Source organism: Zoogloea oryzae, assembly GCF_030161255.1.
Classification (GTDB): Bacteria; Pseudomonadota; Gammaproteobacteria; order Burkholderiales; family Rhodocyclaceae; genus Zoogloea; species Zoogloea oryzae.
In genome coordinates this window covers 1-40,905 of record NZ_BSPX01000042.1, presented here as the reverse complement: position 1 = coordinate 40,905, position 40,905 = coordinate 1, and the positions used below count along the sequence as shown (strand labels likewise).

Below are 40,905 nucleotides of genomic sequence, written 5' to 3'. Positions count from 1 at the left end.
GGGCTGGAGCGGCGACGCCATCGACGAGGCCTGGCCGGCCTTCCTGGCGTCGTGCCGGGCCATCGGCCGACAGGCGGTGTGGGCCGCCAGTTGCGAGGCGGCCCGCGGGCTGGGCGAGCGGCCGAGCGCGTCGGCGGTGCGCAATTTCTTCGAGTCGCGCTTCACCCCGTGGCGGGTGAGCAACCCGGACGGCACCAAGGAAGGCCTCATCACCGGCTACTACGAGCCCCTCATCAACGGCAGCCGCCACAAGGGCGGGGCCTACAACTGGCCGGTGCTGGGCGTCCCGGACGACCTGCTGTCCATCGATCTGGGCGAGGTGCTGCCCGACCTCAAGGGCCAGCGCCTGCGCGGCCGGCTGGTGGGCAAGAAGGTGGTGCCCTATTACTCCCGCGCCGAGGTGGCGCGGATGGCCGACAAGTTTGCGGCCAAGGCCATCCTGTATGCCGACGACGCGGTGGATCTGTTCTTCCTGCAGGTGCAGGGCTCGGGCCGGGTGAAGCTGCCCGACGGCAACATCGTGCGCATCGCTTACGCCGACACCAACGGCCATCCCTACCACTCCATCGGCCGCTGGCTGGCCGACAAGGGCGAGCTGCGCATCGATCAAGCCTCGATGGACGGCATCAAGAACTGGGCGCGGGCCAACCCCGGCCGCCTGCAGGAGATGCTCAACGCCAACCCCAGCTACGTGTTCTTCCGCGAGGTGGCCAATCACGGTGGCGGGCCGGTGGGCGCCCTGGGCCAGCCCCTCACCGACGGGCGCAGCCTGGCGGTGGACCCGCGCAGCATTCCGCTGGGGGCGCCGGTGTTTCTCTCCACCACCCAGCCCAACAGCACCCAGCCCCTGCGCCGCCTGATGCTGGCCCAGGACACCGGCACCGCGATCAAGGGCGGCGTGCGCGGCGACTTCTACTGGGGCTTCGGCGCCGAAGCCGGGGCCCAGGCCGGGCGGATGCGTCAGAAGGGCGAGATGTGGGTGCTCTACCCGCGGGATCAGGTGCCGCGCTGAGGTCGATGTCGGCGCTCGGCCTGCGAAGCGCCGACTTGAAATCGCTCAACAAATACTTGAACGGTTCTAAATTGGATTTGGGGCTTTGCAAGTTTTACCTGGGCGCGCGTAAGTCAGACTTGGGCCATCCGAAGTCTGACTTTGAAAAACTGCATGTCCGAGCTGGGATGGCCCAAGTCCGGGTTAGGGCATCCCAAGTCCGACTTGGGAAGTCGCACGTCTTTCTTTGAAAGTCCCAAGTCGGACTTGCGCGATTTGATCTCGGGCTTGCGCGCGCCGCGCCCGGGCCTTGATCGGGGCTCGCCAGCCAACCCAGGGCGGGCGTTTCTTTTGCGCAGGGCTGAGCGTAGATCGTAGATTTGTAATAAGTTTTTCGTAAATTCATGGTTTGCCCGCACGGTGTCCCGCGCTACCGTGCGAAGCTGGCGCCTGACCTCAGTCGCCATCCAATCTGCATCCTGGAGACCATCGTGCCCCTTACCGAACTCGTCCATTACTTCAACAAGCGCAACCGGCTCGTCCGCGGTGGCGAGGACGAGGGCTTCCGGTTCGTCGACGGGCAGGTGCGCATGCACTTCGGCGGACGGGTCTTCGGGACGCGCTTCCAGCCCATCGTCGAGCGCGCTGGCAGCCAGCCGGCCGGGCACGAGGCGCATCTGCACGTGCTGGGCGCTTCTGCCACGCCGGCTCAGACGGTGTTCCTGGAGGCTCGGGACGATGCCGAGCTGGTCCACCTGGATCGCATGGCGCGCACCCTGCATGCCCTCAATTTTTTGCTGGAGCGGGAGCAGCACGGGGGCTTCCTGGCCCTCAATGTGCATCCGCAGCTGATCCGCGCGGTGCGCGACCACCACGGCCATGTGTTCGAGACGGTGCTGGCCCGCTGCGGCCTGACCTCCGACAGGGTGATGCTGGAGCTCTCCGACGACGGCTTCGAGCCTGTCGCGCCGCTGGCCGCGGCGATCGCCGAATACCGGGAGCGTGGCTACCGGGTGGCCATCGACAACTTCGGGCGGCACACCTCCGACCTCGAAAGGCTTGAGCAACTGGCCCCCGACGTGGTGAAGCTCGACCGCAGCCTGATCGGCCACGCCGGCCACCTGAGCCTCGCCAAGCGGGTGATGACCGAACTCAGCGCCGAGATTCGTCGTCTTGGCATGAGCGTGGTGTGCCAGTGCATCGAGAACCCGTTGCAGCGCGACGTGGCCCGGGAGGCTGGCGTGGACTGGCTGCAGGGCCATCTGCTGGGCCGACCGGCCGCCCACTGCCTGCCGGTGCCGAGGCCGCGCCGGCCCCAGGCGGCGGCCTGATCCGATCGGATCGGCACAAACAAAAGGGCTGCCCGCGGGCAGCCCTCGTTGCGTGGGGCGTCCGAGCTTACTTGCCGGCGGCCTGGTTCATGGCCTGGTCGAGCTGCGCCAGGGGCACGGCGCCGGGCAGACGGTTGCCGTCGGCGGTGAAGATGGTGGGCGTGCCCGAGACCTTCATCTTCTGGCCGAGAGCCACGTTCTTGTCGATGGCGCTGGTGTCGCAGCCGGCTGCGGCGGCGGCGGGCGCCTTGCCGGCGGTCATCCAGTCGTTCCAGGCGGTGGCCCGGTCCTTGGCGCACCAGATGTTCTTCGACTTCTCGGTGGAGTCCGGGCTCAGGATCGGGTACAGGAAGGTGTAGATGGTGGCGTCCTTGAGGCTCTGCATGTCTTTTGCGAGGCGCTTGCAGTAGCCGCAGTTCGGGTCTTCGAAGCTGGCGATGACGCGCTTGCCGTTGCCGCGCACCTGCTTGATGGCCTGGTCGAGGGGCAGGGTGGCGAAGTCGATCTTGAGCAGCTGGGCCATCCGCGCCTGGGTGACGTTCTTGCGGGTCTTGGCGTCGATCAGGCTGCCGTCGATGATGAAGCTCACGGTGGCGTCGGTGTAGATCAGCTCGCCGGACTTGAGCACCACTTCGTAGAGCCCGCCGTAAGGGGTCTTCTTGACGCTGTCGACGGCCGGGCCGCCCACGAAGGTTTCGAGGTTCTTCTTGACCGAGGCTTCGTCGGTGGCTGCATGGGCGACGCCGGCTGCGAGGAAGAGGGTCGCGAGCAGCGAGCGTACGAAGGGGAATTTCATCCGGGTGTCTCCAGGGGGCGGCGTGTAGTGGGTTTCAGAAGCGGCCGGCAATGGCGTAGCGGACCAGCGCATTGCGTAGGACAGGCACGCTGTTGGTGAGGTTCAGACCAATGTTGCGCAGCCCCGAGAGGATCGGGTCGGCGGGCTTGAACAGGCGGTTGAGGCCGTGGGTGGTGTATTGCAGCAGGGCGGTCTCCTCGGCGCGGGCGCGGGCGTAGGCGCGCAGCACCGGCAGCTCGCCCGGATCGCGCCAGGCGGGCAGGCCCTTGATCTGTTCGGCCAGCACGCGGGCGTCCTGGTAGCCCAGGTTGATGCCGTGGCCCGACAGCGGATGGATCGCGTGGGCGGCGTCGCCGATGAGGGCGAGGCGCGGGCGCACTGCGGTCTCGACGCGCATCAGGCGCAGCGGAAAGGCCGCGGCCGGCGTGATGAGTTCGAGCTTGCCGAGACGGTAGCCGCCGGCTTCGGCCACCCGGGCGCACAGGGCTTCGGGGGGCAGGGCGACGAGCTCGTCGGCGAGGGCGTCCGGGGCGGACCACACCATCGACATCTGCTGGTCGGGCAGCGGGAGATAGGCCAGCACGCCGTCCGGGCGGAACCACTGGAAGGCGGCGTTGCGGTGGGGCTTCTCGCAGCGGAAGTTGGCGACCACGCCTTTTTCATCGTAGGGCGTGTTGCGGGCGCCGATGCCGGCCGCCTGGCGCACCCACGAGTCGCGGCCGTCGGCGGCCACCACGAGCTTCGCCTCGACACGCCGGCCATCCGTGAGGGTGAGGCGCGCGGCAGTGTCGTCGATGGCGAGGGCCGCTGGCGAGGCCGGGCAGATCAGGGTGACGTTGTGCTGGCGCTTGACGGTTTCCCACAGCTCGAGCTGCATCAGGCTGGATTCGAGGATCCAGGCGAGCTCGCGCAGGCCGCTGTCGTAGGCCGAGAAATCGAGCCGGCCGCCGGCGTCGCCGTGGATCTCCATGTCGTACACCGGCGCCATGCGGGCCGGGTCGAGGTGCTGCCAGATGCCGATGGCGGAGAGGAAATCCACGTTGGTCGGGCTGATCGCGTAGATGCGCGCATCCCAGCCGTCCGGGCGGGCCGGGGGGCGGGTTTCGACGATGCCGACCTTCAGGTTGCTGCCGCGAAGTGCGGCGGCGAGGGCGGCGCCGGCAAGTCCGGCGCCCACGATGAGTACATCGAATTTCATGGCTGATCTCCTGCGCCCCGGATTGTGCCGGACGGCGCAGGGGAAGTCACCCGCGACGGGATGCCGCCGGGCTGGAGCGGATTACCGGGGCGGGAGCGCCGGGGTCGGCGGCGGGGGCGGGTAGTAGTGCGGCACGCCGCCGGTGGCCGCCGGCGCGGGGGCGCGGTAGCCGTAGCCCGGCAGCTGGTTGCCCTTGGCGTACATGCACTGCTGGTAGGCGATGTCGTAGCGGCGCTGGGCGTCGGCGCCGGCATAGGCGGTCTGGCTGGTGCCGCTGCCCGAGCGGGAGACCATGCCGACCGCCGCTCCGGTGGCAGCGCCGTGATTGCCGCCGGCAAGGCCGCCCACCGCGGCTCCGATGGCGGTGCCGACGATGGCGCTGCCGACCATGTTCTGGGCGGCGGAGTCCCGCGGTGCGATGCCGATCGCCTGATCGGCGTAATTGCGGCACTGGCGGTCTTCCATCGAGAAAAGATCGAGGGGCTTGCCGGGAGCGGGCATCACCGCCACCCGCGGGCCGCTGGGCAGGCTGGCGCAGCCGGCGAGCAGGGCGAGGGGGATCATCAGCAGCCGGGCGCGGCGGGAGAGAAGGGACGGGCGGTCGGGCGTGTTCATGGTTTGGAAGCTCCTTCCGGGCCGGTTGTCGGGGCTGCCGGCGTGGCGCCCTGAGGCGCTGCCTGGGGTTGGGCAGGAACCGGGCGCCATTTTTCGGGGCAGCGCTGGACGTAGGGGTAGTAGCCCTTGGCGCTCTCGCAGTAGTACCAGTTCTGGACGTCTGCGGGTGGCGCTGCCTGGCTTTCGCCGGACGGCGTGGCCGGGACGCTGCGCCAGCCTTCGGGGCAGGTCTGGGTGTAGGGGTAGTAGGCGCGGGCGCTGTCGCAGAAATACCAGCTCTGGGGCGCTGGCGGCAGGTCCGGCAGCACGATGGGGGCTTCCTGCTGGACAACGACGGGCGGTGGGCTGTAATAGGGGGGGTAGAACACCCACGGGGCGCCGACGATCCACCACCCGTTGAAGCCGCCGTGATGGTGCGGGCTGACCCATACTCGTGGTGCCGGACCCCAGCCCGGGCCGCCACGGAAGCGCCCGCCACGGTCGGCGTGAGCCGGAATGGCGGCGGCCGTGCCCGCCGTGAGGAGTGCCGCGAGCAGTGCCCGTCGGGCGAGCGGCGTCGATCGGCAAAACGGACTTTTCATCGCGCGGAACTCCTGTCGTTTATATGCATCATTGCAGCACCGCCTTCGTTGCCGTGTAAGTGCCTGTCTGCGCAACTCGTAACGGGGTGCGACGGAAGCCAGCTGCGGCAAGAATTGCTTACAGGTCCATTTTTATCACGCAGCCTTTCGTCGCTCGGATGAATCGAGATGCAAAGTGCGCAATAATGTTATTTTTGCTGTTTTTGGCATTTTATGGACGTCCGCAAACTCGTCATCGCCCTCGGGGTGCTGATCCTTCTTGCAGTGGGCATTGTGCTCTACCTGCAGGTGGATCAGCCGGTCGATCGGCGTCGCAGCGACCCCGTCATGGCCGCGAAGGTCGAGGTTCAGCACGGCCCTGCGCTTCGTGCGATGGGCGTCCGCAGCCTGGGTGTCGATCCCAGGACCAGCGACGTGGTGGTAGTCTTCAAGGGGGGCGGGCGTCTTGGTCGGCGGGTCGCCGGCCGCCTGCCCGGGCTTGCCAGTGCGGACGGCTGCGGCGAGCTCGAGGTTGGCATCTCGGTGGGCGATTCCCTTACTGCCTGGGGAGATTCCAGCAGCCCGTCGTTCTATTCGCGCCTCGACTGCGTGATTGACGAGGTGGTCTCCCGCGCCGCCGAGCTGCGCGACCCGGAGTGACACGGCGGGCTTTTGCCGGCTGAAGCGGCTATACTCCGCGCCGGGAAGTTCGCCAGGCAGTCGCGGTGCGTTCGCGCATCGAGGAAAGTCCGGGCCCCGCAGAGCAGGATGCCGGCTAACGGCCGGGCGCCATACGCCTTCGGGCCAAAGCGACGGAAAGTGCAACAGAGAGCAGACCGCCGATGGCCGCCTCCGGGCGGATCAGGCAAGGGTGAAACGGTGGGGTAAGAGCCCACCGCGGACGTGGTGACACGGACGGCACGGTAAACCCCATCCGGGGCAAGGCCAAATAGGGGGACGTTGAGGCTGCTCGCTGAGTCCCCGGGTAGGCTGCTTGAGCGGCGCGGCAACGCGTCGACCAGAGGAATGATTGCCCGGCGGGCTGGTTTTCGGACCGGTCCGCTCGACAGAACCCGGCTTATCGGCGGACTTCCCCACTTCGCCACACGTTTTTTTCGTTTCCTCCGCTTTTCTCCACGATTGAGACTTTTTTCGCGCCAGGCCTTGGTGCGAAACACTCTTTTGCGCTCCAGTGCCTGAAAGCCTTTCGGCTGCCTTTCGGGCGGGCGCAGGAGCTGTGAATTCATCCTCAACTTTTGCAATCCTCGCTACTGACGTTGATTTGTAAGCGGATTTCCTACACAACCCCGTCCAATTCCTAAGTGCTTGTGGCGAAAAGAGATTTGCTCTGGACCCAACTTGACCGGGTATTTTTTTTGCTCTAAAGTGGGACGAAGTGGACGAAAGTGGGAAAAAGTGAGTTTTTCCGGTTCGTCGGGGTTGGAAAGTGGGGTCTTCAATGTTTCAAGGCGCAGCGGCGCTCAGTCTCGATGCGAAGGGTCGCCTGGCGATTCCGGCGCGGCATCGGGACGCGCTCGCCGAGCTGGCCGGAAACGAGTTGATCCTCACCGCGCATCCCCACCGCTGCCTCCTGATCTATCCCGCTCCCGCCTGGGGGCCGATCCGCGACAAGGTGCTTGCCGGCTCGAGCCTCGATCAGCGTTCCGCCCTGCTCAAGCGTCTGCTCGTGGGTTTCGCCCGCGATGAACAGATGGATTCGGCCGGCCGCGTGCTGATCGCGCCCGAGCTGCGCGGCTTTGCGCAGCTGGAAAAGCAGGTGCATCTGGTGGGGCAGGGCGATCACTTCGAGTTGTGGTCGGATGCGGGCTGGCAGAAACAGCAGGAGGCGATCTTCGCCCTGGGCACGGATCTCATGCCCGCCGGTTGGGAAAACCTGCCGCTGTGAGTACCGCACCGCACATCACGGTGCTGCTGAAAGAGGCGGTGGAAGCGCTGGCGATCAAGCCGGACGGCGTTTACGTGGACGGCACTTTTGGTCGCGGCGGGCATAGCCGGGCGATCCTGGCCCAGTTGGGGCCGGAGGGCCGGCTCATCGCCTTTGATCGCGATCCGCAGGCGATTGCCGCCGGCGAGGCGATCGGTGACGGGCGTTTTGAACTCGTCCATGCGCCGTTCTCGGATTTTGCCGAGGCGCTGGCCGAGCGGGGTGTGGAGAAGGTGGACGGCGTCCTGCTGGATCTGGGGGTGTCGTCCCCTCAACTGGATGAAGCCGGGCGGGGCATGAGTTTTCGCTTTGATGCGCCGCTCGACATGCGAATGGATACGACCCGCGGGATGACCGCGGCGGAGTGGCTGGCAGAAGCGCCGGTCGCCGACATAACCCGGGTACTGAGGGAATACGGTGAAGAACGGTTTGCTTATGAGATTGCAAAGGCGATTGTTGCTGCTCGGTCAGGGGGGCATGTCGCAACCACTGGACAGCTTGCCGCGATCGTGGAAGCGACGGTCTGGAAGCGCGAGCCGGGCCAGCACCCTGCGACGCGCACCTTCCAGGCTCTTCGGATTTTCGTCAATCAAGAGCTTGAGGAGCTGTCGCTAGTCCTGCCGCAGGTTGTGGCAGCACTGGCGGCCGGAGGCCGTCTGGTGGTGATCAGCTTTCACTCCCTCGAGGACCGCATCGTCAAGCGCTTCATGCGCGACGAGTCGCGGCCGCCGCAGCTTCCTGCGCGGCTGCCGGTGCGCGCGGCCGACATGCCCAGGCCCAAGCTCGGGCTGGTCGGCAAGCAGGTGCGTCCGTCCGACGAGGAGATCGCCGCCAACCCGCGCTCCCGCAGCGCCGTGATGCGCATCGCCGAAAGGCAGGCGGACTGACATGGCGCGTCTGACCGGATTCCTCGTGATGCTGGTGGTGGCGAGCAGCCTCGGCGTGGTGGCATCCCAGCACCAGGCCCGCAAGCTCTACGCTGCCGTCGAGCGTGAGCAGCAGCGCTCCCAGCAGCTGGAGGTCGAGTGGGGCCAGCTGCAACTGGAACAAAGCACCTGGGCGGCTCACGCCCGTATCGAAAAACTCGCTCGCGAAAAACTCGCGATGCGCCCGCCTCTGCCCGGGCAGATCATCGCCATCGAGGAGCGGCCATGAAAAAGGCCAAGAAGGGCGTCACCTTCAATCACAATCCGCTGCTGCGCTCGGAGCTTCCGGCGTGGCGGCCGCGTTTCGTCCTGCTATGCCTGCTGGGCGGCTCGGTGGCGCTGGTGGGCCGCGCGGCTTACCTGCAGGGCGTGAACGAGCAGTTCCTGCAGGCCAAGGGTGAATCCCGCTACGCCCGCGTGCTCGAGGTGCCTGCCACCCGCGGCAAGATCACCGACCGCCAGGGCGACGTGCTCGCCGTGTCGTCGCCGGTCAAGTCGATCTGGGCGATCCCGGAAGACGCCCGCCTGAATCCGTCCCAGACCCGTCAGCTGGCTGCTCTGCTCGAGATGCCGGTGCAGGATCTGAACCAGAAGCTGGGTGTCGAGAAGGACTTCGTCTATCTCAAGCGGCAGGTCTCGCCCGAGCTTGCCGATCGCATCGCCGCCCTCAAGCTGCCGGGCGTCCACGATCAGCGCGAATACCGCCGCTTCTACCCGGGTGGCGAGGTGATGGCCCACGTGCTGGGCTTCACCGGCGTGGACGACAAGGGTCAGGAGGGCATCGAGCTCGCCTTCGAGCCTTCGCTGGCCGGCAAGCCGGGCTCCCGCCGGGTCGTCAAGGACCGCCGCGGCAACGTGGTCGAGGACGTCCAGTCGATCCGCCTGCCCCAGGACGGCAGGGAAGTCGCCCTGTCCATCGACAACAAGATCCAGTACCTCGCCCACGCAGCCCTCAAGCAGGCGATGACCGACCACAAGGCCAAGGCCGGTGGCGTGGTGGTGATCGACGCCAAGACTGGCGAGATCCTCGCCCTGGCCAACGCGCCTACCTACAACCCGAACAACCGCGTCAAGCTCACCGGCGACCAGCTGCGCAACCGTGCCCTGACGGACACCTTTGAGCCGGGCTCGACGATGAAGCCCTTCACCGCCGCGCTGGCGCTTGAAAAGGGCAAGGTCACCGCCAACACCATCATCAACTGCGCGCCGGGCCGGATGACCATCGGTTCCGCGACGATCTCCGACGCTCACCCTCATGGTGCCCTCACCGTCGCCCAGGTGATCCAGAAATCGTCCAACATCGGCGCGGCCAAGATGGCCCTGAGCTTCCCGCCGGAAACCATGTGGAAGATGTTCGACGATCTCGGCTTCGGCTCGCCGCTCAAGCTGGGCTTTCCGGGTGAAGTCGGCGGCCGCTTGCGTCCCGCCAAGAGCTGGCGCCCGATCGAGCAGGCCACCATGTCCTACGGCCACGGCATGTCGGTCAGCCTGATGCAGATCGCCAACGCCTACCAGGTGTTCGCCCGAGACGGTGACATCGTGCCCTTGTCCCTGTCGCGTCTGGATACGCCGCCGGTGCATGGCTCCCGCGTGTTCGCTCCGCAGACCGCCCGCGAGGTGCGCCAGATGCTCGAGATGGTCGTCCAGCCGGGCGGCACCGCCCAGCAGGCCAACGTGCCGGGCTACCGCGTCGGCGGCAAGACCGGCACCGCGATGAAACTCGTCGGCGGCCGTTACGCCAACCGTTACGTGGCCTCGTTCGTGGGCATCGCCCCGATCTCCGATCCGCGCCTGATCGTCGCCGTGATGATTGACGAGCCCACCAACGGCAAGCACTACGGCGGCGACGTGGCCGCGCCGGTGTTCGCCCAGGTGACGGGCGGTGCGCTGCGCACCCTCGGTGTGGCGCCGGATGCGCCCCTCAAGCCGCTGCAGGTTGCCCGTCAGGGCGTCACCCCCGTCCGGGAGGCCATGTGAGCGTGAGTGCCCGCCAGCAGGCCCAGGACCTGCTCGCCCAACTGGCTGCCGCCGGGGTGGAAGTTACCCAGCTGTGCCTCGATTCCCGCAAGGTGTGCGCCGGCGATGTCTTCCTGGCCTGTCCGGGGCATCGGGTCGATGGTCGCCGCTTCATCGTCGATGCCGTCCATGCCGGTGCCGCCGCCGTCCTGTGGGAGCGCGACGGCCACGTGTGGGACGATTCCCTGCAGGTTCCCAATGTCGCTGTCGCTGGTCTCGCCTCGCTGGCCGGACATCTGGCCAACGAAGTCTGCGGCCGTCCGTCCGAAGCCCTGTGGCTTGTCGGCGTGACCGGCACCAACGGCAAGACGTCGGTCACCCAGTGGCTGTCCCGCGCGTTTGCCGCCCTGGGGCGCAAGTGTGGCGTGATCGGCACCCTCGGCATCGGTTTTCCGGGCGCGCTGAAGGCCAGTGTCAACACCACGCCCGACAGCCTCACCCTGCACCAGACCCTCGCCGAGTTCCGCGCCGCCAAGGCCGACGTGGCGGCGATGGAGGTGTCGTCCATCGGCCTCGATCAGGAGCGCCTCAACGGGCTGCACTTCGACGTGGCGGTGCACACCAACCTCACCCGCGACCACCTCGACTACCACGGCAACATGGAGAACTACGGCGCCGCCAAGGCCCGCCTGTTCGACATGCCGGGCCTCAAGGCCGCGGTGCTTAATCTCGACGACCGCTTCGGCATGGAGCAGGCCCGGCGCCTGGCCGGCAGCGGCATTCAGGTGATCGGCTACACCCTGGTCGCCAGCAATGCCGACGCCGCCCCGGTCAATCGGCTGGTCCTCGCCGACCGCCTCACCACCACTGCGGCCGGCGTGCGCTTCACGGCCCGCAGCGGAAACGAGTCGGCCGACCTGAGCCCCAATCTGGTGGGGCAGTTCAACGTCTCCAACCTGCTGGCGGTGATCGGCACCCTGATGGCCTCGGGCTTCAGCCTCGAGGAAGCCGCCACCGTCGCCGAAGACCTCACCCCGCCGGTGGGCCGGATGCAGACCCTCGGCGGCATCGGGGATCCGCTGGTGGTGGTCGATTACGCCCATTCGCCCGACGCGCTCGAGCAGGTGCTCACCGCCATCCGCGCCACCGTCGAGGCCCGTGGCGGCAGCCTGACCTGCGTGTTCGGCTGCGGTGGCGACCGGGACCCCGGCAAGCGCCCGCTGATGGGCGAAGTGGCCAGCCGCCTGGCCGACAAGGTCGTGCTCACCAGCGACAACCCCCGCGGCGAAGACCCACTGGCAATTCTGCGTGAAGTCGCCGCTGGCGCCCGTGCCGACGTCGAGATCATCGCCGACCGCGCTGACGCGATACGCGGCGCGATCCTCGCCGCCGCGCCCGACGACGTGATCGTCATCGCCGGCAAGGGCCACGAACCCTATCAGGAGATCAACGGCGTGCGTCACCCGTTCTCGGACGTGGATCAGACCCGCGACGCCCTCGAAGCCTGGAACGACGCCCAGGGAGAACTGTCATGATGGATCTCCAGGAAGCCGCGCTGGCCACGGACGGCACCGCTGTCGGCGGCAACGTCGCGTTCATGTCGGTCAGTACCGACTCCCGGGCCATCCAGCCCGGCCAGCTGTTCATCGCCCTGCGCGGCGACCGCTTCGACGGCCACGAATTCCTCTCCGCCGTGGCCGCCCAGGGCGCCGTGGCGGCGATGGTCGACCGGGCGTGGGCGGCGGCCAATCCGGTTCCGCTGCCGCTGCTGGTGGTGGACGACACCCGCCTCGGCCTTGGCCGCCTGGCCGCCAGCTGGCGTGCCGGCTTCAGCCTGCCGCTGATCGGCGTGACCGGCAGCAATGGCAAGACCTCGGTGAAGGAAATGTGCGCCGCCATCCTGCGCGCCCAGGCACGCATCGACGGCTTCGACCCCGAGTTGGCGGTGCTCGCCACCAAGGGCAACCTGAACAACGACATCGGCCTGCCGCTGATGCTGCTGCGCCTGTCCGGCAACCACCGCGCGGCGGTGATCGAGATGGGCATGAACCACCCCGGCGAGATCGGCTATCTCACGCACCTGGCCCGGCCCACCGTGGCGCTGGTGAACAACGCCCAGCGCGCCCACCTGCAGGGCATGGGCAGCGTGAACGAAGTGGCCCGCGAGAAGGGTGCGATCTACGAAGGCCTGTCGTCCGACGGCGTGGCGGTGGTCAATGCCGACGACGCCTTCGCCGGCTACTGGAAGGCCCTCAACGCCGGGCGCCGCACGCTCACCTTCGGCCTGTCGGCCGATGCCGACGTGACGGCCCGCTGCACCAGCCACGGTTTTTCCAGCGACATCGTGCTGGCCTCGCCCCAGGGCGAAGCGAAGTTCCGCCTCAACGTGCCCGGCAAGCACAACGTCCGCAACGCCCTGGCGGCAGCGGCTGCCTGTCTGGCCGCGGGTGTCTCGCTGGCGGCGGTGGCCGAAGGCCTGGGCGGCTATACCGGCACGCCGGGTCGCCTGCATCTGCGCAAGGGCCTCGGCGGCGCGGTGGTCATCGACGACAGTTACAACGCCAACCCCGATTCGATGCGCGCTGGCATCGCGGTGCTGGCCGCCACCCCCGGCCGCAAGATCCTCGTGATCGGCGACATGGGCGAGATTGGTGAACAGAGTTTCCAGTACCACGACGAGATCGGCGGCTACGCGAAGAGCGAGGGCGTCGATTTCCTGTTCGGGCTGGGTGAGATGAGCGAGGTTGCGGCGCGCAACTTCGGAGAAGGTGGCCGCCACTTCAACAAGCTCGACGATCTCGTCGCAGCGGTGAAGGCGGAACTGAACGAAGACACCGTGGTGCTCGTCAAGGGCTCGCGTTTCATGAAGATGGAACGGGTCGTGGACGCCATTGCGGAGAAGGCTTGAGATGAGTTTGTGTTGTACCGGCTTGGCTGCAGTTTCTTCCGCAATGAACCCGGGGGAACACCATGCTGCTTGAACTGGCCCTGTGGCTCGGCAAGGATGCGCGTTTTTTCAATGTGTTCGGCTACATCACGCTGCGCACGGTGCTGGCTGCCGGCACCGCGCTGGTGCTGTCGCTCGTCTTCGGCCCGCCGGTGATCCGCTGGCTGGCCGCCAAGAAGATCGGTCAGGCGGTCCGCGACGACGGCCCCAAGTCCCACCTCACCAAGGCCGGCACGCCCACCATGGGCGGTGCGCTGATCCTGATCTGCATTGTCCTCACCACCCTGCTGTGGGGCGATCTGCGCAACAAGTACGTGTGGGTCGTGCTGTTCGTCACCCTCGGCTTCGGTGCTGTCGGCTGGGTGGATGACTGGCGCAAGGTGGTCTATCGCGATCCGAAGGGGCTGGCGAGCCGCTGGAAGTACTTCTGGACGTCCGCCATCGCGCTGGCGGCGGCAAGCTTCCTTGGTCTGACCGCCACGCTGCCGGCCCAGCTCGAACTGATCGTGCCCTTCTTCAAGGCGGTGTCCTACCCGCTGGGCGTGTTCGGCTTCATCGTGCTGACCTACTTCGTCATCAACGGCACCAGCCACTCGGTCAACCTCACCGACGGCCTCGACGGTCTGGCGATCATGCCGACGGTGATGGTCAGCGCCGCGCTGGCGATCTTCGCCTACGTGGCCGGTCACATGGGTTTCTCGAAGTACCTCGGCGTTCCCTACATCCCGGGTGCCGGCGAGCTGGCGGTGATCTGCGGCGCGATCGCCGGCGCCGGCCTCGGCTTCCTGTGGTTCAACGCCTACCCGGCCGAAGTCTTCATGGGTGACGTGGGCGCGCTGGCGCTGGGTGCCGCGATGGGCACCATCGCCGTTATCGTGCGCCAGGAAATCGTGCTCTTCATCATGGGCGGCCTGTTCGTGGCCGAGGCCATGTCGGTGATGGTCCAGGTGCTGTACTTCAAGTACACCGGCGGCAAGCGCATCTTCCGGATGGCGCCGCTGCACCACCACTACGAGCTCGGCGGCTGGAAGGAAACGCAGGTCGTGGTCCGCTTCTGGATCATCACGATCATGCTCGTGCTGTTCGGCCTATCCACCCTCAAGCTGCGGTGAGCGACGATGGCAAACGCTGATCTCACTCTCGTCCTCGGCCTCGGCGAATCCGGCCTGGCCATGGCCCGCTGGCTCGCCCGTCAGGGCATGGCGCTGCGGGTGGCGGATTCCCGCGAGACGCCGCCGGGCGTGGATCGCCTGCGCGCCGATGCGCCCGCGGCGGAGATCGTCACCGGCGCTTTCTCCGAGGCGCTGATGGATGGGGTGAGCCGCGTGGCCATCAGCCCGGGGCTCGATCCGCGTCAGCCGCTCATCGATGCCGCCCACCGGCTCGGCATCCCGGTCATCGGCGAGATGACCCTGTTCGTCGAAGCCCTGCAAAGCCTTGGCGCGTGGGATCAGACCCGCGTCATCGCCATCACCGGCACCAACGGCAAGACCACCACCACCACCCTGGCCGGCGAGATGGTCAAGGCGGCGGGTGTCGATGGCGTGGTCGCCGGCAACATCAGCCCGGCTGCGCTGGACGTGCTGCTCGCCCGGCTCGATGCCGGCCAGCCGCTGCCGCAGATGTGGGTGCTCGAACTCTCCAGCTTCCAGCTCGAAACCCTGCCGCCGCTGGCTGCTGCGTCGGCCACGGTGCTCAATGTCACCGACGACCACCTCGACCGCTACGCCGGGCTCGACGAATACGCCGCCGCAAAGGCTGCCGTGTTCCACGGCGCGGGCGTGCAGGTGCTCAACCGCGAGGACGCCCGCGTCAAGGCCATGGCATTGTCGGGCCGTCGGGTGTTCACCTTCGGCATCGACGCGCCGGCCGGCGCCGACGATTTCGGCACGCTGCACGCCGACGACGGCGAATGGCTCGCCCGTGGCGCCGAAAAGCTCCTGCGCCGCGCCGACATGCAGCTCGCCGGCAGCCACAACGTGGCCAACGCGCTGGCGGCGCTGGCCCTGTGCGAAGCCGCCGGTCTGCCCCGCGCACCGCTGATCGCCGCCCTCAAGGCCTTCCGCGGTCTGCCGCACCGGGTCGAACCGGTGGCCGAGCGGGCCGACGGTGTCATCTACTACGACGACTCCAAGGGCACCAATGTGGGTGCCACCGTGGCGGCCCTCGAAGGCCTGCGCCGCAAGGTGGTGCTGATCGCCGGCGGTGATGGCAAGGGCCAGGATTTCTCGCCCCTGAAGGACGCCTTCGCCCGCTACGCCCGCGCCGTGGTGCTGATCGGCCGCGACGCCGCCACCATCCAGGCCGCGGTGGAGGGCTGTGGCGTGCCGCTGATCCACGCCGCCGACATGGACGCCGCCGTGCTCGAAGCCAACGCCCGCGCCCAGGCGGGCGACGTGGTGCTGCTCTCTCCGGCCTGCGCCAGCCTCGACATGTTCCGCAACTACGCCCACCGCGCCCAGGTCTTCATCGACGCGGTCAAGCGCCTGCCCGACGTCCGCCCCGTATGAAGCTCGCCGCCGCCATCTCCGGTTTTCTCGCCCGCCACGCGGAAGACAGCGCCGCGCCGGTGACGAGCCGCGCCGTCGGCCGTCTGATGCAGCCCCTCGGCCAGCCCCGCGAGCTCGACCCGTGGCTGATCTGGTCGGCGGCCGCGCTGCTCCTGCTGGGGCTGGTGATGGTCTTCTCCGCATCGATCGCCACCGCCGAAGGCAGCCGCATGTTCGGCCACCAGCCGGCCTACTTTCTGGTGCGGCACGCGGTCTTCCTGGCTATCGGTGTGATCGCGGGAGTGGTGGCCTTCCAGATTCCCATGCGTGCGTGGCAGGAGATGGCGCCGTGGCTGTTCATCGCCGGCGTGGTGCTGCTGCTCATCGTGCTGATCCCCCACGTGGGTCGTGACGTGAACGGCGCCCGCCGCTGGCTGCCGCTGGGCGTGGTGAATCTCCAGCCGTCCGAGCTGATGAAGCTGTTCGCCGCCCTCTACGCCGCCGACTACACCACCCGCAAGCTGCCGCTGATGGGCAGCTTCAAGCAGGGCTTCATGCCCATGGCCGGGGTGATCCTGTTCGTCGGCTTCCTGCTCCTTAAAGAGCCGGACTTCGGCGCCTTCGTGGTGATCACCGCCATCGCCTTCGGCGTGCTCTTCCTGGGTGGCATCAACGTGCGTCTGTTCGTGCTGCTGGCGGTCGTCGCGGCGATCGGCTTCGTGCTGCTGATTACCTTCTCCGAATACCGCCGCCAGCGCATCCTGGGTTTCATGGATCCGTGGCAGGACGCCTACGGCAAGGGCTACCAGCTGTCCCACGCGCTCATCGCCTTCGGGCGGGGCGAGTGGTTCGGGGTGGGCCTTGGCGGAAGCATCGAAAAGCTGTTCTACCTGCCCGAAGCCCATACCGACTTCCTGCTGGCGGTGATCGCCGAAGAGCTCGGTTTTGCCGGCGTGGTGGCGGTGGTGGTGATGTTCGCCATCCTGATCCAGCGCGCCTTCGCCATCGGCAAGCAGGCCGTCACGCTGGAGCGCACCTACGCCGCGCTGGTCGCCCAGGGCATCGGCATCTGGCTGGGCGTGCAGTCCTTCATCAACATGGGCGTGAACATGGGCCTGCTGCCCACCAAGGGCCTGACCCTTCCGCTGATGAGCTTTGGCGGTTCCGGCATTCTGGCCAACTGCGTCGCGCTGGCCATCCTGCTGCGGATCGATTGGGAAAACAGACAAATCATGCGCGGAGGCAGCGCATGATTTGTCTGTTTCGACGGAGCGTCGCAAGCTCGCTTGCGGCGACGCGGAGTCAAAATCTCGTGAAATGCGGAGGCAGCGCCTGATGCCCACGCTGATGGTCATGGCCGGCGGCACTGGCGGCCACATCTACCCTGGCCTCGCCGTCGCGGACGCCCTGCGCGATCGCGGCTGGAAGGTGGTGTGGATGGGCAATCCGGAAGGGATGGAAGCCCGCATCGTGCCGGCCAGCGGCTACGAAGTCGCCTGGGTGCGCTTTGCTGCTCTGCGTGGCAAGGGCCTGCTGCGCAAGCTGCTGCTGCCGCTCAACCTGCTGCGGGGCTTTGCCCAGGCTTTTGCCCAGATCCGCCGCGTGAAGCCCGATGTGGTGCTCGGGATGGGCGGCTACGTCACCTTTCCAGGCGGGATGATGGCGTCCTTGCTTGGGCGTCCGGTGGTGGTGCATGAACAGAATTCCGTCGCCGGCCTCGCCAACAAGGTGCTGGCCGGCGTGGCCGATCGGGTCGTCACCGGCTTTCCCGATGTGCTGAAGAAAGGCGAGTGGCTGGGCAACCCGGTGCGCGCCGACATCACCGCCGTGGATCCGCCGACCGAGCGTTTCGCCGGCCGCACGGGCCCGCTGCGGGTGCTGGTGGTCGGTGGCAGCCTTGGCGCCGCGGCCCTCAACGAGACCGTGCCCCAGGCCCTGGCGCTGATCGATCCGGCAGAGCGGCCGCAGGTCACCCACCAGGCCGGCACCAAGCAGATCGACGCCCTGCGCGCGGGCTATCAGGCCGCCCATGTGGACGGCGAACTGCTGCCCTTCATCGACGACATGGCCGACCGCTACGCCGACGCCGATCTGGTGATCTGCCGGGCCGGCGCCCTCACGGTGGCCGAGCTCGCCGCTGCCGGTGTGGCCAGCGTGCTGGTGCCCTATCCCCACGCGGTGGACGACCACCAGACCGGCAATGCCCGTTTCCTCGCCGAGGCCGGCGGGGCGGTGCTGATGCCGCAAACCGAACTCACGCCGCAGCGCCTTGCCGCGCTGCTGCAGCAAATGAATCGCGAGCGCCTGCTGGCCATGGCGGTCAAGGCCCGCGGATGCGCCAAGCCGGACGCCACGGCCCGCGTCGCGGATGTCTGCGCCGGGCTCGCTGCTTAAAGGAATCGACGTGAAACACAAAGTCAAGAGCATCCACTTCGTCGGCATCGGTGGCGCCGGCATGAGCGGGATCGCCGAAGTGATGGTCAACCTGGGCTACAAGGTCAGCGGGTCGGATCTGGGCGACAACGCCGCCACCCGCCGCCTGAAGGCGCTCGGCGCCCGGGTGATCCAGGGGCACGCTGCCGAAAACGTGGACGACGCCGATGCGGTCGTCACCTCCACCGCCGTCAAGGGCGACAACCCGGAAGTGATCGCAGCCCGCGCGCGCCAGATCCCGGTGGTGCCCCGCGCCCAGATGCTGGCCGAGCTGATGCGCCTCAAGCAGGGCATCGCCATCGCCGGCACCCACGGCAAGACCACCACCACCTCGCTGGTCGCCAGCATCCTGGCCGAAGGCGGGCTCGACCCCACCTTCGTCATCGGCGGCAAGCTCAACGCCGCCGGTGCCAACGCGCGCCTGGGCAAGGGTGATTTCCTAGTGGCCGAGGCGGATGAATCCGACGCCTCCTTCCTGCTGCTGACGCCGGTGATCTCGGTCGTCACCAACATCGACGCCGACCACATGGAAACCTACGGGCACGATTTCGCGCGGCTCAAGCAGTCCTTCGTCGATTTCCTGCAGCACCTGCCTTTCTACGGCGTGGCCGTGCTGTGCGACGACGACAAGCACGTACGCTCGATCATGCCGCTCGTCTCGAAGCAGATCGTCCGCTACGGCTTCTCCGAATCCGCCAACGTGCGCGCCGAGAACATCCACGCCGAAGAAGGCCGGATGGTCTTCGACGTGGTGCGCGTCAATGGCACCACCAGCCGCCTGTCCGTCGTGCTCAACCTGCCCGGCCGCCACAACGTGCTGAACGCCCTCGCGGCGATCGCCGTGGCTACCGAGGTGGGTGTCTCCGACGAAGCCATCGTCAAGGCACTGGCCGAATTCAAGGGCGTCGGGCGCCGCTTCCAGCGCTACGGCGAGGTGGCGCTGCCCGCTGGCGGCACCGCCACCATCATCGACGACTACGGTCACCACCCGGTCGAGATGGCGGCCACCATCGCCGCCGCCCGCGGTGCCTTCCCCGACAAGCGCCTGGTGCTGGCCTTTCAGCCGCACCGCTTCACCCGCACGCGGGATTGCTTCGAGGACTTCGTGAAGGTGCTGTCCACCGTCGATGCGCTGCTGCTGGGCGAGGTCTATGCCGCCGGCGAAGCGCCGATCGTGGCAGCCGACGGCCGTTCGCTGGCCCGGGCGCTGCGTGTGGCAGGCAAGATCGAGCCGGTCTTCGTCGAGCACATCGAGGAGATGCCGGCGGCGATCCTCGCCGCGGCAAAGGATGGCGACGTGGTGATCACGATGGGCGCTGGCAGCATCGGCGCGGTGCCGGGCAAGCTGGTCAGTGGCGAGATTTGAATCAATGAATGCGGATGTGGTGACGGATGTGAAGAATCGATTTGGCAAGGTCGCGGTGCTGCTGGGCGGGACGTCCGCCGAGCGGGAGATTTCCCTGATGTCGGGCGGCGCCGTGCTGGCCGCGCTGCAGGCGGCCGGGGTCGATGCCCACGCCTTCGATCCGGCCGAGACCGATCTGCACATCCTCAAGGAACAGGGCTACGACCGCGCCTTCATCGCGCTGCACGGCCGCGGCGGCGAGGACGGCACCGTCCAGGGCGCCCTCGAGCTGATGGGTATCCCCTACACCGGCAGCGGCGTGATGGCCTCCGCCATCGCCATGGACAAGTGGCGCACCAAGCTGGTGTGGCTGGCGTCCGGCCTGCCCACCCCGCGCTTCGCGATCCTCGACGCGAATACCGATTGGGATGCCGTGGTCGCCGATCTGGGCCTGCCGATCTTCGTCAAGCCGGCCCACGAAGGCTCCAGCATGGGCGCCACCAAGGTCACCGAGGCCGGCCAGCTCAAGGCCGCCTGGGAGCTCGCCGCCAAGTTCGATTCGCTGGTGCTGGCCGAAGAGTTCGTCGCCGGTCAGGAACTCACCGCGCCCTTCCTGGGCGACCGGGCGCTGCCGCTGGTGCGCATCGTCGCCCCCGGCGGCAACTACGATTACCAGAACAAGTATTTCACCGACGACACCCAGTACTTCTGCCCGAGCGGCCTGCCGGAAGCTCAAGAGAAGGAAATCCAGGCGGCCATCGTGCGCTGCGCCAAGGTGCTGGGCTGCCGCGGCTGGGGCCGGGCCGACCTGATCCTGCGGGACGATGGCAGCTTCACCCTGCTCGAGATCAACACCGCGCCGGGCATGACCAACCACTCGCTGGTGCCCATGTCGGCACGGGTGGCGGGTTTGTCCTTCGAAGCCCTGTGCCTCGAGATCCTCTCCGGAGCCCGCCTTGGCTGACGAGCGCACCACCTCCAACGTCCCGCCCGAGCCCGGCGCCAAGCCGTCGGCCGGCAAGCGTGCGCGCGCGGCTGCGCGCCCGCAGCGGGAAGGCGGTGGCAACGGGCTGTGGGATCGTCCCCAGCTCCTCAACCTGATTTCGGACGTCCTGCTGGTGGTGGGCGCGGCCGGGCTCGGCTACGCCGCCGTGGCGTCGGTGTCGCGCCTGCCGATCTACCCCCTGAAGGAAGTCGTCGTCACCACGCCGCTGGCCCAGGTGACCACCGCCCAGCTCGAATACGCAGCCCGCTCGTCCCTGCGCGGCAACTTCTTCACTGTGGATCTGGACGACGTGCGTGGCGCCTTCGAGAAGCTGCCGTGGGTGCGTCGTGCCGACGTGCGCCGCAAGTGGCCGGGCGGCATCGAGGTGCGCCTCGAAGAGCACGTGGCTTCGGCCTACTGGCGCGTCGGCGAGACGGGCGACATGCGCCTCGTCAATCGCTACGGCGAAGTCTTCACCGCCGCCAGCAACGCGAAGATGCCGGTCTTCAGCGGGCCGGAAGGTTCGTCCGGCGTGCTCCTCGCCAAGTTCGACGAGTTCTCGAGCAAGCTCGGCCCCCTGGGCAAACAGCTGGTGGGCGTTTCCCTGTCGGCCCGCGAGGCCTGGCAGCTGAAGATGGAAGACGGCCTCACCATCGAACTCGGTCACGATCAGGCCAAGGCGCCGATCGACGAGCGACTGGCGCGCTTCGTGGGTTACTACCCCAAGGCCAAGAGCCGACTGAACATGAATGTTGCGGTGGTGGATCTCCGCTACCCCAGTGGTTTTGCCCTCCGGCCGATCGCCTCCGCCGAGCCGACGGGCAAGCAAGACAGCAAAAAAGGGAAGTGATGAGCAAAGAATACAAGGAACTGATCGTCGGCCTCGACATCGGCACCTCGAAGATCACCTGCGTGGTGGCCGAGCTGAAGTCGGACGGCCGCATGGAGGTGATCGGGCTGGGCTCGCAGCCGTCGTCGGGTCTGAAGAAGGGCGTCGTGGTCAACATCGAGGCCACCGTGGACGCGATCTCCAAGGTCATCCAGGAAGTCGAGCTGATGGCCGAGTGCAAGATCCGCGACGTCTACACCGGTATCGCCGGCAGTCACATCCGCAGCTTCAACTCCAACGGCATGGTGGCGATCAAGGACAAGGAAGTCTCGCCGCTCGACGTGGAGCGCGTGATCGAAACCGCCCGCGCCATGCCGCTGCCGGCCGACCAGCAGATCCTGCACATCCTGACCCAGGAATTCGTGATCGACGGCCAGGACGGCGTGCGCGAGCCCATCGGCATGAGCGGCGTGCGCCTCGAAGTGAAGGTGCACATCGTCACCGGCGCCGTGTCGGCGGCCCAGAACATCGTCAAGTGCGTGCGCCGCTGCGGCCTTGAGGTCCTCGATCTGGTGCTCCAGCCGCTGGCCTCCAGCTACGCCACCCTCTCGGAAGACGAGAAGGAACTGGGCGTGTGTCTGGTGGATGTGGGCGGTGGCACCACCGACCTCGCCGTGTTCACCCAGGGCGCGATCCGTCACACCGCGGTGATCCCCATCGCCGGCGATCAGGTGACCAACGACATCGCCGTGGCCCTGCGCACCCCGACCGCCGACGCCGAGGAAATCAAGATTCGCCACGGCGTGGCCATGCACACCCTGGCCGACGCCTCCGAGATGATCGAAGTGCCCGGCGTGGGCGATCGCCCCCCGCGCAAGCTCTCCCGTCAGGCCCTGGCCGACGTGATCGAGCCGCGGGTGTGCGAGCTTTACGAGCTGGTCCAGGCTGAACTGCGCCGCAGCGGTTACGAAGAGCTGCTGTCGTCCGGCATCGTGCTCTCAGGCGGCGCCGCCGTGATGCAGGGCATGGTCGAGCTGGGTGAGGACGTCTTCCACATGCCGGTGCGCATCGGTTATCCGAAGTACGAGGGCCCCCTCGCCGATGTGGTCTGCGAGCCCCGCTACGCCAACGCGATGGGCCTCGTGATGGAAGGTGCAGCCCAGAAGCGACGCGGCATCCAGGCCCGCCAGACGCGCAATGTGGGGCAGGTTTTTTCGAGGATGCGTTCGTGGTTCGAGCGTAATTTCTGATGGTGGAGAAAGTCGCTCCGGCGACATGAATCCGAACTAACTTTGATGTGCAACGCCCCCTTATTTAGTTGTAAAATTTGCGGTTAATACTAAATACGGATTGGTTGCACGTCGGCAATATCAAGTGCAGTTTCTCTTGGAGGCGAGTTAAATGTTTGAAATTGTTGAAAAGGCATCCGGCGGCACCAATATCAAGGTGATCGGCGTCGGCGGCGCCGGCGGCAACGCCGTGGATCACATGATCCGCGAGGGCGTGCAAGGCGTCGACTTCATCACCGCCAACACCGATGCGCAGGCGCTGTCCCGCTGCCTGTCGCCTACCAAGGTGCAGCTCGGCAAGACCGGCCTCGGTGCCGGCTCCAAGCCGGAAGCCGGCCGCGCAGCCGCCCAGGAATCCCGTGACGCCATCGCGGCCGCCCTCGACGGCGCCCACATGTGCTTCATCACCGCCGGCATGGGCGGTGGCACGGGCACTGGCGCTGCCCCCGTGGTAGCCGAGATCGCCAAGGAAATGGGCATCCTGACCGTCGCCGTGGTCACCAAGCCTTTCGACTTCGAGAACCGCATCCGCGTCGCCGAGAGCGGCGTCGAGGAACTCTCCAAGCAGGTCGACTCCCTGATCGTCGTGCTCAACGACAAGCTGCTCGAAGTCTATGGCGACGACGCCGGTTTCGAAGACTGCTTCCGTTCCGCCGACAACGTGCTGACCAGCGCCGTCGGTGGCATCGCCGAAATCATCAACGTGCCGGGCCTCGTCAACGTCGACTTCCAGGACGTGCGCACCGCGATGGCCGAGATGGGCCGCGCGATGATGGGCTCCGCCCAGGCTTCCGGCCTCGACCGCGCCCGCATCGCCGCCGAACAGGCCGCCGTGTCGCCGCTGCTCGAAGGCACCGAACTCTCCGGCGCCCGCTGCGTGCTGGTGAATATCACCGCCAGCCGTTCGCTGAAGATGGCCGAAGTCCGCGATGCCGTGCGCACCGTCCAGGCCTTCGCCGCCAAGGAAGCCTTCGTCAAGTACGGCACCGTCTTCGACGAGAGCATGGAAGACCGCATCCGCGTGACCGTGGTCGCCACCGGCCTGGGCGCTGTCCGTGCCGCCGCCATGCCGCGCAAGATGGAAGTGATCCGTACCGGTACCGACAACATTGGTATGGAAGTGGATTACGGCAACCTGGAGCTGCCGGCGGTGATCCGTCGCACCTCCCGCACCACCGTTGAAGCCATGAGCGCCAACGGCATGTCTACCCTGGACATTCCGGCCTTCCTGCGCAAGCAGGCGGACTGATCGCCCAGGGGCCGCTTCGGTGGCTCGAACAAACGCGCAGCCGGACGTCGCCTCCGTTCGCTGCGCGTTTGTCGTTTGCAGGCAACACGGGATACGCCTTGCTGCGGTGCAGCAGGGGCTTATGTTAAAATTCAATTACTTGAATCAGGATCCCGGCCATGTTGAAGCAGCGCACCCTTAAAACAGTCGTCACCGCCACCGGCGTCGGCCTGCACAGCGGCAACAAGGTCACGCTCACCCTGCGCCCGGCGGCGCCCGATACCGGCATCGTCTTTCATCGCGTCGATCTCGACCCGGTGGTCGATCTGCCGGCCGATCCCTACGCCGTCTGCGACACCCGCATGTGCTCCGGCCTGCAGCGCGAAGGCGCCAAGGTCAATACCGTCGAGCACCTCATGTCGGCCCTCGCCGGGCTGGGCGTCGATAACGCCCACATCGACGTGGATGCGGCGGAAATCCCGATTCTCGACGGCAGCGCCGGCCCCTTCGTGTTCCTGATCCAGTCCGCCGGCATCGAGGAACAAAAGGCGCCCAAGCGCTTCCTGCGCGTCAAGAAGCCGGTCGAGTACGTCGAGGGCGACAAGTGGGTTCGGCTTGAGCCCCACGACGGCTTCAAGCTGAGCTTCTCCATCGTCTTCAATCATCCGGCCATCGACAGCACCGGTACCTCGGTCACCGTCGATTTCGCCGATCACTCCTATGTGCGCGAGGTTTCCCGCGCCCGCACCTTCGGCTTCATGCAGGACGTCGAGTTCATGCGCGCCAACGGCCTTGGTCTCGGCGGCAGCCTCGACAACGCGATCGTGATGGACGAGTACCGCGTGCTCAACGCCGACGGCCTGCGCTACGCCGACGAGTTCGTGAAGCACAAGGTGCTCGACGCGATCGGCGACCTCTACCTCGCTGGCCATCCGCTGCTGGCGTCCTACAGCGCCTACAAGGCCGGGCACGCCCTCAACAACCAGATCCTCCGCGTGCTGCTGGAAGACAAGACCGCCTGGGACATCGTCACCTTCGAGGAAGACGCGACCACCCCGCCGGCGGTCGCCCAGCTCTTCGACCTGGCCCTCGGCTGAGGCCAGGCCGTGCTGCTCCTGCGGATTCTCGCCGTGCTGGTCGGAATCGGTATCGGCGCTTCGGTCTTTGCCTACTTCTTCACCCGCGAACCGCGTTACCTGGCGCTGGCGTGGAAGCTCTTCCGCTGGGCGATCATCATGGCGTTGGTGTTCTTTGCGCTGTTGATCCTCGAGCGGGTGCTTGTTCCCTTCGTCTAGCCGGCGCTCTTCACGAAGCGCTTCAGTGCCTTGGCGAGCGGCGAATCGGCCGGCAGGCTGGCCGCCAGATTGCCCAGGCCGCTGCGGGTCGACTCGCTCACGTGGCGGTCGGGGGGCGGCGGTGCGGGCGGGCGGTATTCCGGCACCGCGACCTTCACCTTGATGTCCCGTAGGATCACACCTGATCGGGCGAAGTCGGCCAGCAGGCTCGGCACCGCCTGGCGCAGCTTGACGGCCAGGCCGGCGCTTTCCACGTGGATCACCAGATCCTCGCCCTTCAGGTTGGCCACCTTGCAGGCGGCGGCCATGTAGTCGGGGAGGAGGTCGGCAAGCTGGCGTTGCAGGCGCAACAGTCGGGCTGCGTGGGCCTGGAGGCGGGCGAGGCTGTCGCCGCTGCCGAGATACGTGTCGATCGGGTTGGTCTTGGCCATCGGGGCTTGGAATTCTGGGAAGCGCCCCCATCCTAGGGGCAAGCCTTTCCGCGGACAAGAGTGAGCGGCGTCTTGTCCTGCGTCACGGTCGTGTCCGGACGACATGATAGAATCCGCCCTTTGCCGCGTTTTCCCTTCCAAATCAAATGATCGCAGGCCTTCTCAAGAAAATTTTCGGCAGCCGCAACGACCGCCTGATCCGCCAGTACAGCCAGACGGTGCGCACCATCAACGCCCTCGAGCCGAAGATTCAGGCCCTGACCGACGAGGAACTGCGCGGCAAGACGGATGAGTTCCGTCAGCGCGTCGCCAAGGGCGAAAGCCTCGACGACCTGCTTCCCGAAGCCTTTGCGGTGGTCCGCGAAGCCGGCAAGCGGGTGCACGGCATGCGCCACTTCGACATGCAGATGGTGGGCGGCATGGTGCTTCACGCCGGCAAGATCGCCGAAATGCGCACCGGCGAAGGCAAGACCCTCACCGCCACGCTGCCGGTGTATCTCAATGCGCTGTCCGGCAAGGGCGTGCATGTCATCACCGTCAATGATTACCTGGCCAGCCGCGACTCGGACTGGATGGGGCGCATCTACCGTTTCCTGGGACTCACAGTGGGCTGCAACCTGTCGCAGATGCCCCACGACCAGAAAAAGGCGGCCTACGAAGCGGACATCACCTACGGCACCAACAACGAGTTCGGCTTCGACTACCTGCGCGACAACATGGTGTACGACGTGGCCGAGCGGGTTCAGCGCGGCCTCAACTACGCCATCGTCGATGAAGTGGATTCGATCCTCATCGATGAGGCCCGCACGCCGCTGATCATCTCCGGCCAGGCCGAGGATCACACCGAACTCTACGTCCGCATGAACGCCGTGCCGACTCTCCTGACCCGTCAGGAAGGCGAGGGCGAGAACATCACCACGCCGGGCGACTACACCGTCGACCTCAAGGCCCACTCGGTGCTCCTCACCGAACAAGGCCACGAGCACGCCGAAGAGATCCTCGGCAACCTGGGCCTGCTGCCCGAAGGGGCCAGCCTGTACGACCCGGGCAACATCCTGCTGATCCACCACCTGTACGCCGCCCTGCGGGCCCACGCGCTGTATCACAAGGATCAGCATTACGTGGTGCAGAACGGCGAAGTGGTGATCGTCGATGAATTCACCGGCCGCCTGATGGCCGGCCGTCGCTGGTCCGAAGGCCTGCATCAGGCCGTCGAGGCCAAGGAAGGCGTGAAGATCCAGGCCGAGAACCAGACCCTCGCCTCGATCACCTTCCAGAACTACTTCCGCATGTACGGCAAGCTCGCCGGCATGACCGGTACCGCCGACACCGAAGCCTACGAATTCCACCAGATCTACGGCCTCGAAACCGTCGTCGTGCCCACCACCCGTCCGATGATCCGCAAGGACCAGAACGACAAGGTGTACCGCACGATGAAGGAAAAGCACGACGCCATCACCGCCGACATCAAGGACTGCGTGCAGCGCGGCCAGCCGGTGCTGGTGGGCACCACCTCCATCGAGAACTCCGAGCTGCTGTCCGACATGCTGACGGCCGCCAAGCTGCCCCACAACGTGCTCAACGCCAAGCAGCACGCCCGTGAGGCCGAGATCGTCGCTGAAGCCGGTCGTCCGGGCGTCATCACCATTGCCACCAACATGGCCGGTCGTGGTACCGACATCGTGCTGGGCGGCAACGTCGAGAAGCCCGTCTCGCTGATCCGCGAGGACGAAAGCCTGTCCGACGCCGAGAAGGAAGCCCAGATCACGAAGCTGCGCGAGGAGTGGAAGGTCCGCCACGAGCAGGTGCTGCAGGCCGGCGGCCTGAAGATCATCGGCACCGAGCGCCACGAATCCCGCCGTATCGACAACCAGCTGCGCGGCCGTTCCGGCCGTCAGGGCGATCCGGGCGAGAGCCGCTTCTACCTCTCCCTCGAAGATCCGCTGATGAAGATCTTCGCCGGCGAGCGGCTCAACGCCATCATGGTCCGCCTCAAGATGCCCGAAGGCGAGGCCATCGAAGCCGGCATGGTGACGCGCTCCCTCGAAACCGCCCAGCGCAAGGTCGAGCAGCGCAACTTCGACATCCGCAAGCAGCTGCTCGAGTACGACGACGTCTCCAACGACCAGCGCAAGGTGATCTACCAGCAGCGCAACGAGCTGCTCGAAACCACCGACATCACCGAAACCATCACCGCGATGCGCGAGGGGGTGCTCCACGACGTGTTCCGCATCTACGTGCCGGTGGATTCCGTTGAAGAGCAGTGGGACATCCCGGGCCTCGAGCTGGCCCTCGAATCCGACTACCAGCTCAAGCTGCCGGTGGGCGAATGGATCAAGGCCGATCCGTCCATCAGCGACGACGACATCCTGTCGCGCCTGCTGGACGCCGCCGCCCAGGCCTACGCCGACAAGGTTGCTCTGGTGGACCCCACCGCCTGGCATGGCTTCGAGCGCAACGTGATGCTGCAGAGCCTCGACACCCACTGGCGCGAGCACCTGTCGGCGCTGGATCATCTGCGTCAGGGCATCCACCTGCGCGGCTACGCCCAGAAGAACCCCAAGCAGGAATACAAGCGCGAAGCCTTCGAGCTCTTCGAGAACCTCCTGCAGGTGGTGCGCACCGAAGTCACCAAGCTGCTGATGACCGTCCAGATCCGTTCCGAAGCGCAGATCGAGGAAGCTGAAATGACGCCGGCGCTGGAAAACGTCCAGTACCACCACGCCGACTACGACGAAGCCCTGGCCACCGCCAACCCGGATCGCGACGTCAATCAGCCGGAGACCAATCTGGCACCGAAGGTCGGCCGCAACGACCCGTGTCCCTGCGGTTCCGGCAAGAAGTACAAGCACTGCCACGGCAAGCTCTCCTGAAAAGGGCCGGCTAACCTGCTGCGCCCGCCGATCTCGGGACTCCGGTACTCGCTGTACTCAAGTACAGCTCCGTTCCTCCTCCCGACCTCGGCGCGCTCGCGACGGTTATCCGACCCTTTTCGGTGAGGTGCCAGTGCTGAGCAAGGCCCGCTTTCGAGCGGGCCTTGTGCGTTGACGGCGCCTCAAGCTGCAACGTCGCCTGCCGTTATCGGCGAGAGGTGACGACATGACTTCCACGAGCTCTGGCCCTTCTGATCTGACCGAATGGATCGCCCGCATCCGGGGGCGCGACATGCCGGTGTTTGCCCGCACGGTGGATGCGCTACGGCGGATCATCGTTGACGACCGGGCATCCGCGTCGGCGCTGGCGCAGGTCATCCTGAAGGATGCGCCGATGACCACCAAGGTGCTGCGGCTTGCCAACAGTGCCTATTTCAATCACGCCAACCAAGGCATCAACACCGTCTCGCGGGCCATCGTTGTGCTCGGTTTCGACCCCGTGGCCCAGCTGGCCCTGTCGGTTGCGTTGATCGACGCGCTGCTGGGGGGCAGCGTACGCAGTAGGGTCAATCTCGAGATGGCGCGCAGCTTCCACGCGGCGGTCCAGGCCCGCTGGGCGATCCAGCGGCGGGGAGAACAGCAGGGCGAGGAAGTGTTCATCGCCGCGCTGCTGTCCCGGGTGGGCGAGATGGCGTTCTGGTGTTTCGGCGGCGATCAGGCCCAGGCGCTGGAGCGCTGCATGAGCCAGGGCGGCGTGCGCGAGGAAGAGGCCCAGCAGGTGGTGCTGGGCTTCTCGCTGCGGCATCTCTCTGCCGGATTGGTGCGTGAATGGAAGCTCGGTTCCCTCGCGGCTGCGGCCATCGAGGGTGACGCCCGCAGCCGTGGCCCCGAACGGGCAGTGGCGATCGGCGACCGGCTGGCCCGTGCGGCCGAGGATGGCTGGGACTCGGTCGCTGCGCGGCGGGCCATCCGCGAGGCGGCGGACTATCTCGGGCTGCCGGTTTCGGTGGTGAGCGCCGAGATCATCGCCAATGCCGGCGAGGCGGCGCGGGTGGCGGCCTTCTTCGGTGCCCCCGAAGCCGGTCGCGCGATCCCGCGAGCCGAAGCACCCTTGCCCGAACCCGAGCCGCCGGCACCGCCAGCCGCACCGGACGCCAGCCTGCAGCTGCGCATCCTGCAGGACCTGGCCGCCATGAGCCTGGAGCGGGCCGCCATCGCCGATATCCTGCAGTTGGTCGCTGAAGGCGTGATGCGTGGCGTCGGCTGCGAGCGGGTGGTGGTGGCGCTGCTCACGCCAGACCGCCTGCACCTGCAGGGCAAGATGGGGCTGGGCCATGGTGGCGAAGCCCTGTGCGCGCGTTTCGCGTTTCCGATGGATGGCGATCCGGACGACGTGGTCGACGATGCCATCGACAGTGGCAAGGCGTGCTGGGTCAATCCGGCCCGCGTCGAGCGTGGCGGCACCGAGCGGCTGCAGGCGGTCACGGCCAGCGACTCGGGTTTTGTGGTGCCTTTTGGGTCGGCGACGCGGCGGATCGGCGTGCTCTATGCCGACCGCAATGGCCGCGCGCTGGATGAGGAGAGCTGGCGCGCTGTCCAGCATTTCGCCCTGCAGGCCAGCCTTGCGGTGGCCTTGTGCGCCGCCGAGGGTGTGCCGAGCTGATGTGCAGGTGTCCCGGTAACGACTCCCGGATTATCATGGCGTTCTTTTGCCAATCGGCGCCTGTTCCTGGAGTCTTTCATGCCCGTCCTGCTTTCCCCCCCTGAAGCCGCTGCCCTGTTTCCCGTGCCCGGTGTCCGCCTTGGCGTCACCGAGGCGGGGGTGCGCAAGGTCAATCGCAAGGATCTCACGCTGATCGAACTGGCGCCGGGCGCCCGCGTGGCCGGGGTGTTCACCCAGAACCGCTTCTGCGCGGCACCGGTGCAGGTGTGCAAGGCCCATCTGCCGGCCGGCGAGATCCGCGCGCTGGTGATCAACACCGGCGTGGCCAACGCCGGCACCGGCGAGCCCGGCCTCGCTGCCGCCCGCGCCACCTGCGAGGCCGTTGCCGGCCAGCTGGGCATCGCCGCCAGTCAGGTGCTGCCGTTCTCCACCGGCGTGATCCTCGAACCGCTGCCGGTGGAACGCATCGTCGCCGGCCTGCCGGCCGCCAAGGCAGCCCTCAAGGCCGACGGCTGGTTCGACGCCGCCCACGGCATCATGACCACCGACACCATTCCCAAGGCCGTGTCGCGCCAGGTGCAGATCGGTGGCAAGACCATCACCCTCACCGGCATCTCCAAGGGCGCCGGGATGATCAAGCCGAACATGGCGACCATGCTCGGCTTCCTCGCCACCGACGCCGACGTGGCCCAGCCGGTGCTGGACGCGCTGCTGAAGGAAGTTGCCGACCTGAGCTTCAACAGCATCACCGTCGACGGTGACACCTCCACCAACGACAGCTACATCCTCATCGCCACCGGCCAGGCCGGCAACGCGACCATCGCCGATACCGCATCCGCCGACTACGTTGCCTTCCGCCAGGCCGTGCTGGACGTGTCGATCCTGCTCGCTCAAGCCATCGTCCGCGACGGCGAGGGTGCCACCAAGTTCATCACCCTGCAGATCGAGGGCGGCAAGACCCGCGAGGAATGCCGCAAGGTCGGCTACGCCATCGGCCATTCGCCGCTGGTGAAGACCGCGTTCTTTGCGTCCGACCCCAACCTGGGCCGCATCCTGGCTGCCATCGGCTACGCCGGCATCGACGATCTGGACGTGTCGCAGCTGCGCGTGTGGCTCGGCAGCAACGGCGAGGAAGTGCTGGTGGCCGAGAAGGGCGGGCGTGCCGAGAGTTATCGCGAGGAAGCCGGCGCCCGCGTGATGGCGGCGGCGGAGATCACCGTGCGCGTGGACCTTGCCCGCGGCGACGCGGCGGCCACCCTGTGGAGCTGCGATTTCTCCTACGACTACGTGAAGATCAACGCCGACTACCGGTCGTAAGCCGGCGCGGCGGCCCGGTTTGGGCTGCCAATGAGAAACGGGGCGGATCGAAAGATCACGCCCCGTTTTTCATGGCCAGGCCTGGTGTTCAGATGTTCTGGCGCAGGGCATCGACCACCTGCATCCGCGTCACCTTGTACGCCGGCACGATGGAAGCCAGCACCGTCGCTACGAAGCCCACCAGCGCCGAGGTGACAAGGGTGAGCGGCACGATCCGGATGTAGGCGGTGTAGCCCAGGTTGGCGTTGGGCGGCGGCGGCATCGGAATGCCGATGGCAGAGATCGTCAGCGCCGCGGTGATGCCCAGCAGCACGCCGAGCACCGCGCCGGTGAGGCCGAGGAAGGCGCTTTCGAGGATCACCATCTTGACGATGTCGCGGGACTGGTTGCCCAGCGCCTGCATCGTGCCGAACTCACCCTGGCGTTCGAAGACGCTCATGTTGACGCTGTTGGCCACCGACAGCAGCACCATCAGCAGGATGATGAACTGCAGCACGCCAAACTGGCGGTCGTAGAGCTGCACGGCCTTGTCGTAGAAGTCGGACAGGGAATTCCAGGTGCGCACATCGAGCTGGTTGCCGAGCTCGCTCACCAGTTTTGCATGGACGGCGTCGGTGTCTTCCGTCTTGTGGAGCGCGACCACCAGCAGGTTGGCGCCCTTGGTCTGGAGGAGCTCCTGGGCGGCATCGAGGGGGATGCGTACCGCGCGGGCGTCGAAATCCTTCGAGAAGCTCTGGAACACGCCGACTACCTCGAAATCCATGGTGTTCATCGCGCCCTCGGCGGCGTTGAGCACCAGCGTCACCCGGTCGCCGGGCACGAGGCCGAGGGTCTTGGCCACGCCCTGGCCGAGGAGGATGCCGTCCCGATCGGCCTTGGCCAGCTGGCGGCCTGCGGCGATGGTGATGAAGCTGCCGAGCTTGGCCTCCTTGTCGGGCTCGACGCCCTCACCGATGATCGCCAGATCGCGCTTGCCGTTGTTGAGCAGGCCCGAGAAGTACAGGCGGCTCATCACGGCGTCCACCTCGGGGTGTTTTGCGATGCCGGCGGCGAGCTTCTCGGGCTGTTCGATCAGGAAGCGCTCGGGCGAGCGGGTGCCCTTCTCGAGGAAATCCTTCTTGAAGACCTGCAGGTGGCCGGTCTGGGAGTGGATGATGGCTTCGCCGAGCTGGATGAAGATGTCCTGCACGAAGCCGCCGGCGAGGATCAGGCCGGTGACGCCGAAGATGATTGCGGCGAGGGTCATTCCGCTGCGGACTTTCTGGCGGAGCGTGTTCCGGAGGGCGAGCTTCAGGAGCATGGGATTTTCTCAGCGCTGGTGACGCAGGGCGTCGACGATGTTCATGCGGGAAGCCTTCCAGGCCGGCAGGATGCTGGCGACCAGGGTGGTCAGCAGGGCGAGGGCAAGGCCTTCGGCGACCAGCCCGGGGGTGATCAGGATCTGCCCGATGTAACCGCGCGCCATACCGGGCGGCGGCGGCATCGGAATGCCCACGGCCGAGATGCCGCCGGCCACGATGACGCCCAGCAGTACGCCCAGGAGCCCGCCGATGAGGCCCAGCATCACCCCTTCGATGATGAACATGCGCAGCACGCCCGAGCGTCGGATGCCCAGCGCCATGATTGTGCCGATCTCGCCGGTGCGCTCGATGACCGCCATCGACAGGGTGTTGGAGATGGACAGTACGATGATCAGCGCGATCAGGATCTTGACCACGCCCACCTGGCGGGTGAACAGCACGACAGTCTTCTTGTAGAAGTCGGCGAGTTCGTGCCACGGGATGAACTCGAAATCCTTGGCGGATGTCTGGGCGCGAGCCTGGGCGACGAAGGCGTCGGTGTCGTCGGTCTTGTCGAGCAGGACGACCCAGCTCGTCGGCCCCTTGGCGCGGGAGAGCGTCTGGGCGACGGGGAGCGGCACCCGCAGGAAGGTGTCGTCGTAGGCTTTGGTGATGGTGGCAAAGATGCCGCGCACCCGGCACTCGACGGCGTTGAGGGTGCCCTTGGAGGTGGTGGCCAGGAGCACCACCGTGTCGCCCACCTTCACGCCCATGTTGGCAGCCAGGCCTTCGCCGAGAATGATGCCGTTGGGCTCGGTTGAAGAGAGGGCCTCGCCGGAGATGATCTGCAGCGCCCGGCTGAGGTCGCCTTCCTTGTCCGGATCAACGCCTTCGCCGGAGAAGGAGATGGTGGAATCGTCGTGACTGGCCAGCCCGGTGAACACCAGCCGTGGCGTGATCACGCGGACGCCAGGCGTCTTGGCGAGATCGTTATAGACGGCGTCGGCGCCCGACAGCAGGTAGGCGTACGGGTCGGCGAGGCCCTTGTCGAAGAAGCCGGGCCGGACGATCTGCACGTGCCCCAGCTGCGAGCGGATCGTGGCTTCACGCATGTCTTTCAGGATCCACTGGATGAATCCGCCTGCCAGCAGAAAGGCCATCACGCCGCCGACGATGGTGACAAGCGCGAAAAGCGCCCGACGCCGCTGGCGGACGATGTTTCGGAATGCCTGGGTGACGTCGCGGAAATAGAGATCGATCGACATGAGGCGCACGCGGGGAGTTGCTCGGAAATGCTCGCGGGAAGAGACGTATGGTCGCTTGGAAAGCCAGCAGGGGCAAGTGTTTGATTATTCCAGGTGACAGCGGGCGGGCTGCCACGCCGGGTGAGCCGGAACAAGGGGGAAGATGCAAATGAAAAGCCCGCCACTCTGGGAGTGACGGGCTTGAGTACCGCAAGACTGCTTTCAGTCGATCACCCGAAGGTGATCAACCTGGGCGGGTCTTAGGCCGACTTGCGACGGCGCAGAGCGGCAAGGCCGGTCAGGCCGAGGCCAGCCAGAGCCATGGAGGTGGGCTCCGGAACTTCCAGGCCGAACTGGCCGCCGTTACGGATCACCAGGTCGGTGGTGCCGTTGTTGGAGATCGAGGCGACATCCGGGTTGAAGGCGGTGTTGTAGATGCCGGTCAGGGTCGCGTTTTCAGCGGCGGACCAGGTGTTGGTGACGCTGGCGTTGGTGGTGGCGAAACCGAAGGTCAGGCCATCGGCAACCTTCAGGGACAGGTCGTTCATGGCGCCGTCGAAGAAGTAGCCGGAAGCCATGCTGGTGGCCTTGAAGATCAGGCTGAACACGCCGTTCGGCAGCACGGTGCCGACATCAACAGCGCCGTTGCCCAGGATCAGGTCGAACGAAGCGATGTTGGTGGCGCCGCTGAAAACGTTCAGGGAGCCGGTGGTGAAGGCCAGAGCGCCGGTGGCGGTGGAGCCGTTGCCAACGCCAACGAATTCGCTACGCAGACCGGTGGTCAGGAAGGAAGAGCCGCCGTCAGCGGAGGCGGTGTTGAAGTTGCCAGCTTCGTTGAAGCTGAAGGTGGTGGCGCTGGTCATGGTGTTGTGCACGTAGGCCTTGCCCAGCAGGTCAAGGTATTCGGCAACCAGGGTGGCGTCAGCGGTGCCGCCGACGGCGCCGTTGGCGTCCATGTACCAGTTGGTCAGGCCGGCGTTGGCGCTGCCAGCAGCGGACAGGGCGGCAACGGTGGCCAGGGCGGTGAGGGTCTGCTTGAAGGTTTTCACTTATTTAATCTCCTGAGTAATCGGGGCCACTGTAGCCCTTTCTTTTCATAAGCAATCGGTGTGCCAGTTTTTTGCGATTTTTTAAAGTTATGATTTTGTGTAGGTTTTTTTCAGTTGGGGAACTTCGTCAGAGTCTCGCTGAAACAGGTGTAAAAATTGTCGACACATTTTCTGGCGATCGGGTGGGCGATGACGTTGAGTTGTTGATTTTTCTGGAAAAGTGCGCAAATTGGGTAGTGTGAAATATGTCTCAAGCGGGTGGTTGCAGCCCTAGCCAAGTCGCTTCGCAGTCGGCTTTGACTATGGTATGGGCATCGGTCGTGGGGCGAGCCAGCACGCAGTGGAGCGGAAGAAACAAGCCGTTATTGGTGGCCTCCAGTCGCTTGAGCAATGCCAGGAGGCGAGCCTCGTGAGGAACACTGCCGTCCAGCCGGACCGTCGAGAGGCCGAGCAGCGGGGCGTCGTCGAGGGGCTGGAGCGGGGACAGGGTGTAATGAAGATCGGAAAGGCCTGTTTCGGCCAGGGCTGCGTCGATCCCGCCCATCAACTGTAGACGCGGCACCGATGACTTCAAGCCCAGCCGATCGAGTTCGGCCTGTTGCCGGAGGGCGAGGCGGGCGTCGGCCGCTTCCTTGAGGGTTTCTTCGTGCTGGCGGTGGATGCCGCTCAGCCGGAGGGTGAGGTCGTTAAGCGTGGCGTCGGCGTCGCGGCGGAGCTGATTGGTGGCAACGGCCAGCCCCATCGAGACGGCCAGTGCGGCGAGGCAGGCGAGCAGGGGCTTGCGCAGGACGGCGGGGATTGGCGTCGGTCTGTGGGCTGTCATGGCGCGCTGGGCGGGAAGTCGATCCGCACTACGAGGGGCTGGCGCTGCTTGGCGTCTGCTGCCGGGGTGCCCGTGGGGTCGATGGTTGCGGTGGCCTGGGTTGTTGTCTGCAGGGTGGCTGCGAAGGTCTCGGCCAGGGTGTTGGCGCCCTGGATGGGCAGGTTGATGTGCAGCCGAATCGTGAGGGCCGGGTCGGGATCGGTCGGGTTGAGCGTCCATTCCAGGCGATCCAGTTCGATCTGCGGATGTTGGTCGAAGGCGCGGGACACGGCGTTCAGCCGGGTGTCGATGTCGGCGGCGGCATGAAGCCGGACGGCCCGGGCGTGGGTGGCGTGGATTGCGGCGGGCGGGTGGGGCGTTGGCGGGATGGCGGCGCGGGCCTGGTCGAGGAGGCGCTGGGCGTCGGTGATCTGGGTGCGGAGTTGGGTGCTCTGGGCGTCGCTTTCCTGGCTTGCCATGTAGTTGGCGGCGCCCAGCGCGAAGCTGGCGCCGACGACGAGGGCGGTGCCGAGGATGGCGGCTTGACCGATGCGCGCGATGCGCTGTGCGCGCCCCAGCGCCGGGACATGGATGGCCGGCAGGCGAGGGGCGCGGGCCAGCAGTTGGATGAGCAGCGGCAGGCTGTCTGATCCGATGGGCGGTGGTGCGCCGCAGTTGTGGGCGAGTGCCACGAGATCGACGCAGTCGATACCGTCGGGGGCGTTGTTGCGGATGGTGGCGTGATGGTCGGGATGGGCGAGCACCCGGATCTGCGGGGGCATGTCATGGCCGAGGATGCGCTGGGCGTGCAGGTACTGGCGGGTGCGCTGGATCTCGGGGTGGCAGCTTGCCCACGGATCGGCGCCGGCGGGGGTGAGGCGGCTGAACCGGAGCTTGCCGTCGGAGTAGCACGAGACCCGCAGCCCGGCTGGGCCGAGGCTGGCGAGCAGTTGCGGTGCGTCGGGGGCGTATGCGGCCGGCGGCAGGTGTGCGAGCAGGGCCATGCCGACGAACGGTATCGAGTGAGCGCTGGTGACGATTGATCCGGCGTGGGTCAGGGCGTCGAACCAGGGGCGGAGGCTTTCGGGGCGCGTGAGCGCGGCGAGCAGTACGGACTCTTCCGGTTTCGACGTATTGCGTGTGCCGAGGGACAGGCGGGTGACGTGGGTTACGCCGGCGCCCAGGCGTTCCTGGCGGCGGGCCAGCAGACGCAGGCGGTCGCGGCCGCGCAGGGGCGGGATGGTTTCGGTCGAGAAGAGCTCGTCGGGAAGATCGATGAGGAGCGTGAAGCGGGTTCGGGCGTGTGCGGTCAGATAGGTGGCGAAGCGGGCGAGGCCATCGGCGTCGGGCGCGAAGTGGCTGTCGGCGGCGGATGCGCCGGGGGCGTGGCTGGCGAGTCCAGCGGCGGAAAGGTGAAGGATGCGACGGTCGGCCATGGCTCAGAGTTTCAGCTGGGTGACGATGTCGTAGATGGGCAGCATGACGGCGCTCATCACGGCGAGGAGCAGCAAGCCCAGAATGACCGTGAGGGCGGGTTCGAGGCCCGCCTGGAGCCGGGCGATGGCTTCGCGCACGTCGCGCTCGTAGAAATAGCTGACGTTGGCGAGGGCGTGATCCAGGGCGCCGGTGGTTTCGCCAACCCGGAGCATGCGGGTGACGAGGGCGGGGAACATGGCCACGTCGCGGAAGGCGTCGGACAGGCTGAGGCCGCGCTCGATGTTGCCCGCGGCCTGGGCGATGCCTTGCTGGACGGCCAGATTGCCGACCGCCTCGCCGGCAACCTGGAGGGCTTCGACGATGGGGATGCCGGAGCGGTACATCAGCGCGAACAGGCCGGTGAAGCGGGCGAGGACGAGCTTGCGGCGGACGTCGCCGAGGAGCGGGATGCGCAGCAGGCGCGCGTCGTGGCGCTGGCGCAGGTCGGGCCGGGTGGCGAGCCCGTGGCGGTAGGCGAGGGCGCCGGCCACGCCGAGGATGAGGAGCGGGCCGCCAAAGCGGCGGACGAAATCCGACAGGCCGATGAGCAGGCGGGTCTGCAGCGGGAGGGGCTGGCCGGTGCTCTGGAAGAGGCGGGCGAGCTCGGGCACCACGTGGATCAGCGCGACGGCGATGGCGGCGAAGATGACGACGGCGACGATGGCCGGGTAGATCGCGATGCGCCGGGTGTAGCTGGCGAGTTCGTCGTCGCGTTTGAGGTTGGCGGAGATGGCCTGCAGGACGGTGGGCAACTCGCCGGCCCGTTCGCCGGCGCGCACCAGCTTGCAGAAGACGGCGTCGAAGGTCTGCGGGTGGCGCTCCAGGGCCTGGGACAGGGTGTCGCCACCTTCGATGGCGCTGCGCACGGCGGCGACGGTGGCGCGGAAGCGCGGGTGATCGGTGGCATTGTGGAGGTCGGCCAGGCTTTCGAGGATGGGAACGCCGGCGCGCAGGAATTGTTCGAGGTGAAAGCAGAAGTTGATGAGCTCCCGCCGGGGAGCGTGGGGGCGCCCGGGCAGCCGTGCCGCGGGCTTGCCGTGGATGAGTTCGAGATCCTGCCGGGCGAGGCGGAGTTCGAGATCGGCCAGGTTGTCGGCGTCGAGTCGGCCCCGGACGATCTGCCCGTGGGGATCGACGGCCCGGTAGGCGAAGGGTGTCATGGGGACAGGCGGTCGGTGAGATCCACCACGCGGGAGAGTTCTTCGAGGGAGGTTTCGCCTTCCAGGACGCGCCGGCAGCCGTCGTCGGCGAGCGTGCGGAAACCCTTGTGCAGGGCGGCCTGGCGGATTTCGCGGGTGGTGGCGCGGCGGGCGACGAGTTCGTCGAGATCGCCGTCGAGACGCAGGACTTCCATGATGGCGAGGCGCCCGAGATAGCCCTGGAAATCGCAGCGCGGGCAGCCCTTGGGGCGGTGGATGACGGGCCGCCCGGCGCTGCCGCCGAGGGCGAGCAGGCGCATCTCGATGTCGTCGGCCGGGTGCGGGTCGCGGCAGGCGGGGCAAAGGCGGCGGACGAGGCGCTGGGCGACGACGCCGATGATGTTGCCGGCGAGGATGTCGGGCTGGATGCCGATGTCGAGGAGCCGCGGGATGGCGCCGATGGCCGAGCTGGTGTGGAGGGTGGAGAACACCTGATGGCCGGTCATGGCGGCCTGGAAGGCCATGCGGGCGGTGTCCTCGTCGCGGATCTCGCCCACCAGGATCACGTCCGGATCCTGGCGCAGCATGGCCCGCACACCGTTGGCGAAATCGAGGCGGGTGGCTTCGGAGACGGCGGTCTGGCGGATCTGGGGCATGGGATATTCGACCGGATCTTCCAGCGTCATGATGTTGACGCCCTCGGCGTTGAGGTGGCCGAGGATGGAGTAGAGGGTGGTCGTCTTGCCGCTGCCGGTGGGGCCGGTGACGAGGATCAGGCCTTCGGGGCGGGCGATCATCAGCTTGAGCAGATCGAGCTGGGCGTCGGCGAGGCCGAGCTGATCGAGACGGACGAGGCCCTTCTGGCGGTCGAGGATGCGCAGGACGATGTTCTCGCCGTGGAGCGTGGGCAGGGTGGAGACGCGGAAATCCACCGGGCGGCCGCTCACGTGGAGGGAGATGCGCCCGTCCTGCGGGGCGCGGGTTTCGGCGATGTTGAGGCCGGCCATCACCTTGAGGCGGACCGCCATGGCCGGCCAGCAGGCCCGATGCAGGGCGCGGATCTGGCGCAGCATGCCGTCGATCCGGTAGCGGATGCGCAGGAAGCCGGCTTCGGGCTCGAAGTGGAGGTCGGAGGCGTCGCGCCGGACGGCGTCGGCCAGCAGGGCGTCGATGAGGCGCACGACCGGCTGGGCGTATTCGTTGCCGGCGCTGGCGGCGCCCAGCCGCTCGGGCTCGCCGGTCTCGATCTCGTGGAGGATGCCGTCGATGGACAGCTCGTGGCCATAGAGCTGGTCGATGGCGCGGGCGATCTCGGAATCGCCGGCGAGCAGGGTGTCGATGGTGCTGCCGGCCGGGAGCAGGCTGCGCAGCTGGTCGAGGGCGATGAGGTTGTCGATCTCGGCGGAGGCGATCACCAGTGTCGGGCGGGCGGCGTCGTAGCTGAGCGGGATGAGCTTCAGGCGCTTGGCGACGGGCTGGGGCACGAGGGCCAGGGCGGCCGGATCCGGCAGCACGTGGGTGAGGTCAATGCTCTCGCGGGAGAGTGTCTGGGCCAGGGCATCGCGCAGGGTGGCTTCGGAGAGGAAGCCGAGGCGCACCAGCTGGCGGCCGAGGGCGTCGCCGCTGCGGTGCTGTTCACGCAGGGCGATGTGGAGCTGGTCGGCGCTGATGAGGCCGAGCTGGAGCAGGGTCTGTCCGATGGGGGCGGGGGCGTTCATGGGGTGGAGTCGAACGGCTGGAGGGCGGCGAGACGCTCGGCGCAGCGGGCCCTCGGGAAGCGGGTGGCGGCGTCGGGCAATCGGGCGGCGAGGCTCAGGGCCTTGCGGTAGTGGCTGGCGGCCAGGCGGTGCTGGCCCAGGTGGTCGAGGCTGACCGCGAGGTTGTAGGCGATGTCGGCATCCTGCGGGGCGAGGCGATGGGCGTCGAAGTAGGCTTGCTGGGCTTCGGCCCAGCGCTGCTGGCGGGCCAGGAGGTCGGCCAGGGCAAGCCGCGGGGCGAGGCTGTCGGGAGTGTCGGCGAGGGCTGCGATGGCATCCCGGAGCGGGCTTTCGGCGGACGTCGGGTTGCCGGACGGAATGCGGGCGAGGCCGGCCAGGGCGGTCGGGTCGAGCGGTCGGGCCTGCAGGGCGCGCCGGAACAGGGTGTCGGCTTCAGCCGGGCGGCGCTGGATGAGTGCGATCGCCCCGAGTCCGTTGAGGGCGTCGGCATTGTTAGGGTCGGCGGCGAGGGCCTGTCGGTACAGGGCGTCGGCGTGGGCGAGATTGCCCGCCGTGTAGGCATCGTGGGCGAGGGGGGCGGCGGACGGGCTGGCCGGTGGCGCCGCCGGGCTGGGGCGGAAGCGAGGGCTGTCGGCGGGCGGTGCGAGCCGTGTCGGGCGTGGGGGCTGCGGCCGTTGCTGTGGTGCGGCGGCAGGTCTTGAAGGTGCCGGGGCGGGGGGAGGTGTTGTGGTGTCGGCCGCCTGAACGGGGGGTGG

36 protein-coding genes and 1 other RNA gene are annotated in these 40,905 nt (G+C 67.1%); 24 read left to right on the top strand and 13 right to left on the bottom strand.

Annotated elements, in window-relative coordinates:
- Positions 1 to 1,012 (top strand): murein transglycosylase A (gene mltA / locus QQK25_RS14110; RefSeq protein ID WP_438696441.1); only part of this gene is annotated, 1,012 nt, incomplete at its 5' end.
- Between the two features lie 470 nt (positions 1,013 to 1,482).
- Positions 1,483 to 2,322 (top strand): EAL domain-containing protein, encoded by an 840-nt coding sequence (locus tag QQK25_RS14105; RefSeq protein ID WP_284188489.1) that lies wholly within the window; start codon positions 1,483 to 1,485, stop codon positions 2,320 to 2,322.
- 67 nt (positions 2,323 to 2,389) lie between these two features.
- On the opposite strand, the gene QQK25_RS14100 is transcribed toward QQK25_RS14105, so the two are convergent.
- From QQK25_RS14100 to QQK25_RS14085, 4 genes are all read right to left on the bottom strand, one after another.
- Complete coding sequence (locus tag QQK25_RS14100) at positions 2,390 to 3,118, bottom strand: DsbC family protein (protein WP_284188488.1); 729 nt, start codon at positions 3,116 to 3,118, stop codon at positions 2,390 to 2,392.
- 34 nt (positions 3,119 to 3,152) lie between these two features.
- Positions 3,153 to 4,316, bottom strand: coding sequence for a UbiH/UbiF family hydroxylase (locus QQK25_RS14095; protein WP_284188487.1), 1,164 nt, complete (start codon positions 4,314 to 4,316; stop codon positions 3,153 to 3,155).
- An 81-nt stretch (positions 4,317 to 4,397) separates the two neighbouring features.
- Complete coding sequence (locus QQK25_RS14090) at positions 4,398 to 4,931, bottom strand: hypothetical protein (RefSeq protein ID WP_284188486.1); 534 nt, start codon at positions 4,929 to 4,931, stop codon at positions 4,398 to 4,400.
- Positions 4,928 to 5,512, bottom strand: coding sequence for a hypothetical protein (locus QQK25_RS14085; RefSeq protein WP_284188485.1), 585 nt, complete (start codon positions 5,510 to 5,512; stop codon positions 4,928 to 4,930). The genes QQK25_RS14090 and QQK25_RS14085 overlap by 4 nt, the downstream gene beginning before the upstream one ends.
- 213 nt (positions 5,513 to 5,725) lie before the next feature.
- Here QQK25_RS14085 and QQK25_RS14080 point away from each other — a divergent pair, with 213 nt between their 5' ends.
- The 19 genes from QQK25_RS14080 to QQK25_RS13990 all read left to right on the top strand — a co-directional run bounded on the left by QQK25_RS14080 (position 5,726) and on the right by QQK25_RS13990 (position 25,158).
- Positions 5,726 to 6,151 carry a hypothetical protein gene (locus QQK25_RS14080; RefSeq protein ID WP_284188484.1) on the top strand — a complete coding sequence of 142 codons (426 nt, stop codon included), beginning with the start codon at positions 5,726 to 5,728 and terminating at the stop codon, positions 6,149 to 6,151.
- Positions 6,152 to 6,195: 44 nt separating this feature from the next.
- Positions 6,196 to 6,588, top strand: an RNA gene (rnpB, locus tag QQK25_RS14075) — RNase P RNA component class A.
- Between the two features lie 362 nt (positions 6,589 to 6,950).
- The gene (gene mraZ, locus QQK25_RS14070; RefSeq protein ID WP_153161993.1) at positions 6,951 to 7,397 is read left to right on the top strand and encodes a division/cell wall cluster transcriptional repressor MraZ; all 447 of its coding nucleotides are present in this window, start codon (positions 6,951 to 6,953) and stop codon (positions 7,395 to 7,397) included.
- Complete coding sequence (gene rsmH / locus QQK25_RS14065) at positions 7,394 to 8,323, top strand: 16S rRNA (cytosine(1402)-N(4))-methyltransferase RsmH (protein WP_284188483.1); 930 nt, start codon at positions 7,394 to 7,396, stop codon at positions 8,321 to 8,323. Before mraZ ends, rsmH begins: the two co-directional genes overlap by 4 nt.
- A 1-nt stretch (position 8,324) precedes the next feature.
- Positions 8,325 to 8,591 carry a cell division protein FtsL gene (ftsL, locus tag QQK25_RS14060; RefSeq protein ID WP_153161995.1) on the top strand — a complete coding sequence of 89 codons (267 nt, stop codon included), beginning with the start codon at positions 8,325 to 8,327 and terminating at the stop codon, positions 8,589 to 8,591.
- A complete protein-coding gene (locus QQK25_RS14055) occupies positions 8,588 to 10,339 on the top strand; it encodes a peptidoglycan D,D-transpeptidase FtsI family protein (protein ID WP_284188482.1) in 1,752 nt (583 codons plus the stop codon). Before ftsL ends, QQK25_RS14055 begins: the two co-directional genes overlap by 4 nt.
- Positions 10,336 to 11,853, top strand: coding sequence for a UDP-N-acetylmuramoyl-L-alanyl-D-glutamate--2,6-diaminopimelate ligase (locus QQK25_RS14050; protein WP_284188481.1), 1,518 nt, complete (start codon positions 10,336 to 10,338; stop codon positions 11,851 to 11,853). The genes QQK25_RS14055 and QQK25_RS14050 overlap by 4 nt, the downstream gene beginning before the upstream one ends.
- Entirely contained in the window at positions 11,850 to 13,226 is a 1,377-nt protein-coding gene (locus QQK25_RS14045) for a UDP-N-acetylmuramoyl-tripeptide--D-alanyl-D-alanine ligase (protein ID WP_284188480.1), read from the top strand. Before QQK25_RS14050 ends, QQK25_RS14045 begins: the two co-directional genes overlap by 4 nt.
- Positions 13,227 to 13,288: 62 nt before the next feature.
- Positions 13,289 to 14,377, top strand: a complete 1,089-nt coding sequence (gene mraY, locus QQK25_RS14040) for a phospho-N-acetylmuramoyl-pentapeptide-transferase (RefSeq protein ID WP_284188479.1) — start codon at positions 13,289 to 13,291, stop codon at positions 14,375 to 14,377.
- 6 nt (positions 14,378 to 14,383) lie between these two features.
- On the top strand, positions 14,384 to 15,775 hold the full coding sequence (gene murD, locus QQK25_RS14035) for a UDP-N-acetylmuramoyl-L-alanine--D-glutamate ligase (RefSeq protein WP_284188478.1): 1,392 nt from the start codon (positions 14,384 to 14,386) through the stop codon (positions 15,773 to 15,775).
- A complete protein-coding gene (ftsW, locus tag QQK25_RS14030) occupies positions 15,772 to 17,007 on the top strand; it encodes a putative lipid II flippase FtsW (protein WP_284188477.1) in 1,236 nt (411 codons plus the stop codon). Before murD ends, ftsW begins: the two co-directional genes overlap by 4 nt.
- 82 nt (positions 17,008 to 17,089) lie before the next feature.
- Positions 17,090 to 18,148: an undecaprenyldiphospho-muramoylpentapeptide beta-N-acetylglucosaminyltransferase gene (gene murG / locus QQK25_RS14025; protein ID WP_284188476.1), complete on the top strand. Its 1,059-nt coding sequence runs from the start codon at positions 17,090 to 17,092 to the stop codon at positions 18,146 to 18,148.
- A gap of 10 nt (positions 18,149 to 18,158) precedes the next feature.
- Complete coding sequence (gene murC, locus QQK25_RS14020) at positions 18,159 to 19,553, top strand: UDP-N-acetylmuramate--L-alanine ligase (RefSeq protein ID WP_284188475.1); 1,395 nt, start codon at positions 18,159 to 18,161, stop codon at positions 19,551 to 19,553.
- Between the two features lie 28 nt (positions 19,554 to 19,581).
- Positions 19,582 to 20,496 (top strand): D-alanine--D-alanine ligase, encoded by a 915-nt coding sequence (locus tag QQK25_RS14015; RefSeq protein WP_284188474.1) that lies wholly within the window; start codon positions 19,582 to 19,584, stop codon positions 20,494 to 20,496.
- Positions 20,489 to 21,367: a cell division protein FtsQ/DivIB gene (locus tag QQK25_RS14010; RefSeq protein ID WP_284188473.1), complete on the top strand. Its 879-nt coding sequence runs from the start codon at positions 20,489 to 20,491 to the stop codon at positions 21,365 to 21,367. Before QQK25_RS14015 ends, QQK25_RS14010 begins: the two co-directional genes overlap by 8 nt.
- Positions 21,367 to 22,596, top strand: a complete 1,230-nt coding sequence (gene ftsA, locus QQK25_RS14005; protein ID WP_153162004.1) for a cell division protein FtsA — start codon at positions 21,367 to 21,369, stop codon at positions 22,594 to 22,596. Before QQK25_RS14010 ends, ftsA begins: the two co-directional genes overlap by 1 nt.
- A 151-nt stretch (positions 22,597 to 22,747) precedes the next feature.
- A complete protein-coding gene (gene ftsZ, locus QQK25_RS14000) occupies positions 22,748 to 23,884 on the top strand; it encodes a cell division protein FtsZ (RefSeq protein ID WP_153162005.1) in 1,137 nt (378 codons plus the stop codon).
- Between the two features lie 158 nt (positions 23,885 to 24,042).
- Positions 24,043 to 24,960 carry a UDP-3-O-acyl-N-acetylglucosamine deacetylase gene (lpxC, locus tag QQK25_RS13995; RefSeq protein WP_284188472.1) on the top strand — a complete coding sequence of 306 codons (918 nt, stop codon included), beginning with the start codon at positions 24,043 to 24,045 and terminating at the stop codon, positions 24,958 to 24,960.
- A 33-nt stretch (positions 24,961 to 24,993) separates the two neighbouring features.
- Positions 24,994 to 25,158 (top strand): hypothetical protein, encoded by a 165-nt coding sequence (locus QQK25_RS13990; protein WP_284188471.1) that lies wholly within the window; start codon positions 24,994 to 24,996, stop codon positions 25,156 to 25,158.
- Here the strand turns inward: QQK25_RS13990 and QQK25_RS13985 are convergent.
- Complete coding sequence (locus tag QQK25_RS13985; protein WP_284188470.1) at positions 25,155 to 25,589, bottom strand: DciA family protein; 435 nt, start codon at positions 25,587 to 25,589, stop codon at positions 25,155 to 25,157. The two genes, QQK25_RS13990 and QQK25_RS13985, sit on opposite strands and share 4 nt — an antisense overlap.
- A 146-nt stretch (positions 25,590 to 25,735) precedes the next feature.
- Here QQK25_RS13985 and secA point away from each other — a divergent pair, with 146 nt between their 5' ends.
- The 3 genes from secA to argJ all read left to right on the top strand — a co-directional run bounded on the left by secA (position 25,736) and on the right by argJ (position 31,442).
- Positions 25,736 to 28,462, top strand: coding sequence for a preprotein translocase subunit SecA (secA, locus tag QQK25_RS13980; protein ID WP_284188469.1), 2,727 nt, complete (start codon positions 25,736 to 25,738; stop codon positions 28,460 to 28,462).
- Between the two features lie 226 nt (positions 28,463 to 28,688).
- Positions 28,689 to 30,125, top strand: a complete 1,437-nt coding sequence (locus QQK25_RS13975) for an HDOD domain-containing protein (RefSeq protein WP_284188468.1) — start codon at positions 28,689 to 28,691, stop codon at positions 30,123 to 30,125.
- A gap of 78 nt (positions 30,126 to 30,203) precedes the next feature.
- Positions 30,204 to 31,442 (top strand): bifunctional glutamate N-acetyltransferase/amino-acid acetyltransferase ArgJ, encoded by a 1,239-nt coding sequence (argJ, locus tag QQK25_RS13970; protein WP_284188467.1) that lies wholly within the window; start codon positions 30,204 to 30,206, stop codon positions 31,440 to 31,442.
- Between the two features lie 88 nt (positions 31,443 to 31,530).
- On the opposite strand, the gene QQK25_RS13965 is transcribed toward argJ, so the two are convergent.
- The 8 genes from QQK25_RS13965 to QQK25_RS13930 form a co-directional block, all read right to left on the bottom strand.
- Entirely contained in the window at positions 31,531 to 32,742 is a 1,212-nt protein-coding gene (locus QQK25_RS13965) for an ABC transporter permease (protein WP_284188466.1), read from the bottom strand.
- A gap of 9 nt (positions 32,743 to 32,751) precedes the next feature.
- Positions 32,752 to 33,987, bottom strand: coding sequence for an ABC transporter permease (locus tag QQK25_RS13960; RefSeq protein WP_284188465.1), 1,236 nt, complete (start codon positions 33,985 to 33,987; stop codon positions 32,752 to 32,754).
- Positions 33,988 to 34,226: 239 nt separating this feature from the next.
- Positions 34,227 to 35,015 carry a PEP-CTERM sorting domain-containing protein gene (locus tag QQK25_RS13955; protein WP_284188464.1) on the bottom strand — a complete coding sequence of 263 codons (789 nt, stop codon included), beginning with the start codon at positions 35,013 to 35,015 and terminating at the stop codon, positions 34,227 to 34,229.
- Positions 35,016 to 35,265: 250 nt separating this feature from the next.
- Positions 35,266 to 35,838: a hypothetical protein gene (locus QQK25_RS13950; RefSeq protein ID WP_284188463.1), complete on the bottom strand. Its 573-nt coding sequence runs from the start codon at positions 35,836 to 35,838 to the stop codon at positions 35,266 to 35,268.
- Positions 35,835 to 37,253, bottom strand: a complete 1,419-nt coding sequence (locus QQK25_RS13945; protein WP_284188462.1) for a hypothetical protein — start codon at positions 37,251 to 37,253, stop codon at positions 35,835 to 35,837. The genes QQK25_RS13950 and QQK25_RS13945 overlap by 4 nt, the downstream gene beginning before the upstream one ends.
- Positions 37,254 to 37,256: 3 nt before the next feature.
- The gene (locus QQK25_RS13940; protein WP_284188461.1) at positions 37,257 to 38,453 is read right to left on the bottom strand and encodes a type II secretion system F family protein; all 1,197 of its coding nucleotides are present in this window, start codon (positions 38,451 to 38,453) and stop codon (positions 37,257 to 37,259) included.
- Positions 38,450 to 40,150 (bottom strand): GspE/PulE family protein, encoded by a 1,701-nt coding sequence (locus QQK25_RS13935; RefSeq protein ID WP_284188460.1) that lies wholly within the window; start codon positions 40,148 to 40,150, stop codon positions 38,450 to 38,452. Before QQK25_RS13935 ends, QQK25_RS13940 begins: the two co-directional genes overlap by 4 nt.
- Positions 40,147 to 40,905: tetratricopeptide repeat protein (locus QQK25_RS13930; protein WP_284188459.1), on the bottom strand; the 759-nt coding region annotated here is incomplete at its 5' end. The genes QQK25_RS13935 and QQK25_RS13930, both read right to left, overlap by 4 nt.

Bases quoted from the DNA above. Each gene is read 5' to 3' on its own strand.
- QQK25_RS13985 (WP_284188470.1), bottom strand. From the start codon at position 25,589: ATGGCCAAGACCAACCCGATCGACACGTATCTCGGCAGCGGCGACAGC.
- ftsW (WP_284188477.1), top strand. From the start codon at position 15,772: ATGAAGCTCGCCGCCGCCATCTCCGGTTTTCTCGCCCGCCACGCGGAA.
- QQK25_RS13960 (WP_284188465.1), bottom strand. From the start codon at position 33,987: ATGTCGATCGATCTCTATTTCCGCGACGTCACCCAGGCATTCCGAAAC.
- QQK25_RS14100 (WP_284188488.1), bottom strand. From the start codon at position 3,118: ATGAAATTCCCCTTCGTACGCTCGCTGCTCGCGACCCTCTTCCTCGCA.
- murG (WP_284188476.1), top strand. From the start codon at position 17,090: ATGCCCACGCTGATGGTCATGGCCGGCGGCACTGGCGGCCACATCTAC.
- argJ (WP_284188467.1), top strand. From the start codon at position 30,204: ATGCCCGTCCTGCTTTCCCCCCCTGAAGCCGCTGCCCTGTTTCCCGTG.
- mraZ (WP_153161993.1), top strand. From the start codon at position 6,951: ATGTTTCAAGGCGCAGCGGCGCTCAGTCTCGATGCGAAGGGTCGCCTG.
- QQK25_RS13975 (WP_284188468.1), top strand. From the start codon at position 28,689: ATGACTTCCACGAGCTCTGGCCCTTCTGATCTGACCGAATGGATCGCC.
- secA (WP_284188469.1), top strand. From the start codon at position 25,736: ATGATCGCAGGCCTTCTCAAGAAAATTTTCGGCAGCCGCAACGACCGC.
- QQK25_RS14045 (WP_284188480.1), top strand. From the start codon at position 11,850: ATGATGGATCTCCAGGAAGCCGCGCTGGCCACGGACGGCACCGCTGTC.
- mraY (WP_284188479.1), top strand. From the start codon at position 13,289: ATGCTGCTTGAACTGGCCCTGTGGCTCGGCAAGGATGCGCGTTTTTTC.
- ftsL (WP_153161995.1), top strand. From the start codon at position 8,325: ATGGCGCGTCTGACCGGATTCCTCGTGATGCTGGTGGTGGCGAGCAGC.
- QQK25_RS13965 (WP_284188466.1), bottom strand. From the start codon at position 32,742: ATGCTCCTGAAGCTCGCCCTCCGGAACACGCTCCGCCAGAAAGTCCGC.
- QQK25_RS13940 (WP_284188461.1), bottom strand. From the start codon at position 38,453: ATGACACCCTTCGCCTACCGGGCCGTCGATCCCCACGGGCAGATCGTC.
- QQK25_RS14055 (WP_284188482.1), top strand. From the start codon at position 8,588: ATGAAAAAGGCCAAGAAGGGCGTCACCTTCAATCACAATCCGCTGCTG.
- QQK25_RS14085 (WP_284188485.1), bottom strand. From the start codon at position 5,512: ATGAAAAGTCCGTTTTGCCGATCGACGCCGCTCGCCCGACGGGCACTG.
- QQK25_RS14090 (WP_284188486.1), bottom strand. From the start codon at position 4,931: ATGAACACGCCCGACCGCCCGTCCCTTCTCTCCCGCCGCGCCCGGCTG.
- QQK25_RS13945 (WP_284188462.1), bottom strand. From the start codon at position 37,253: ATGGCCGACCGTCGCATCCTTCACCTTTCCGCCGCTGGACTCGCCAGC.
- QQK25_RS14095 (WP_284188487.1), bottom strand. From the start codon at position 4,316: ATGAAATTCGATGTACTCATCGTGGGCGCCGGACTTGCCGGCGCCGCC.
- murD (WP_284188478.1), top strand. From the start codon at position 14,384: ATGGCAAACGCTGATCTCACTCTCGTCCTCGGCCTCGGCGAATCCGGC.
- ftsZ (WP_153162005.1), top strand. From the start codon at position 22,748: ATGTTTGAAATTGTTGAAAAGGCATCCGGCGGCACCAATATCAAGGTG.
- lpxC (WP_284188472.1), top strand. From the start codon at position 24,043: ATGTTGAAGCAGCGCACCCTTAAAACAGTCGTCACCGCCACCGGCGTC.
- QQK25_RS13935 (WP_284188460.1), bottom strand. From the start codon at position 40,150: ATGAACGCCCCCGCCCCCATCGGACAGACCCTGCTCCAGCTCGGCCTC.
- QQK25_RS13950 (WP_284188463.1), bottom strand. From the start codon at position 35,838: ATGACAGCCCACAGACCGACGCCAATCCCCGCCGTCCTGCGCAAGCCC.
- QQK25_RS14080 (WP_284188484.1), top strand. From the start codon at position 5,726: ATGGACGTCCGCAAACTCGTCATCGCCCTCGGGGTGCTGATCCTTCTT.
- ftsA (WP_153162004.1), top strand. From the start codon at position 21,367: ATGAGCAAAGAATACAAGGAACTGATCGTCGGCCTCGACATCGGCACC.